At 76.1% G+C, this 57,671-nt stretch carries 47 protein-coding genes and 3 riboswitches (2 of these 50 cut by a window edge); of the genes, 22 read left to right on the forward strand and 25 right to left on the reverse strand.

Translation table 11 applies throughout. From position 1 onward, the window contains the following. From F1641_RS07520 to F1641_RS07535, 4 genes are all read left to right on the forward strand, one after another. Window positions 1-1,500: the 3' portion of a TldD/PmbA family protein gene (locus F1641_RS07520; RefSeq protein ID WP_194904109.1), read on the forward strand. It extends 54 nt beyond the left edge of the window; only the last 1,500 of its 1,554 coding nucleotides appear in the window; the start codon falls outside the window, past its left edge; the stop codon is at window positions 1,498-1,500. Beyond that, window positions 1,497-2,969, forward strand: a complete 1,473-nt coding sequence (locus tag F1641_RS07525; protein ID WP_194904111.1) for a metallopeptidase TldD-related protein — start codon at window positions 1,497-1,499, stop codon at window positions 2,967-2,969. The genes F1641_RS07520 and F1641_RS07525 overlap by 4 nt, the downstream gene beginning before the upstream one ends. A 115-nt stretch (window positions 2,970-3,084) precedes the next feature. Beyond that, the gene (locus F1641_RS07530; RefSeq protein ID WP_309225458.1) at window positions 3,085-4,191 is read left to right on the forward strand and encodes a CDP-glycerol glycerophosphotransferase family protein; all 1,107 of its coding nucleotides are present in this window, start codon (window positions 3,085-3,087) and stop codon (window positions 4,189-4,191) included. Beyond that, window positions 4,188-5,870 carry a glycoside hydrolase family 13 protein gene (locus F1641_RS07535; protein ID WP_194904115.1) on the forward strand — a complete coding sequence of 561 codons (1,683 nt, stop codon included), beginning with the start codon at window positions 4,188-4,190 and terminating at the stop codon, window positions 5,868-5,870. The genes F1641_RS07530 and F1641_RS07535 overlap by 4 nt, the downstream gene beginning before the upstream one ends. Before the next feature lie 66 nt (window positions 5,871-5,936). Here the strand turns inward: F1641_RS07535 and F1641_RS07540 are convergent, their stop codons facing one another. The 7 genes from F1641_RS07540 to F1641_RS07570 form a co-directional block, all read right to left on the reverse strand. Next, window positions 5,937-6,827, reverse strand: a complete 891-nt coding sequence (locus F1641_RS07540) for a bifunctional methylenetetrahydrofolate dehydrogenase/methenyltetrahydrofolate cyclohydrolase (RefSeq protein ID WP_194904118.1) — start codon at window positions 6,825-6,827, stop codon at window positions 5,937-5,939. Beyond that, window positions 6,824-8,143, reverse strand: coding sequence for a serine hydroxymethyltransferase (gene glyA, locus F1641_RS07545; RefSeq protein WP_309225459.1), 1,320 nt, complete (start codon window positions 8,141-8,143; stop codon window positions 6,824-6,826). Before glyA ends, F1641_RS07540 begins: the two co-directional genes overlap by 4 nt. A 36-nt stretch (window positions 8,144-8,179) precedes the next feature. Beyond that, window positions 8,180-8,265, reverse strand: a riboswitch (ZMP/ZTP riboswitch). Between the two features lie 111 nt (window positions 8,266-8,376). Beyond that, window positions 8,377-9,843, reverse strand: a complete 1,467-nt coding sequence (locus F1641_RS23020; protein WP_309225460.1) for a glucose-6-phosphate dehydrogenase — start codon at window positions 9,841-9,843, stop codon at window positions 8,377-8,379. Window positions 9,844-9,939: 96 nt separating this feature from the next. Beyond that, window positions 9,940-10,932 carry an ABC transporter substrate-binding protein gene (locus tag F1641_RS07555; RefSeq protein ID WP_194904120.1) on the reverse strand — a complete coding sequence of 331 codons (993 nt, stop codon included), beginning with the start codon at window positions 10,930-10,932 and terminating at the stop codon, window positions 9,940-9,942. 93 nt (window positions 10,933-11,025) lie between these two features. Beyond that, the gene (locus F1641_RS07560; protein ID WP_219729511.1) at window positions 11,026-12,096 is read right to left on the reverse strand and encodes an ABC transporter permease; all 1,071 of its coding nucleotides are present in this window, start codon (window positions 12,094-12,096) and stop codon (window positions 11,026-11,028) included. Further along, window positions 12,093-12,899: an ATP-binding cassette domain-containing protein gene (locus F1641_RS07565; protein ID WP_194904122.1), complete on the reverse strand. Its 807-nt coding sequence runs from the start codon at window positions 12,897-12,899 to the stop codon at window positions 12,093-12,095. The genes F1641_RS07560 and F1641_RS07565 overlap by 4 nt, the downstream gene beginning before the upstream one ends. 152 nt (window positions 12,900-13,051) lie before the next feature. Continuing rightward, window positions 13,052-14,344, reverse strand: coding sequence for a CynX/NimT family MFS transporter (locus tag F1641_RS07570; RefSeq protein WP_194904124.1), 1,293 nt, complete (start codon window positions 14,342-14,344; stop codon window positions 13,052-13,054). Between the two features lie 44 nt (window positions 14,345-14,388). On the opposite strand from F1641_RS07570, the gene purU reads away from it, so the two are divergent. After that, window positions 14,389-15,282, forward strand: a complete 894-nt coding sequence (purU, locus tag F1641_RS07575; RefSeq protein ID WP_194904127.1) for a formyltetrahydrofolate deformylase — start codon at window positions 14,389-14,391, stop codon at window positions 15,280-15,282. A gap of 300 nt (window positions 15,283-15,582) precedes the next feature. Here the strand turns inward: purU and treS are convergent, their stop codons facing one another. After that, window positions 15,583-17,856, reverse strand: coding sequence for a maltose alpha-D-glucosyltransferase (gene treS / locus F1641_RS07580; protein ID WP_375541474.1), 2,274 nt, complete (start codon window positions 17,854-17,856; stop codon window positions 15,583-15,585). A gap of 770 nt (window positions 17,857-18,626) precedes the next feature. Beyond that, the gene (locus tag F1641_RS07585; protein WP_194904129.1) at window positions 18,627-20,150 is read right to left on the reverse strand and encodes a threonine/serine exporter ThrE family protein; all 1,524 of its coding nucleotides are present in this window, start codon (window positions 20,148-20,150) and stop codon (window positions 18,627-18,629) included. Window positions 20,151-20,224: 74 nt separating this feature from the next. Then, a riboswitch (FMN riboswitch) is annotated at window positions 20,225-20,352 on the forward strand. 193 nt (window positions 20,353-20,545) lie between these two features. Between F1641_RS07585 and ribD the strand changes: the two genes are divergently transcribed. Genes ribD through ribH form a run of 4 tightly spaced genes read left to right on the forward strand, consistent with a single transcriptional unit; the run spans window position 20,546 to window position 24,157 of the window. Beyond that, window positions 20,546-21,637 carry a bifunctional diaminohydroxyphosphoribosylaminopyrimidine deaminase/5-amino-6-(5-phosphoribosylamino)uracil reductase RibD gene (gene ribD / locus F1641_RS07590; protein WP_194904131.1) on the forward strand — a complete coding sequence of 364 codons (1,092 nt, stop codon included), beginning with the start codon at window positions 20,546-20,548 and terminating at the stop codon, window positions 21,635-21,637. After that, a complete protein-coding gene (locus F1641_RS07595) occupies window positions 21,637-22,278 on the forward strand; it encodes a riboflavin synthase (protein WP_194904132.1) in 642 nt (213 codons plus the stop codon). Before ribD ends, F1641_RS07595 begins: the two co-directional genes overlap by 1 nt. Next, entirely contained in the window at window positions 22,275-23,663 is a 1,389-nt protein-coding gene (gene ribB / locus F1641_RS07600; protein WP_206690749.1) for a 3,4-dihydroxy-2-butanone-4-phosphate synthase, read from the forward strand. The genes F1641_RS07595 and ribB overlap by 4 nt, the downstream gene beginning before the upstream one ends. Continuing rightward, window positions 23,660-24,157, forward strand: coding sequence for a 6,7-dimethyl-8-ribityllumazine synthase (gene ribH / locus F1641_RS07605; protein WP_194904134.1), 498 nt, complete (start codon window positions 23,660-23,662; stop codon window positions 24,155-24,157). Before ribB ends, ribH begins: the two co-directional genes overlap by 4 nt. Before the next feature lie 41 nt (window positions 24,158-24,198). Here the strand turns inward: ribH and F1641_RS23025 are convergent, their stop codons facing one another. Further along, window positions 24,199-25,812 carry a metallophosphoesterase gene (locus F1641_RS23025; RefSeq protein ID WP_194904136.1) on the reverse strand — a complete coding sequence of 538 codons (1,614 nt, stop codon included), beginning with the start codon at window positions 25,810-25,812 and terminating at the stop codon, window positions 24,199-24,201. Window positions 25,813-25,862: 50 nt separating this feature from the next. Further along, window positions 25,863-27,077 (reverse strand): NADP-dependent isocitrate dehydrogenase, encoded by a 1,215-nt coding sequence (locus F1641_RS07615; protein ID WP_194904138.1) that lies wholly within the window; start codon window positions 27,075-27,077, stop codon window positions 25,863-25,865. A 289-nt stretch (window positions 27,078-27,366) separates the two neighbouring features. Here F1641_RS07615 and F1641_RS23030 point away from each other — a divergent pair, with 289 nt between their 5' ends. From F1641_RS23030 to F1641_RS07630, 3 genes are all read left to right on the forward strand, one after another. Continuing rightward, window positions 27,367-27,855: a tRNA (cytidine(34)-2'-O)-methyltransferase gene (locus F1641_RS23030; protein ID WP_194904141.1), complete on the forward strand. Its 489-nt coding sequence runs from the start codon at window positions 27,367-27,369 to the stop codon at window positions 27,853-27,855. Window positions 27,856-27,865: 10 nt separating this feature from the next. Then, window positions 27,866-29,896: a S9 family peptidase gene (locus F1641_RS07625; RefSeq protein WP_194904142.1), complete on the forward strand. Its 2,031-nt coding sequence runs from the start codon at window positions 27,866-27,868 to the stop codon at window positions 29,894-29,896. A gap of 112 nt (window positions 29,897-30,008) precedes the next feature. Then, a complete protein-coding gene (locus F1641_RS07630; protein WP_194904143.1) occupies window positions 30,009-30,509 on the forward strand; it encodes a hypothetical protein in 501 nt (166 codons plus the stop codon). Window positions 30,510-30,521: 12 nt separating this feature from the next. Here F1641_RS07630 and F1641_RS07635 read toward each other — a convergent pair whose 3' ends face one another. The 3 genes from F1641_RS07635 to F1641_RS07645 all read right to left on the reverse strand — a co-directional run bounded on the left by F1641_RS07635 (window position 30,522) and on the right by F1641_RS07645 (window position 33,340). After that, entirely contained in the window at window positions 30,522-31,475 is a 954-nt protein-coding gene (locus F1641_RS07635; protein WP_206690753.1) for an AEC family transporter, read from the reverse strand. A 138-nt stretch (window positions 31,476-31,613) separates the two neighbouring features. Further along, on the reverse strand, window positions 31,614-32,816 hold the full coding sequence (gene sfnG / locus F1641_RS07640) for a dimethylsulfone monooxygenase SfnG (protein WP_194904145.1): 1,203 nt from the start codon (window positions 32,814-32,816) through the stop codon (window positions 31,614-31,616). Window positions 32,817-32,829: 13 nt separating this feature from the next. Then, window positions 32,830-32,926: riboswitch (SAM riboswitch) on the reverse strand. 117 nt (window positions 32,927-33,043) lie between these two features. After that, window positions 33,044-33,340, reverse strand: a complete 297-nt coding sequence (locus tag F1641_RS07645; RefSeq protein WP_206690755.1) for a DUF3017 domain-containing protein — start codon at window positions 33,338-33,340, stop codon at window positions 33,044-33,046. Between the two features lie 98 nt (window positions 33,341-33,438). Here F1641_RS07645 and F1641_RS23035 point away from each other — a divergent pair, with 98 nt between their 5' ends. Both F1641_RS23035 and F1641_RS07655 read left to right on the forward strand, forming a co-directional pair. Continuing rightward, entirely contained in the window at window positions 33,439-35,139 is a 1,701-nt protein-coding gene (locus F1641_RS23035) for an ATP-dependent DNA helicase RecQ (protein WP_194904147.1), read from the forward strand. 66 nt (window positions 35,140-35,205) lie between these two features. Next, a complete protein-coding gene (locus F1641_RS07655; RefSeq protein ID WP_194904149.1) occupies window positions 35,206-35,943 on the forward strand; it encodes a peptidase E in 738 nt (245 codons plus the stop codon). An 88-nt stretch (window positions 35,944-36,031) separates the two neighbouring features. Here F1641_RS07655 and purH read toward each other — a convergent pair whose 3' ends face one another. Continuing rightward, complete coding sequence (gene purH, locus F1641_RS07660) at window positions 36,032-37,648, reverse strand: bifunctional phosphoribosylaminoimidazolecarboxamide formyltransferase/IMP cyclohydrolase (protein WP_194904151.1); 1,617 nt, start codon at window positions 37,646-37,648, stop codon at window positions 36,032-36,034. Continuing rightward, window positions 37,645-38,286: a phosphoribosylglycinamide formyltransferase gene (purN, locus tag F1641_RS07665; RefSeq protein ID WP_194904152.1), complete on the reverse strand. Its 642-nt coding sequence runs from the start codon at window positions 38,284-38,286 to the stop codon at window positions 37,645-37,647. Before purN ends, purH begins: the two co-directional genes overlap by 4 nt. Before the next feature lie 93 nt (window positions 38,287-38,379). On the opposite strand from purN, the gene F1641_RS07670 reads away from it, so the two are divergent. Further along, the gene (locus tag F1641_RS07670; RefSeq protein ID WP_194904154.1) at window positions 38,380-38,970 is read left to right on the forward strand and encodes a hypothetical protein; all 591 of its coding nucleotides are present in this window, start codon (window positions 38,380-38,382) and stop codon (window positions 38,968-38,970) included. Between the two features lie 80 nt (window positions 38,971-39,050). Here F1641_RS07670 and sucD read toward each other — a convergent pair whose 3' ends face one another. From sucD to F1641_RS07690, 4 genes are all read right to left on the reverse strand, one after another. After that, the gene (sucD, locus tag F1641_RS07675; RefSeq protein WP_194904156.1) at window positions 39,051-39,953 is read right to left on the reverse strand and encodes a succinate--CoA ligase subunit alpha; all 903 of its coding nucleotides are present in this window, start codon (window positions 39,951-39,953) and stop codon (window positions 39,051-39,053) included. 12 nt (window positions 39,954-39,965) lie between these two features. Further along, window positions 39,966-41,153 (reverse strand): ADP-forming succinate--CoA ligase subunit beta, encoded by a 1,188-nt coding sequence (gene sucC, locus F1641_RS07680; protein WP_194904158.1) that lies wholly within the window; start codon window positions 41,151-41,153, stop codon window positions 39,966-39,968. A gap of 140 nt (window positions 41,154-41,293) precedes the next feature. After that, on the reverse strand, window positions 41,294-42,025 hold the full coding sequence (locus F1641_RS07685) for a response regulator (RefSeq protein ID WP_309225462.1): 732 nt from the start codon (window positions 42,023-42,025) through the stop codon (window positions 41,294-41,296). After that, window positions 42,022-43,653: a sensor histidine kinase gene (locus F1641_RS07690; RefSeq protein WP_309225463.1), complete on the reverse strand. Its 1,632-nt coding sequence runs from the start codon at window positions 43,651-43,653 to the stop codon at window positions 42,022-42,024. The genes F1641_RS07685 and F1641_RS07690 overlap by 4 nt, the downstream gene beginning before the upstream one ends. A 209-nt stretch (window positions 43,654-43,862) precedes the next feature. Between F1641_RS07690 and F1641_RS07695 the strand changes: the two genes are divergently transcribed. Genes F1641_RS07695 through F1641_RS07710 form a run of 4 tightly spaced genes read left to right on the forward strand, consistent with a single transcriptional unit; the run spans window position 43,863 to window position 47,476 of the window. Beyond that, entirely contained in the window at window positions 43,863-44,906 is a 1,044-nt protein-coding gene (locus F1641_RS07695) for a tripartite tricarboxylate transporter substrate-binding protein (protein ID WP_309225464.1), read from the forward strand. Then, complete coding sequence (locus tag F1641_RS07700; protein WP_309225465.1) at window positions 44,903-45,448, forward strand: tripartite tricarboxylate transporter TctB family protein; 546 nt, start codon at window positions 44,903-44,905, stop codon at window positions 45,446-45,448. Before F1641_RS07695 ends, F1641_RS07700 begins: the two co-directional genes overlap by 4 nt. Then, on the forward strand, window positions 45,441-47,087 hold the full coding sequence (locus tag F1641_RS07705; protein WP_194904162.1) for a tripartite tricarboxylate transporter permease: 1,647 nt from the start codon (window positions 45,441-45,443) through the stop codon (window positions 47,085-47,087). Before F1641_RS07700 ends, F1641_RS07705 begins: the two co-directional genes overlap by 8 nt. Further along, window positions 47,084-47,476: a universal stress protein gene (locus F1641_RS07710; RefSeq protein ID WP_194904164.1), complete on the forward strand. Its 393-nt coding sequence runs from the start codon at window positions 47,084-47,086 to the stop codon at window positions 47,474-47,476. The genes F1641_RS07705 and F1641_RS07710 overlap by 4 nt, the downstream gene beginning before the upstream one ends. A gap of 35 nt (window positions 47,477-47,511) precedes the next feature. Here the strand turns inward: F1641_RS07710 and F1641_RS07715 are convergent, their stop codons facing one another. Both F1641_RS07715 and F1641_RS07720 read right to left on the reverse strand, forming a co-directional pair. Next, entirely contained in the window at window positions 47,512-48,549 is a 1,038-nt protein-coding gene (locus tag F1641_RS07715) for a glycerophosphodiester phosphodiesterase family protein (RefSeq protein WP_194904167.1), read from the reverse strand. Then, on the reverse strand, window positions 48,546-49,970 hold the full coding sequence (locus F1641_RS07720) for a PLP-dependent aminotransferase family protein (RefSeq protein ID WP_194904169.1): 1,425 nt from the start codon (window positions 49,968-49,970) through the stop codon (window positions 48,546-48,548). Before F1641_RS07720 ends, F1641_RS07715 begins: the two co-directional genes overlap by 4 nt. 111 nt (window positions 49,971-50,081) lie before the next feature. On the opposite strand from F1641_RS07720, the gene F1641_RS07725 reads away from it, so the two are divergent. Beyond that, a complete protein-coding gene (locus F1641_RS07725) occupies window positions 50,082-50,840 on the forward strand; it encodes a pyridoxamine 5'-phosphate oxidase family protein (RefSeq protein ID WP_219729512.1) in 759 nt (252 codons plus the stop codon). A gap of 100 nt (window positions 50,841-50,940) precedes the next feature. Here the strand turns inward: F1641_RS07725 and pcrA are convergent, their stop codons facing one another. The 3 genes from pcrA to F1641_RS07740 all read right to left on the reverse strand — a co-directional run bounded on the left by pcrA (window position 50,941) and on the right by F1641_RS07740 (window position 56,545). Continuing rightward, entirely contained in the window at window positions 50,941-53,379 is a 2,439-nt protein-coding gene (gene pcrA / locus F1641_RS07730; protein WP_194904170.1) for a DNA helicase PcrA, read from the reverse strand. Window positions 53,380-53,446: 67 nt separating this feature from the next. Then, the gene (locus tag F1641_RS23040; protein ID WP_194904171.1) at window positions 53,447-55,249 is read right to left on the reverse strand and encodes a bifunctional UDP-sugar hydrolase/5'-nucleotidase; all 1,803 of its coding nucleotides are present in this window, start codon (window positions 55,247-55,249) and stop codon (window positions 53,447-53,449) included. 243 nt (window positions 55,250-55,492) lie between these two features. Next, window positions 55,493-56,545 carry a glycerophosphodiester phosphodiesterase family protein gene (locus F1641_RS07740; protein WP_194904172.1) on the reverse strand — a complete coding sequence of 351 codons (1,053 nt, stop codon included), beginning with the start codon at window positions 56,543-56,545 and terminating at the stop codon, window positions 55,493-55,495. A gap of 161 nt (window positions 56,546-56,706) precedes the next feature. Here F1641_RS07740 and F1641_RS07745 point away from each other — a divergent pair, with 161 nt between their 5' ends. Together F1641_RS07745 and F1641_RS07750 are read left to right on the forward strand one after the other, a co-directional pair. Beyond that, window positions 56,707-57,273, forward strand: coding sequence for an NUDIX hydrolase (locus tag F1641_RS07745; RefSeq protein WP_194904173.1), 567 nt, complete (start codon window positions 56,707-56,709; stop codon window positions 57,271-57,273). After that, window positions 57,270-57,671 carry the beginning of a sugar phosphate nucleotidyltransferase gene (locus tag F1641_RS07750; RefSeq protein ID WP_194904175.1) on the forward strand. Its footprint extends 543 nt past the window's final position, so the window shows 402 of its 945 coding nt (coding positions 1-402); it begins with the start codon at window positions 57,270-57,272; its stop codon lies beyond the right edge, outside the window. The genes F1641_RS07745 and F1641_RS07750 overlap by 4 nt, the downstream gene beginning before the upstream one ends.

Genomic DNA, 57,671 nt, shown 5'->3' on the forward strand with positions numbered 1-57,671 from the left:
GCCAGCGCCTCGCCGCCCGGCGCCGTGCCGTCGGCCGCGTTCGACCTCGCGCAGGCCGCCGTCGAGGCGGCCCTCGCCGCGGGGGCGCGCTTCGCCGACGCCCGCGTGGTGGACCGGCGCCACGAGGCGCTGACCGCCCGCGACGGCGACCTGCGCCAGCTGTCCCAGACCACCGAGGCGGGCATCGGGGTCCGGGCGCTGGTCGGTGACGGCTGGGGCTTCGCGGCCCTGGCAGACCCGACCGGCGAGCGCGACGCCCGCGCCACCGGCGAGCGCTCCGTCGCCGTGGCCCGGGCCAGCGCCGCCGTCCGCGCACCGGGAGCGGGCCCCGTCGAGCTGCTGCCCGTCCCGCCGCAGCGCGGCGGCTGGAGCAGCGGCTGCGCCCGCGACCCGTTCGAGGTCCCCCTGGCCGAGAAGGCCGACCTCCTCGTGGGCGTCACGCACGCGATGCGGAAGGCGGGCGGCAGCGTCATCGGCGTCGCCGAGGCCCTCTCGGCGGCGTGGGACACCCGCACCGCCTACGTCTCCAGCGAGGGCGCGCGCACCGGGCAGCACGTGCGCGAGACCGGCGCCGGCATGCACTGCCTCGCGCTCGGCGAGCACGAGGTGCAGCGCCGCTCCTACCCCGCGTTCCGCGGCCAGTACGGCACCCGCGGCTGGGAGCTGGTCGACGAGCTCGACCTGCCCGCCCACGCCGAGCGCATCGGCGAGGAGGCCGCCGCGCTGCTCACCGCGCCGCTGTGCCCGAGCGAGGAGACCACCCTCGTGCTCGGCGGGGAGCAGATGAGCCTGCAGATCCACGAGTCGGTGGGCCACGCCATCGAGCTCGACCGGATCCTCGGGTGGGAGGCCGCCTACGCGGGCACCTCCTGGCTCGACCTGTCGCGCCTGGGCGACCTGCGCTTCGGCTCCGAGCTCATGAACATCACCATCGACCCGACCATCCCCGGCGCGCTCGGCTCCTTCGGGTACGACGACGAGGGCACGCCCGCCGCCGCGCGCGACGCGGTGCGGGGCGGCATCTGGACCGGCGTCCTGTCCGGGCGCGACTCCGCGGCGCTGGCCGGCTACGACCACGCCGGCTCCGTGCGCGCCGACGGGTACGGCCGCCTGCCGATGGTCCGCATGACCAACGTCGGCCTGGAGCCCGGTCCGCACTCGCTGGAGGAGGTCGTCGCCGCCACGGACGACGGCGTGCTCATGGAGCACAACCGGTCGTGGTCGATCGACGACAAGCGCCTCGACTTCCAGTTCGGCTGCGAGATCGGCTGGGAGCTCAAGGGCGGGAAGCGCGGGCGGATGCTCCGCAACCCCTCGTACACGGGCACCGGGCCGGTGTTCTGGAACAGCCTCGACATGCTGGCCGGCCGCGAGCCGGGTGAGTGGCGCGCCTGGGGCACGCCCAACTGCGGCAAGGGCCAGCCGGGCCAGGTCGGGCACACCGGCCACGGGGCCGCGCCCGCCCGGTTCACCGGCGTGCGGGTGGGGGTGCGCGGATGAGCACCCCGGGGACGAGGCACCAGCACGACGGGACCCAGCAGCTGGACGCCGTCGTCGAGCGGGTGCTCGACGAGGTCCGCCGCCAGGGCGGCGCAGGTGCCGGCCCCGTCGAGGCGGTGGTCCGCGCCGACCTCCACCGGCTGGCGCTCACCCGCTTCGCCGGCTCCGGCATCCACCAGAACACCGAGGACGAGCGCACCGGCGTGCACCTGCGCGTCGCCCTCGACGGCGGCCGGTCGGCGACGGTCTCCACCACGAGGACGACGACGGCGGCGCTGGCGGACCTCGTCGGCGCCGCGCTGGCCGCGGCGCGGCTGAGCCCGCGCGACGCGGCGTGGCCGGGGCTGGCGGGGCCGGCCCGGGTGCCCGCGGGCGCCGGTCCCGACGACGCCACGGCCGGCGCCGGACCGGCGGAGCGCGCCGCCCTGGTCGCGGCCTTCGTCGAGGCGGCGGGCGGCCTGGAGACCGCCGGGTACGCGCAGACCACCCTGCTGACCAGCGCGGTCGCCGACACGGCCGGGCTGCACGCCCGGGCGTCGTCCACGGGCGCCGTGGTCGACGGCATCGCCCGCGCCCTGCCCGCCTCCGGGCTCGACGGCTCACCGCCCGACGCCTCCTTCCGCGCCGACGGCGTCGGCCGGGCCGCAGCCCGCTCCCTGGCCGACCTCGACGCGGCCGCCCTCGGAGCCCGCGCCGCACGGCGGGCCCGGGCGCAGGCCGCACCCGCCCAGCCGCTGCGGCGCGGCGAGCTGCCGGTGGTGCTGGAGCCGTCGGCGGTGCTCGACGTCGTCGCGGGGCTGCTGAGCTCGACGTTCAGCGGACGCGGCCTCGTCGAGGGCACGAGCGGGGTCCGGCTCGGCGAGCAGCAGCTCGACCCGGCGCTCACGCTGCTCGACGACCCGCTCGACCCGGCCTCCACGGCGCTGCCCTTCGACACCGAGGGCACCCCGGCGTCGCGCACCGAGCTGGTGCGCGACGGCGTGCCGCGGGCGGTCACCACCGACCGCCGCACCGCAGCGGCCCTGGCGGCGCGTGGCGGTCTGCCGGCCCTGCCCACGACCGCGGGGGCGCACGACGCCAGCGACACCTGGGGGCCGGTGGCGCAGGCGCCGGTGCTCGCCCCCGGCAGCGGCGGCTCGGTGGACGAGCTCGTGGCGGGGCTGGAGCACGGCCTGCTCGTGTGCGACCTCTGGTACACCCGCCTGGCCGAGGCGCGCCGGTCGGTGTGGACGGGGCTGACGCGCAACGGCACGTTCCTCGTGCGCGACGGCGAGGTCGTGGGGCCCGTCGGGGTGCTGCGCTTCACGCAGTCCTACCTGGAGGCGCTGGCACCCGGCGCCGTGACCGTCGGCTCGGACGCCGAGGCGCTCCCCCGCTCCCTGACGTTCGGGGCGGCGGGGACGGCGCGCGTCGTCGTCCCCCCGCTGCGCCTGGCGCGCTGGAACGTCACCGGGGGCGCCGCCACCTGACCCTCGTCCGTGATCATGGGCCTCCGCCACCCCGGGGTGGCCAACGCCCATGATCACGGACAGGCAAGGGGGGGTCGGCGAGGCGGCGGTGGGTGCTCCGGGGCAGCATCACGGGGTGTCGTCAGCCCTCCCCCCTCGCACCGTCGTCTGGAACGCCTTCAACGGGCGCTACGCCGACAACCCCCGCGCCCTCCACGAGGGGCTGCTCGCCCGCGGCCTCGACGAGAGCGCCGGCTGGCAGCACGTGTGGATGGCCGACCCGCGGCACGCCAGCGCGTTCCCCGAGGGCGTGCGCACCGTGCCGATCCGCAGCGCCGCCTGCGCCGAGGCCCTCGCGAGCGCCGACGCCGTCGTCGCCAACTGCCACGTCACGCTGGACCCCTGGCCGGTGGGCCGGCCCGTCAGGTACCTGCAGACCTGGCACGGCACGCCGCTGAAGCGCATCCACCGCAGCGCCGCGTCCCTGCCCGCCGAGGACGTGCTCGCCGAGCTCGACACCGACATCTCCCGGTGGGACGCCCTCGTCACCCCCAGCCCGGAGGCGACGCGCCTGCTGCGCGAGGCCTTCGCCTTCGACGGCGAGGTGCTCGAGACCGGGTACCCGCGCAACGACGTGCTCTCCGCCCCCGACGCCGCTGAGCGCCGGTCCGCGGTGCGGGCGCAGCTGGGCATCCTCGAGGGGGCGACGGCGGTGCTGCTGGCGCCGACCTACCGCGACGACGAGGCGAACGGCTCCGGCGACCTGCCGCTCGGCTTCGACGTGCCCGAGCTGCTCGACGCCCTCGGCGACGACGTGGTGCTGGTCCTGCGCCTGCACTACTACGTGGCCGACCGGCTCACCCTGTCGCGCGACCCGCGCGTCATCGACGCCTCGCGCCACCCCGACGTGGCCGAGCTGTACCTGGCGGCCGACGCGCTGGTCACCGACTACTCCTCGTCGATGTTCGACTTCGCCGTCACCGGACGACCGGTGGTGCTCTACGCCTACGACCTCGACAGGTACCGCGACGTGCTGCGCGGCTTCACCTTCGACCTGCGCAGCGAGGGCCCCGGCCCGCTGCTGACGCAGCCGCACGAGCTGGCCGAGGCCCTCGGCGACCTGCCCGGCGTGAGCGCCGCGTTCACCGAGCAGTACGCGGCCTTCCAGCGCCGGTGGGTCTCCCTGGAGGACGGGCACGCCACCGACCGCGTGCTCGACGCGTTCTTCGGTCCCGTCGCGTGACCAGCAGCACCCGCGCCTGGTGGCGCACGGCCGTCGTCTACCAGGTGCTGCTGCGCAGCTTCGCGGACGGCGACGGCGACGGCACGGGTGACCTCGCCGGCCTGCGGGCGCGCCTGCCCCACCTCGCGGCCCTCGGCGTCGACGCGATCTGGGTCAACCCCTGGTACCCCTCGCCGATGGTCGACGCCGGGTACGACGTCGCCGACTACCGCGACGTCGACCCGGCGTACGGGACGCTCGGGGAGGCGCAGGCGTTCGTCGCCGAGGCGCACGCCCTGGGGATGCGGGTGCTGCTCGACGTCGTCCCCAACCACACCTCCGACGCCCACCCCTGGTTCCGGGCGGCGCTGGCCGGCGACGAGGCGGCGCGGGCGCGGTACCTGTTCCGGCCCGGTCGGGGGGACGACGGCGCCGAGCCCCCCAACGACTGGGACTCCTCCTTCCGCGGGCCGGCCTGGACGCGCTCGACCGACCCCGCCACGGGCCGGCCGGGCGACTGGTACCTGCACCTGTTCGCCCCGGAGCAGCCCGACCTCGACTGGTCGAACCCGGAGGTGCGCGCCGAGCTGCTCGACGTCCTGCGGTTCTGGTTCGACCTGGGGGTCGACGGCTTCCGGGTCGACGTCGCGCACGGGCTCGCGAAGGCGGCGGGCCTGCCCGACGCCGAGGGCGCCGACCGGCGCACGCAGGCCCACCCCGGGTGGGACCAGGACGAGGTGCACGACGTCTACCGCGCCTGGCGGGCCCTCGCCGACTCCTACGACCCGCCGCGCGTCTTCGTGGCCGAGGCCTGGGTGGCGCGCCGCGAGCGGCTGCCGCTGTACGTGCGGCCCGACGAGCTGCACGCCGCCTTCGCCTTCGAGCCGCTGCACGTGGCGTGGCGCGAGGGCCCGTGGCGGCGCGTGGTGGAGCGCGAGCTGGCGTTCTCGGCCACCTCGGGGGCGCCGTCGTCGTGGGTGCTCACCAACCACGACGTCGTCCGGCAGGTGACGCGCTACGCCCGCGAGCAGCCCGAGGAGAAGGGCGGCAACGAGTGGGAGCGGGCGCGCTGGCCCGGCTCGGTGCCCGACCTGGAGCTGGGGCGGTGGCGCGCCCGGGCGGCCCACCTGCTGGTCGCGGCGCTGCCCGGGGTGCTCTACGTGTACCTGGGCGAGGAGCTGGGGCTGCCGGAGGTCGAGGACCTGCCGGCGGACGCCCGCGTCGACCCGATCTTCCACCGCTCCGGCGGCACCGACCCGGGCCGCGACGGCTCGCGCGTGCCGCTGCCCTGGACGGGCTCGGAGCCGGTGGCCGGGACCTGGCTGCCGCAGCCCCCGGGGTGGGGTTCGCTGGCCGCCGCGGTCCAGGAGGGCGACCCGGCGTCGGTGCTGTCGCTGTACCGGGCGTCGCTGGCGCTGCGGCGGTCGCACTGGGCCGCCGCCGGCCCGCTGGAGTGGGACGACGCCCCCGCCGGCGTGCTCGCCCTCCACCGGAGCCCCGCCGAGGGCGACGACGGCGGCCCGCTGCACTCGTGGACGACCTTCGCGGAGCCGGTGGAGCTGCCGGCGGGAGCGCGCGTGCTGCTCGCCTCCCGCCCCGAGCTCACCGGCGCCGGCGGAGGCGCGGACGCCGGGGGCGGGGCAGCGTCCCCGGTCGTCCTGCCCCCCGACACCACCGCCTGGTGGCGCCGCACCCCCTGACCACCGTGATCATGGGCGTCCGCCACCCGGGGGTGGTGGACGCCCATGATCACGGAGGGGGTGGGGTCAGGAGCGGGCGGCGAGCGCCCTCTCGGCGGACTCCACCACGTTGGCGAGCAGCAGCGCCCGCGTCATCGGGCCCACGCCGCCGGGGTTGGGCGACAGGTGCCCGGCCACCTCGGCGACGCCGGGGTGCACGTCGCCCAGCAGCTTCGCCTTGCCGGTCTCCTCGTCGACCACGCGGGTCACGCCGACGTCGAGCACCGCGGCACCGGGCTTGACCATGTCCGGCGTCACCAGGTGCGCGACACCCGCGGCGGCGACCACGACGTCGGCCTCGCGCAGGTGCGCGGCGAGGTCCTTCGTGCCCGTGTGCGTGAGCGTGACCGTGGCGTCGACGCCGCGGCGGGTCAGCAGCAGGCCGATGGAGCGGCCCACCGTGGTGCCGCGCCCGACCACGGCGACGTTCGCACCGCGCAGGCCGATGCCGTTGCGCTCGAGCAGCTCGATGCAGCCCCGCGGGGTGCACGGCAGCGGCGAGGTGATCGGGCCGGAGAGCCGGAGCACCAGGCGCCCCAGGTTGGTGGGGTGCAGCCCGTCGGCGTCCTTGTCGGGGTCGATGAGCTCGAGCACGCGCTGCTCGTCCAGGCCCTTCGGCAGCGGCAGCTGCACGATGAAGCCGGTGCAGGCCGGGTCGGCGTTGAGGCGCGCGACGGCGGCCTCGACGTCGGCCTGGGTCGCGTCGGCGGGGAGGTCCTCGCGGATCGAGGCGATCCCCACCTGCTCGCAGTCGCGGTGCTTGCCGGCGACGTAGACCTGGCTGCCCGGGTCGTCACCGACGAGGACGGTGCCCAGGCCCGGGCGCAGGCCCGCCTCGGCGAGCCGGGAGACGCGCTCGCGCAGGTCGTCCTTGATGGCCGCCGCGGCGGCCTTGCCGTCGAGCAGCTGCGCCGTCACCGGACGCCGCCGGGGGTGGACTCGAGGGCGGAGCCGATCTCCGGGTAGAGCGGGAACGCCTCGGTGAGGGTGCGCACGCGCTCGCGCAGGGGGGCGACGTCGGCGGCGGGGTCGAGGGCGCCGGCGATGATGTCGGCGACCTCGGTGAACTCGGTGGCGCCGAAGCCGCGGGTGGCCAGGGCGGGCGTGCCGATGCGCAGGCCCGAGGTCACCATCGGCGGACGCGGGTCGAAGGGCACCGCGTTGCGGTTGACCGTGATGCCGGCCTCGTGGAGGCGGTCCTCGGCCTGCTGGCCGTCGAGCTCGGAGCGGCGCAGGTCGACCAGGGCCAGGTGGACGTCGGTGCCGCCGGTCAGCACCGAGGCGCCCGCCGCGTCGACGTCGGGCTGCATGAGGCGGTCGGCGATGATGCTCGCGCCCTCCAGCGTGCGCTGCTGGCGCTCCTTGAACGCGTCGCTGGCCGCGATCTTGAAGGCGACGGCCTTGCCGGCGATGACGTGCATCAGCGGCCCGCCCTGCTGGCCCGGGAACACCGCGGAGTCGAGCTTCTTGGCGTGCTCGGCGCGGCTGAGGATGACGCCGGAGCGCGGGCCCGCGAGGGTCTTGTGCACCGTGGAGGTGACGACGTCGGCGTAGGGCACCGGGTTGGGGTGCAGCCCGGCGGCGACCAGGCCGGCGAAGTGCGCCATGTCGACCATGAGCAGCGCGCCGACCTCGTCGGCGACCTCGCGGAACGCGGCGAAGTCGAGCTGGCGGGGGTAGGCCGACCAGCCGGCGATGATGAGCTTCGGGCGGCGCTCCAGCGCCACCGAGCGCACGACGTCCATGTCGACGAGGAACGTCTCCGGGTCGACGCCGTAGCTCGCGACGTCGAAGAGGCGGCCGGAGAAGTTGGCCTTCATGCCGTGGGTGAGGTGGCCGCCGTGGGCCAGCTCGAGGCCGAGGATCGTGTCACCCGGACGGATCAGCGCGTGCATGACGGCGGCGTTGGCCTGCGCGCCCGAGTGGGGCTGGACGTTGGCGTGCTCGGCGCCGAACAGCGCCTTGGCGCGGTCGCGGGCGAGCTCCTCGGCGACGTCGACCTGCTCGCAGCCGCCGTAGTAGCGGCGGCCGGGGTAGCCCTCGGCGTACTTGTTGGTGAGCACCGAGCCCTGGGCCGCCATGACCGCGCGGGGGGCGAAGTTCTCGCTCGCGATCATCTCGAGCGTGTCCTGCTGGCGGCGCAGCTCGCCGTCGAGGACGGCGGCGATCTCCGGGTCGACCTCGGAGAGGGGGGCGTCGGTGATGCTCTGGGCGGGAAGAGCGGTCTGGGTCACGGGCGTGCTCCTCGCAGGTGGCGGCGGCTTCTGTCACGGACGGGCCCAGGCGGACGACCCGTTCGGCTGCTCTCCCGCCGCTCCCCGGTGGTCACCCACCTTCGCCAGTCGCGACGTCGATCAGAGTAGACGCCCGGGGCGGGCGGGGTCGACCCCGTTCTCGACCGGACGCCCCCGGGGACCGCACTCCTCGCGGAGGGTGCGGTCCCCGGGGGCGTCCGGAGGGGCGGGGCTCAGTCGAGGCTGGTCTGCGCCAGCCAGCCGTGGGGCGCCGCGAGCTCGCTGGCGGCGTCGGGGCCCCAGGAGCCGGGGGCGTACGGCTGCACCTCGGGGCGGTTGTCGAGCAGCGGCGCGGCCACGCGCCACGCCTCGCGCAGCCCCGTGGCGGTGGTGAACAGGGCGCGGTCACCGGCGAGCACGTCGCGCAGGAGCGAGGCGTACGCGGGCAGCGGCTCGGCGCGGGGCAGGTCCTCGAGGTCGAGCTGCAGGGAGCCGGCCACGAGGTCGCCGGGGGCGCCGGGGCGCTGCGCGGTCACGGTGGCGGCCACCGTGCCGTTGCCGGCGAGGGAGAACGCGATGGTCTCCGGGCGCGGCGGGCGCTCGCCGAAGCCGCGGGTCTGCGGGCGGCGCAGCACGAGCGTGACGTGCTGGTGGCTCTCCTTGAGCTGCTTGCCGGTGCGCAGCAGGAAGGGCACGCCCTCCCAGCGGTCGTTGTCGATCCACACCTTGGCGGCCACGAAGGTGTCGGTCTGGGAGTCGTCCTCGACGCCCTCGATGTCGCGGTAGCCCTCGACCTGCCCCAGCACGGCCTCGGAGGGGTCCATCGGGCGGAAGTCCTTCAGCACCGCCTCGCGGGCCTCCAGCAGCGCCTCGGGCGAGCCGTCCGCCGGCGGCTCCAGGGCCACCTCGGCCATCACCTGCAGCTGGTGGGTGACGAGCATGTCGAGGGTGGCGCCGGTCTCGTCGTAGAACCCCGCGCGGTTGGAGACGCCGAGGGTCTCGGGGATGTCGATCTGGACGGAGGCCACGTGGTACCGGTTCCAGACCTGCTCGAGCAGGCGGTTGTTGAAGCGCAGCACGTGCAGCTGCTGCGTGGCCTCCTTGCCCAGGAAGTGGTCGATCCGGAAGACCCGCTCCTCGGGGAAGATCGACAGCACCAGCTCGTCGAGGCGCTCGAAGCTCTCGGAGTCGGTGCCGAACGGCTTCTCGTAGACCACGCGCGCGCCCTCGGCCAGGCCGTGGACGTCGAGGGCCTTGGTGTACGCCTCGAAGGTCGACGGCGGCAGGGCGATGTAGTGGACGAGCTGCACGTCGTCGCCGCCGCCCAGGTCGTCCTTCGCCTCGGCGACCACGTCGGCCAGCTCACCGGCGTCGGACTCGCTGAAGCCGCCGCCGGCGAAGCGCAGCGAGGACGCGAACCCGCGCCACTGGCGGCCGCTCAGCCCGGTCCTGGCCTCGTCGAGGACCTTCTTGACGTGGTCGCGGAACTCGTCGTCGCTCTGGTGCCCGCGGCCGTTGCCGATCAGGCGCCAGTTGTCGGGCAGGAGCCCGTGCTTGGCCAGCGCCCCGAAGGCCGGCAGCACCATGCGGGCGGCGAGGTCGCCGGTGGCTCCGAAGAGCACGAAGACGGTGGGGGTCGAGACGGCGGTGGGCGTCGCCGCCTCCTGCTCCGCGGTCGAGGACGAGGACGAGTCGGTCACGGTCGCCCACCGTATGGGGCCCGGACGCGTCGCGCCCGCCCCGGCGCCCGATCCGCGCTCGGCGGGTCGGGCGCCGGGGCGGGCGCGGTCACGGCCTCAGGCGCAGTCGGTCTTGTAGACGTACTGCTGGACCTCGTCGGAGGCCTGGTTCTCCGGGGTCGCGAAGACGAACGGCGCGGTCTGCTCGCGCGGCACGTCCTTGCCCTCGCTGGCGTCGACGGCGCTCTGCACGCCGGTCTGGCCCTCGCCGTAGGGGTACTGGACCACGACGCCGTCGACGGTGCCGTCCTCGAGGGCCTGGAGGATCGGCTCGGAGGTGTCGTAGCCGACCACGCGCACGACGCCGGTCTTGCCGGCCTCGCGGACGCCGGTGATGGCGCCCTCGGTGTTGTTGGTCGACATCGTGTAGACGCCCACCAGGTCGGCGTTCGACGTCGCCGCCGCCGAGGCGATCTGCGCGGCCGTGGCGGTGGAGTTCTCCGAGTACTGCGTCTCCAGGTAGGTCATGCCCGGGTACTCGGCCAGCTTGTCCTTGAAGCCCTTCTCGCGGGCCTCGCCGATCGGGTTGCCCGGGCTCTGGTTGATGCCGAGCACCGCGCCCTTCTCCCCTACGAGCTTCGCGAGGTTCTCCGCGGCGAGCGCGCCGCCCTCCTCGTTGTCCGACTGGATGTTGGTGAGGGCGATGCTCTTGTCCTCGAGGTCGCCGTCGATGGTGATGACGTCGATCCCGGCGGCCTTGGCCTCGGCCAGCGGCAGCTTCATGGCCGTGGAGTCCGTGACGGAGATCATCAGCGCGTCGGGGGCGTCGGCGACGAGGGCGTTGACGATGGCGGTCTGCTTGGCCACGTCGAACTCCGGGCTGCCCTGGACCTTGAAGTCGACCCCGAGCTCGTCGGCCTTGGCCTGCGCGCCGCAGCCGACGGTGTTGTAGAAGGGGTTGCCGGTCAGGCCCGGCACGTAGACGACGGACAGCTTCCCGTCGCCGGACCCGCCGGAGCCGGCCTCGTCGGAGGAGCCGCCGCAGGCGGTCAGGGCGAGCAGGGAGGCTGCGGCCAGCGCGGCGGCGCGGGCGGTGCGGGTGGTCTTCACGGGGGTCTCCGGTCTGCAGGGGTGCGAGCGTGGGGTGGGGTGGGGCTGGGTCTGTGGGGTGCGGCGCAGCGGTGCGCCGCCCCGGGGAGGGCCTCAGGCGGCGTTGCGGCGGCGGCGCTTGAGCTGGTCGACGTAGACGGCGACCACGAGGACGACGCCGACGGCGACCTGCTGCCAGAAGGCCTGCACGTTCAGCACGACGAAGCCGTTGTTGAGCACGCCCGGGATGAACATCCCGATGACGGTGCCGATGACGGTGCCGGCGCCGCCGAACAGGCTGGTGCCGCCGAGGACCACCCCGGTGATGACCTGCAGGCCGTCGGTGGTGTGGCCGCTGATGGTGGTGGTCGCGAAGCGGGTCAGGGACATCAGGCCCGCGAGGCCGGCCAGCGCGCCGTTGAGCACGTACAGCGAGGCGGTGTGGCGGTCGACGGCGATGCCGGCGCGGCGCGCCGACTCGGCGTTGGAGCCGATGAGCTGGGTGTGGCGGCCGTAGCGGGTGGTCGCGAGGACCAGCCCGCCCACGAGCGCCACGAGCGCGGCGACCCACACCAGCCAGCTGAGCGTCAGCGGCCGCTGGACGGCGACGGAGATCAGCGCGTCGGGCACGGTGCGGACGTCGGTGCCGTTGGACAGCAGCTGGGCCGCTCCCAGCGCCGCGCCGGTCGAGCCCAGCGTGGTGATGAGCGCCGGGACGCCGAGCTTGGTGATGACCAGGCCGTTGACCGCCCCCCACGCCGTCCCCGCGAGCAGCCCCACGGCGATGCCGACGAGCACGGTGCCCGCGCCCTGCCCGCCGAGGGCCTCCATGGCCTTGGCGGCGGCGACGCCCGCGAAGACGAGCACGGACCCCTGCGAGAGGTCGAACCCGCCCGCGACCAGCACGTACGTGGTGCCGACCGCCATCACCAGGAGGACGGCGACGTCGGTGAGGACGTTGCGGCCGTTGGCGGCGGTGGGGAACGTGTCCGGGGCGAGCAGCGAGAAGAGCGCCACCAGCACCAGCAGCACGACCGCCATGTACGCGGGCGACGACGACAGCGCCCGGCGCCAGGCCGGCCGCGAGGAGCTGGGCACGCCGGGGCCGGCGCCGGTGCGCGGGGTCTGCGCGGGAGGCGGCGCCGCGCCCGCCGCGGCGGCTCCCCCGCCGGTGGTGGCGCTCACCGGGCGGCCCGCTCGTCGGCGCGGTCGTCGGTGCGGTCGTCGTCACGGGCGTCGGTGACGGGCGTGTCGAGCGCGCCGGTCATGGCGCCGACGAGGTCGGCCACCGTGGTCCCGCTGGCCGGCAGCTTCGCCACCCGCCGTCCCAGGCGCAGCACCTGCACGGTGTCGGCCACCTCGAGCACCTCCGTCATGTTGTGGGAGATCAGCACGACGCCGACCCCGGAGTCGGCCACGCGGCGCACCAGCTCGAGCACCTTGCCGGTCTGGCGGACGCCGAGCGCGGCGGTGGGCTCGTCGAGGAAGACCAGGTCCTTGGCCCACATCACGGCGCGGCAGATGGCCACCGACTGGCGCTGCCCGCCGGACAGGGCCGCGACGGCGGCGTCGAGGTCCTTCACGTCGGTGCCCATCGAGGTGAACGCCTCCTGAGCGCGGGCGCGCATCGTCTTCTTGTCGAGCACGCCGAGGCGGCCGAGCAGGCCCGGGCGCAGCAGCTCGCGGCCGGCGAAGACGTTCTCGGCGGGGCCGAGCTCGGGCGCGAGCGCGAGGTCCTGGTAGACCGTCTCGACGCCGAGGGAGCGGGCGTGCTCCGGCGAGGTGAGCCTCACCCGGCGGTCGTGCAGGCTGAGCTCTCCGGCGTCGGGGGCCAGGGCCCCCGAGAGGATCTTCACCAGCGTGCTCTTGCCGGCGCCGTTGTCGCCGATGAGGGCGGTGACCTTCCCGGCCTCCGCCTCGAAGTCGACCCCGTGCAGCACCTGCACGTGCCCGTACGCCTTGTGGACGCCCCGTGCCTCGAGCAGCACCGCGCCACCTCCCCCCGCTCGTCACCGCGGTGGGACCCACGGCCCGCCGACAGTGACAGTGAGGCACGGGAAGTGCACCTCAGGACACCGCCCGCGGCGATCCTGTGATGAAGCCGATACCGAACACGTGTGCCACGTCTGCCCGGAGGCGGTCAGCGGGCGGGGGCGTACCGCCGCGGCACCCCCGGCGTGCCGGCGAGGAGGAGGACGCCGACGGCGCCCAGCAGCACCGCCAGCGGAGCGGTCCAGCCGCCCGTCGCGTCGTGCGCCGCCCCCACCACGAACGGGCCGGAGGCGCCCAGGGCGTACCCGGCGCCCTGCACCAGCGTGCCCGTGCGGCGGACCTCCGCGGAGCCGGTGCTGCGCGCCACCGCGGAGACGAGCACCACGGTGATGCCGCCGCCCTGCGCGGCCCCGGCCACCGCCGACCAGACCCACCACAGCTCCGGGGCCGCGAGCAGCCCCAGCGGCAGCACCGCCCACCCGGCGCAGACCAGCCACAGCGCCACGCGCGGGCGGCCCGTCGTCCTCAGCACCAGCGGCACCCCGAAGGCGCCGGCCACGGCGGCCACCTGGAACACCGCGGCGCTGGCCCCGGCGGCCGAGGCGGAGACGCCCAGCTGGTCGGCGAGCAGCTCGGGCAGCCACGCGGTGGTGCCGTAGTACGAGAACGACTGGCCGCCGAAGGCCAGGGCGAGCAGCCAGGTGGCGGGCCTGCGGTGCACGGGGCGCGGGTCGACCGCCCCGGCTCGCGCGAGGGCCGGGGCCGGGGCGGCGTCGGCCACCCCGGCCACCCCGTCCTCACCGGTCTCGGGGGGCGGCACGGCCCGGGCCGCTGCGGCCCGGGCGCGACCGCGCCGGGCCAGCAGCAGCACCGGGACGGTGACGACGGCCACCAGGCCCCACGCCGCGAGCGCCGGGCGCCAGCCGGCGCCCGCGGCGACCAGCGGGGTGAGGGCCGTGGTGGCGGTGCTCCCGATGTCGAACGCGGCGGTGTAGACCGCGGTCAGCAGGCCGACGGCGGCGGGGAAGTCCTCGGCCACGAGCACGGGCATCGCGATGTTGCCGACGGTGATGGCCAGGCCGAGCACGAGGGTGCCCGCGACGGCGGCGCCGTACCCGCCGGCCGAGCGCAGCAGCGTGCCGGCCAGCACCCCGAGCACGCAGCCCAGGACGGCGTTGCGCAGCCCCCACCTGGCGATCAGCGCGGACGCGAGCGGGGAGGCCAGCCCGAAGCACAGCACGGGGAGCGTGGTCAGCAGCCCGATCGCCCCTGCCGTGACGGCCAGGTCGGCGCCGACCTCACCGGCCACCGGCGGCAGCGCCGCGAGGGGCCCGCGGACGTTGAGGGCCACCAGGACCACCGCCGTCACGGCCAGCCAGGCCGCCCGCGGGGTGGGGCGGGCGGGGGTCCGCGGGGCGGGTCGGGGGTGGTCCGGTGGCACGCGTCGACGCTAGGTGCCGCTCGCGCTGGCTACGCTCGCGGGTCGTGCCCGACTCGCCGTCCGCCCCCTCCAGCCCCTCGAGCTACGTCGTCGCCCTGTCGTGCCCCGACGGGCCCGGCATCGTCCACGCGGTGACGGGGGTGCTGGCGCACCTCGGCGGCAACATCACCGACAGCCAGCAGTTCGGCGACCCCGACACCGGCAGGTTCCACATGCGGGTGCAGGTGAGCGCCGACCTCGACGAGGCCTCGCTGCGCGGGGCGTTCGCGCCGGTGGCGCAGCGCTTCGGCATGGAGTGGACCCTCGACGTGCTCGGCCGCCCGCTGCGCACGCTGGTGATGGTGTCGAAGGCGGGCCACTGCCTCAACGACCTGCTGTTCCGCACGCGGGCGGGGCAGCTGCCGGTCGACGTCGTCGCCGTGGCGGGCAACCACCGAGACCTGGAGCCGCTGGCCGGCTTCTACGGCGTGCCGTTCCACCACCTGCCGGTCGAGCGGGGCGCCGCGGCGGGCGGTGCGGGCTCGAAGGAGGCCGCCGAGGCCGCGCTGCTGGGCCTGGTCGACGAGCTCGACGTCGAGCTGGTGGTGCTCGCGCGCTACATGCAGGTCCTGTCGACGGACCTGTGCCGGGCGCTGAGCGGGCGGGCCATCAACATCCACCACTCGTTCCTGCCGAGCTTCAAGGGCGCGCGGCCCTACCAGCAGGCCCACCAGCGCGGCGTGAAGATCATCGGGGCGACGGCGCACTACGTCACGGCCGACCTCGACGAGGGCCCGATCATCGAGCAGGACGTCCACCGGGTCGACCACGGCATGCCGACGTCCGAGCTGCAGGCCATCGGCCAGGACGTCGAGGCGCAGGTGCTGGCCCGCGCGGTGCGCTGGCACGCCGAGCACCGGGTGCTCCTCGACGGGCACCGCACGGTCGTCTTCCGCTGACCGGGCCGCCCCTCCCCGACCTCTCCCCTTCCCCGCACGATCACGGACGCCAGCGCCACCCGGGGGGGCGCACGACTCGTCCGAGCCCTCCCGCCAGGAGCAGCACGCAGGCCGCGGGCGCTGAGCCGGCACCACGGAGGTGGCGCGCAGGTCCTCGATCGCGCGGGCAGGGGGCGGCGGACCCGTGGGAGGGCCGGGTGGGCACCGGACGCACGACGGCGGAGTCCGGGGTCGGGAACGCGGTGGTCCTGACCCCGGACTCCGCCGTCGCGGCGCCGCGACGGCGCGGAGCGGGGCGCGTCAGCGGCCGGAGCGGCGCAGGTCGTCCTCGGGCGAGGCCGGCTCGCGCAGCAGCAGGAACAGCCCGGAGTACGGGCTCAGCCACACGCTGAAGCTGTTGAGGTCGTCGACCCAGCCGATCTCGCCGTCGTCGCGGGCGTCGAGGACGGCCGTGCGGGGCGTGAAGTGCTCCGACCGGACGGTGCCCTCGATGGTCTCGCCGGTGAAGTTCAGCACCGTGACCTGCAGGCCCGCCGCGCGGGTCGGGTCGCCGCCGTCGAGGCGGTGCACCAGCACGAGCATGCCCGGGTGGGCGACGGCGGGGACGTCGAGCTGGGTCGCCGTGGCGATCCCGTGCGCGGCCCGGAGCGCGAGCAGCCCCTTGAGCCGGGACGCGAACGACCTCTCGTCGGCCAGCTGCTGCGGCAGCGCGCCGTAGAGCACCTGCGCCCGCGGCATCCCGGAGGCGGAGGTGGTCGCGTCGGGCGCGACGTCCATGAGGTCGTGCGCGCCGCGCTCCACCCAGCGGGTGTCGCCGGTGTCGACCAGCGACGCGACCTGCTCGGCGGGCACGGGCAGCGCTCCGACGAGGTCCCAGCCCGAGAGGGCGAAGACGCCCGGCTGCCAGGCGTTGAACATCGCCAGCAGCAGGTGGGCCCGGCGGATCATCTCGACGTCGCCGTCACCGATGGAGTCGAGCGTGCGGTGGCCGCGCGAGGCGGCGATGACCGACGCCGTGGTGCAGGCGATGCCGTTGGTGGTGAAGACGTGGTTGTAGTCGGCGGCCTCGCCGGTGATCCCGGTGACCATGTCCTGGCGGACGGCCTCGCCCAGCTCGGCGCCGGTGACCTCCCGCCCGCGGAAGGCGTAGGTGTCGGTGGCGTGCACCGTGCTCCAGTGCACGAGCTCGTAGGTGAGCTCGTCGTGGTTCTGCATGCCGTGCACCAGCGAGGCCGGGTCGACGCCCACCTCGAGGGAGGTGCGCAGCGTCAGGCGCAGGAACTCGGTGTCGCCGGTGATCAGCGCGTGCTGGTACGCGGGGCGGTTGACGAAGTCGTAGGACAGGTCGGCGCCGACGCGGCCGGTGTCGCGGATGTCCTCGATGCCGAGGTTCAGCTCCTGGAAGGTGAAGCCGCCGACCTTGCGCACGGTGCTGGCGATGACGTGGTTGGCCGCCTCCGACAGCGGGTGGCCCTCCGACCAGGCGGGCGCGCCGCTGTCGGACCGCTCCACGCCGAGGAAGCCGTTGGCGTCCAGGCGCAGCGCGCTGGTGCCGAGCTCGGCCAGGGAGTGCAGGGCGTCGCCGATGACCAGGCGCATGCCCGCGAACGTGGGGTCGAGCCAGTTGATGGAGGGCTGGCCCTGCTTGAAGTAGTGCAGGTACACCCACCGGCGGACCTGCCCGTCGACGCCGGTGACCTCCGACGTCGCGCTCCAGTTGGTCTCCTTGACGCCCGGGGCGTAGAAGATCACGCGCTGCAGGGCGCCGATGATGTAGCCGGCGTCGGCCAGGCGCGCCTCGGTGACGGCGTCGAGGTTGACGGCGTCGCGGCCCGGGGGGACGTCGGGCAGCAGGTGCCAGTCCTCCCGGGGGATCTCGACCATGTGGTAGACGCCGGGGTAGTCGCCGTGGCCCATCTCCGCCAGGCGGAAGTCGGCGCCCTTGCCGGTGTGGCCGGGGACGATGTCGTCGATGACGGAGCCGCCGTGGGCGTCGGCGACCTCGCAGACGGTGCGGAACTCGTCCTCGGTGCCGAACAGCGGGTCGATCTGGGTGCTGATCCGGTCGAAGTGCCCGTCGACGCTGGGGGTCTCCTCCCAGCCGGTGATGCCGCCGGCCTTCTTCACCGGGCCGGTGTGGATGCCGTCGATGCCGATCTGCTGGAAGGCGCTCCACAGGCGGGCGTCGGCCACCGAGGCCAGGAACGACTGGCCCTCCTCGGTGATGAGCGAGATCGGGTAGGCGGTGAACCACACCGACGCCGTCGAGACGGCCCGGCGGGCGTCGGGGCGCGCGTAGGGGTTGCGCCACATCGCGGGGGTGCCGGACAGCTGCCGGCTCAGGCCCTCGGCGTCGGCGAGCATCGACTGCTGCACCAGCCAGGCGACGTAGGCGGGGTTGGTGCCGTCGGCGGTGCGGCGGTGGGTGGCCCGGCCGCGGCGGACCTCCAGCTGCGCCGAGGGGCGCAGGCGGCGGGGCCGGGCGGCGAAGCGCTGCTCGTCGTAGGTGCGCTCGACGGGCTCCCCGCCGTCGTCGCCGGTGGCCCCGGCCACCACGGCCGGCGTGGGGGCCACCACGACCTCCTCGTTCAGCACCCCGGCCAGGCCCGCGCCGGCGACGACGATGCGCGCGCGCTCCCAGGGGCGCTGCTCGGCGACGAACGGCACCTCCTCGGCCTGCCACTCGTGCCAGAAGCGGGTGGCCTGCTCGCGGTCGCCGTTGACGCCCTGCTCGACGTCGCGGTCGATGCCGAGCCGCTCGGCGACCTCCGGGTCGGACTGGACCCAGACGGCGACGTCGACCTGGTCGGCCAGCTCGCGGCGGCCAGCGCCGACGCCCTCGAGGAAGAGCCACTGGGTGCCCTCGGGCACCTCCAGCGCCCCCTCGCGGCCGTGCTCCTCCCACGCCGGCGGGCGGAAGCTCACGGCCTGGCCCTCGCGGGCCGGGCGCAGGACGCCGTCGACCAGCAGGTCGGTCCAGTCGAAGAAGGCATGGTTCCACGCGACGTCGTCGGTGCGGACCAGCACGCCGCCCTCGACCGCGGCGAGCAGGCGGTCGGCCAGGGCCGACTTGCCGCTGCCGCCGCGCCCGTCGACCGCCACGACGCGCGGGCGCCCGGCGGGCACCTCGGCGGAGTGCTCGAGCAGCGCGACGAGCCCGCTGAGCGGCACCTGGCGCCACGGGCCGGCCAGCGGCTCGCCCTCGCGCAGGGTCACCTCCGGCACGCTCGTCGGCACGGCGCGCCGCTCGGCGGGCGCATCGGCCGAGTCGTCCAGGGGCAGCACGTGGGGCGGGTTCGCCGGGGCCTCGCGGGTCACGATCACAACCCTAGGGCGAGGCCCCCCTAGCGGCCCTCCGACGCGTGCCGGGGTCCTGGCGGAGGCGGCGACGGGTGGCGGCGCCGGAGCCCCCCGGCCCGCGCGGCGAGGGTGCGGCCGAGGGTCGCGCCGGCGGCCAGGCCCACCCCGACCACCGCGGCCTCCATGAGCCTGCCGCCGCTCTCGGCGCCGGTGACCAGGTCGAGCATGCCCCCGTAGATCGCCAGGCCCGGGAGCAGCGGCACGATGCCGCAGCTGGTCATGACCGTGACGGGCACGCCGCTGAGCCGCCGGGTGCGCTCCGCGGCGGCGCCCACCAGCAGCGCGGCGACGGCGCCCGCCGCCGCCGTCGGCAGCCCGGCACCGGTGAGCGCGGCGTGCACGAGCCAGGCCCCGCCCCCGGCGGCGGCCGCGAGCGCGGCCGTGCGGGGACCGGCGAAGCAGCTGCAGGCCCAGGCCGCCGAGGCGACCGCGGCGCCGAGCACCTGCACCGGCAGCGGCCAGGCGGCGGCGCCCGCGTCGAAGAGGTCGAGCTGGGCGCCGGCGCGGCGGGCGAGGTCGAGCACGCCGCCGATGCCCACCACGAGGCCGAGGGTCAGCAGCAGCACCTCCAGCAGCCGGCCGCTCGCGGTGACGGGGTAGCCGTTGATCGCGTCGTCGGCGGCCCCGACCATGGACATCCCGGCGAGCAGGACCACGATCCCCGAGGCCACCACCAGCGACGGCGGCAGCGCGGTCAGCTCCACGGGCAGGCCGGGCACCACCGCCAGCAGCAGGACGGCGACGGTGGTCGCCACCGCCGCCCCGGCCACCTGGAGGAAGAACGCCGGCAGGCCCCAGCGGCCCAGCCAGCGCAGCGCGGCGTCGATGGCCCCGGTCGTCGCCGCGGCCACCACCACCACGAGCGGCCCTCCGCCCAGCAGCAGCGCGACCCCGGCCGCCATCGCGGCGAGGCTGGCGGTGACCAGGGCGGGGCGGTAGCGCTGGGGCTCGCTGAGCACCGCGTCGAGGCGGGAGTGGGCGGCCTCGAGCTCCTCCAGGAGCCGCTCGTGGGCGCCCTGGTCGGTGCGGTCGGACCCGGCGTCGGCCGGCCGCCGGGCGGCGACGTCCTCGACGACGGCGCTCACGCGGGCGAGCCGGTCGTAGTCGGAGGCCCGGACCTGCACCACGCGCAGGGCGCTGACGCCGGGGGCGTCGTCGTCGCCGTCGGCGGCGACGAGGATCGCGGTGAAGGTGACGTCGACCTGCACCTCCACGCCCCAGGCGCCGCAGGTGAGGCGGATGGCCTCGACGACGTCGGCGGCCGCGGCGCCCAGGGAGAGCATCGCCTCGCCGCAGCGCACGGCCAGCTCCAGCACCTCCCGGACGGTCCGGTCGCTGGCGGAGGGCCGGCGCGCCCGGCGCCCGGCCGTGGTGACCGGGACGCCCCCGGCCAGCCGGCGCGCGACGGCGGCGGAGACCCTGCCGCCCACCCTCGAGCCCGTCCGGGCCCCGGGGAGGGGACCGGGCCAGCCCGTCCGCGACGAGGTGCCCGTCCGGGAGTGCGCCACGCGCCGACCCTAGGCCGGACGCACCAGGACTGGCCCCGGGGCGCACCGGCGTGGCAGCATCGCCCGCTGAACGACGCGCGCTCCGGGGTCGGTGCAATTCCGAACCGGCGGTGACAGTCCGCGACCCGACCGCAGCCAGCGGCCGGTGGACCCGGTGGGACTCCGGGACCGACGGTGAGAGTCCGGAGGGGAGGAGCACGCGGCGGCCCCCGCGAGGGGTCCGCCGAAGCGCCGTCGGCTCAGCGGAGCCCCGCCCCCTGTGGGACGGGCCGCCCGCCACCGCCGCCGTCGCCCTCCCCCAGCGCCCCCGGAGCCGCACCCGGTGCGAGCGAGCAGGGAGCGCGGTGGACCACGAGCAGACCCGTACGCCTGTCCACACCCCTGTGGACAGACCTGTGGACAGCCCCTCCGGCGGCCCCTCGGCCGGCGCCGGCGCACGGGCCCTGGCCCGGGCCCTCGACCTCGCCCGCCGCGGGCCGCAGACGGAGAACCCGCAGGTCGGGTGCGTCCTCCTCGATGACGGCGGCGAGGTCCTCGGGGAGGGCTGGCACGCCGGCGCGGGCACGCCCCACGCCGAGGTCGCGGCCCTCGCCGACGCCGCCGCCCGCGGCCGCGGCACCACCGGCTGCACTGCTGTCGTGACGCTCGAGCCGTGCCGGCACACCGGTCGCACCGGCCCGTGCACCCGCGCACTGCTGGCCGCGGGGGTCGCCCGCGTCGTCGTCGGCGCCCCGGACCCCACGCCGGTGGCCGGCGGCGGCGCCGCGGAGCTCACCGCCGCGGGCGTGCCCGCCCGGCTCGCCGACGACCCGGCGCTGCGCGCGGAGGCCGCCGAGCTGCTGCGGCCGTGGGCCCGCGCCCACCGCCACCGCCGCCCGCTGGTCACGTGGAAGTATGCCGCCACCCTCGACGGCTTCAGCGCCGCCCCCGACGGCTCCAGCCGCTGGGTCACCGGGCCGGTGGCCCGCGCGGACGTGCACGCCCGCCGCGCCCGGCACGACGCCGTGCTCGTCGGCACCGGGACCGCCCTGGCCGACGACCCCGCCCTGACCGTCCGCGACGCCGACGGCGCCCCGCTCCCCCACCAGCCGCTGCGCGTCGTGGTGGGCCTGCGCGACCTGCCCGCCGGCGCCCAGCTCCTCGACGGCTCCGCCGAGACCGTCCACCTGCGCACCCGCGACCCCCGCGAGGCGCTCGGCGCGCTGTGGGACCGCGGCGTCCGCTCCGTGTGGCTCGAGGGCGGCCCGCAGCTCGCCGCCGCGTTCTGGCGGGCCGGCCTCGTCGACGACGTCGTCGCGCACCTGGCGCCCGCGCTGCTCGGCGGCGGGCGCAGCGCCCTGGGAGACCTCGGCGCCACCTCGATCGGCGACGCGCTCCGCCTGGAGCTCGTCGACGCCTGCGCGCTCGGGGGCGACGTCGTCGTCCTCGCCCGCCCCACCGACCAGACCCAGACCCAGACCCAGACCCAGACCCAGCAGGAGGCCTGATGTTCACCGGCATCGTCGAGGAGCTGGGCGAGGTGGTCGCGCTGGAGCGCGGCACCACCTCGGCCCGCATCACCGTCCGCGGCCCGCTCGTCACGTCCGACGCCTCCCACGGCTCCTCCATCGCCGTCGACGGCTGCTGCCTGACCGTCGTCGACCTCGACGGCGCGGCCGGGGAGTTCACCGCCGACGCGATGCTCGAGACCCTGGAGCGCACCACGCTCGGCGGGCTGGCCCCCGGCAGCCGCGTCGACCTGGAGCGGCCCGTGCCCGCGGGCGGCCGGCTCGGAGGGCACGTCGTGCAGGGCCACGTCGACGGCGTCGGCACCGTGGTGCGCCGCGAGCCGGGCGAGCGCTGGGAGGTGGTCACCGTGGAGCTCCCCGCCGAGCTCGCGCGCTACGTGGTGGAGAAGGGGTCGGTCGCCGTCGACGGCGTCTCGCTGACGGTCACCGCCGTGACCGGCACCGGCGGAGACGACGAGGGGCGGCACACCTTCTCGGTGTCGCTCATCCCCGAGACGCTGCGCGCGACCACCCTGGGCCACCGCGCCGTCGGGGAGCGCGTCAACCTCGAGGTCGACGTCCTGGCCAAGCACGTCGAGCGCCTGCTCGCCGCGGGCGCCGTCGCCGGGACCCCCCGGTGAGCGCGTCCGCCGACCTGCAGCTCGACCTCGCCTCCGTCGAGGAGGCGCTCGCCGCGCTGCGCTCCGGGCGCCCGGTCCTCGTGCTCGACGACGCCGACCGCGAGGACGAGGGCGACGTCGTCCTCGCGGCCTCGCTGGCCACGCCCGAGTGGGTGGCGTGGACGGTGAGGCACACCTCCGGGCTGCTGTGCGCGCCGCTGCCCGCGGGCCTGGCCGACTCCCTCGGCCTGCCCGACATGGTCGAGCGCAACCAGGACTCCCTGCGCACCGCGTACACCGTGACGGTCGACGCGGCCTCCGGGGTCACCACCGGCATCAGCGCCGCCGACCGCGCCCGCACGCTGCGGGTCCTGGCCGACCCTGCCGCCGGCCCCACCGACCTGGTGCGCCCCGGCCACGTGCTGCCGCTGCGCGCCAGGCCCGGCGGGGTGCTGGAGCGCCGCGGGCACACCGAGGCCGCCGTCGACCTGTGCCGCCTGGCGGGGCTCCCGCCGGTCGCGGTCATCGCCGAGCTGGTCGACCTCGACGACCCCGCCGGCGACATGCTCCGCGGCGCGGCCGTCGTGGCCCTCGGCGCGGAGCACGGGCTGCCGGTGCTGACCATCGACCAGCTGGCCGCCCACCTGCGCGCCGCCGGTGCCGCGGCCGGGCTCCCCGGCACCGGCGCCGTGGCCTCGCCGCCCGCCGACGACCGCGCCCGCGTGGTCGAGGTCGCCCGCGCCGCCCTGCCCACCGAGCACGGCGACTTCACCGCGGTGGCGTTCCGCGACCTGGCCACCGGCGCCGAGCACCTCGCCGTCGTCGCCGAGGGCACCGGCGAGGGGGCTCCCCCGCTGGTCAGGGTCCACTCCGAGTGCCTCACGGGTGACGCGTTCGGCTCGCTGCGCTGCGACTGCGGCCCCCAGCTGCACGGGGCGCTCGACAGGATCGCCGCCGAGGGCGGCGTGCTCGTGCACGTGGGCGGGCACGAGGGCCGCGGCATCGGCCTGGTCCGCAAGGTCGCGGCGTACGCGCTGCAGGACGCCGGCGCCGACACCGTCGACGCGAACACCCGCCTCGGCGTGCCCGTCGACGCCCGCGAGTACGGCGGGGCCGCCGCGGTCCTGCGCGCCCTGGGGCACGAGCGGGTGCGCCTGCTCAGCAACAACCCGGCCAAGACCGACGGCCTGGCGGCCCACGGGGTGGTCGTCACCGAGCAGGTGCCCCTGCACGTCGGCGGCGCTGGTGGGAGCGACGACGACGGCGGGGCCCGCGCCAGCAGGCCGGCGCCGCTGCGCGAGGCCTACCTCGCCACCAAGCGGGCCCGCCTGGGCCACACACCCCCTTCCGCACCCTCCGCGGAGGGTGCGGAGAAGACGACGTCATCGCAGGAGGAGCAGGCATGAGCGGACACGGAGCCCCGTCGCTGCAGGGCGAGCTCGACGGGAGCGGCGTGCGCGTCGCCGTCGTCGCGGCGCTGTGGCACACCGAGGTGGTGGAGGGCCTGCTCGCCGGGTCGCTGCGCGCGCTCGAGGCCGCGGGCGCCCCCGCCCCGACCGTGGTGCGCGTGCCCGGCACCTTCGAGCTGCCCGTGGCGGCGGCGCGCCTGGCGGCGGCCGGGTACGACGCGGTCGTGGCGCTCGGCGTCGTCGTCCGCGGCGGCACGCCGCACTTCGAGTACGTCTGCTCCGCGGCCACCAGCGGGCTCACCGACGTGTCGGTGCGCACCGGCGTCCCGGTCGGCTTCGGGGTGCTGACCTGCGACACCGACGCGCAGGCGCTGGACCGCGCCGGCCTGCCCGGCAGCCGCGAGGACAAGGGCGCCGAGGCCGCCGAGGCCGTGCTCGGCGTCGTCGCGGCCCTGCGCGCCGCCGGCGCCCCTCCCCTGCCCCGACCGTGATCATGGGCGTCCGCCACCTCCGGGGTGGCGGACGCCCATGATCACGAGGGGGTGGGCGGTGCGGTGCCCGTCGTGGGGAGCAGCAGGGGCGGCTCGGTCGGCTCGGGCGACGGCTGGTCCGACGGCTCCTCCAGGGCCGGCGCGTCGTCGGGGGCCGAGGAGTCCTCGCGGTAGGAGGCCGCCGTGCGCCGCTCCACCGTCGCGCTGTCCTGGCCGACGCCGCCGACCGTGACGTCGTCCACGGCGAGCAGGGAGCCGTCGTCGGGGTCGAGGTGCAGCACCGACATCTGCAGCGGCAGGGGCTCGTCGCCCACCAGCGTGCGCAGGCCGGCGCCGCCGGAGGAGCCCTGCGTCAGCAGCAGCGTGTCACCGTCGGCAGCGGAGGCGCGCCGGTGGGTGTGCCCGTCGAGCACGAGCGGCACCTTCCCGACCAGCGGCAGCGCCATCGCCGGCTCGTGCACGAGCGCCACGTCGACGGGCTCGCCGGCGGCGGCCGAGGCGTCGAGGGCGCTGGCCAGCCGCTCCCCCGCCGCCGTGAGCTGCTCGCGCGCCGAGTCGTTGACCACGAAGCTGCTCGGGTTGAAGCGGGGGTCCCCGGTGCCGGCGAACCGGATGCCGGCCACCTCGTAGGTGTCACCGCCGTCGAGGACGACGACGTCACCCCCCAGGTTCCCGACCGCCGTCTGCACGACGGTGGAGTCGTGGTTGCCCCGGACCCACAGGTACGGCACGCCGAACCCCGCCATCGGCGTGAGCAGGCGCGCCTCGGCGTCGCTGCCGAAGTCCGTGGAGTCACCGGTGTCGACCACCGCGGACACCCCGAACTCGCTGGCCAGCGTGCTCATCAGCCGGTACGCCTCGGGGTTGTTGTGCACGTCGGAGACCCAGAGCACGCGCACGTCGTCGTCGCCGGTGGTGGCGGTGTCGGGCAGGCCCGACAGCGCCGAGTACAGCCGGGACACGCTGCCGGTGAGCGCGGCCACGCGGGTCTGGTAGACGTCGAACCGGCTGCCCACGCTGGCGAGGTCGCCCACGAGCGCGGGCGCGCGGCTCAGCAGGCCGGTGTAGCGCGGCTCGGCCAGGGCGCGGCTGTCGGCCGTCGCTGCGGCGAGGCCGCCCGTGGCCAGCAGCGCGACGGCGACGCCCGCCGTCCCGGTGACCACGGCCCGGCGGCGGCGGAAGACCACCAGGCAGGCCAGCGCCCCCGCCGCCAGGGCGACCAGCGCCGACCTCACCACGAGGCGGACGACGGCGGAGCGGACGTCGGCGGTGAGCTCCTCGCCCACGGAGGCCGCGGTGGTGCCGCGGGCGACGAGGGTGCGCGCGTCGTCGAGGCGCAGCCCGTCGACCTCGGCCCGCAGCCGCAGGGGCCCGCGGTGGGTGTCGAGCTCCAGCTCGCCCAGGGGCGGGACCTGCACCTGGGTGCCGCCGGTGAGCGAGGGCACCAGGACCAGCCGCGCGTCGACGGGGCCGACGCTGGCGCTGACCCCGCCGACCGTGGCGGTGGCGGCGCCCGCCGCCACCAGGGCGACGACGACGGCGGTCGCCACCCGCAGCCAGGCCCAGCGGCGCCACGCGGAGGCGGCCCGCGCACGGGCGGAGGGCCAGTGGCCCCTGCGCCCCGGGCCTCGGACGGGGCCCCGGACAGCGATCACCGGCGGCACCCTACGGGGTGCCGCCGGTGGTCACCGGTGTGCGGCCGAGGTCAGGCGAGCGCCTTCGCGAGGTTCTCGTCGAGCGTGGCCAGGAACTCCTCGGTGGTCTGGAACGGCTGCTCCGGACCCACCAGCAGCGCGAGGTCCTTCGTCATCTTGCCGCTCTCGACGGTGGAGATGACGACCTGCTCGAGCTTCTCGGCGAACTCGCGCACCGCGGGGGTGCCGTCGAGCTTGCCGCGGTGGTCCAGGCCGCGCGTCCACGCGTAGATCGAGGCGATCGGGTTGGTGGACGTGGGCTTGCCCGCCTGGTGCTGGCGGTAGTGGCGCGTGACGGTGCCGTGCGCGGCCTCCGCCTCGACGGTGCGGCCGTCCGGCGTCGCCAGCACGGAGGTCATGAGGCCGAGCGAGCCGAAGCCCTGCGCGACGGTGTCGGACTGGACGTCGCCGTCGTAGTTCTTGGTGGCCCAGACGTAGCCGCCCTCCCACTTCAGGGCAGAGGCGACCATGTCGTCGATGAGGCGGTGCTCGTAGGTCAGGCCCGCCGCGGCGAACTGGTCCTTGAACTCGGCCTCGTACACCTCCTCGAAGATGTCCTTGAAGCGGCCGTCGTAGGCCTTCAGGATCGTGTTCTTCGTGGAGAGGTACACCGGGTAGTTCCGCGTCAGCCCGTAGTTCAGGGAGGCGCGCGCGAAGTCGCGGATGGAGCTGTCGAGGTTGTACATCGACAGGCTCACGCCCGCGCCCGGGGCCTGGAAGACCTCGTGCTCGATCGGCTGGGAGCCGTCCGAGGGCGTGAACGTCACCGTCAGCGTGCCCGCCGAGGGGAACGTGAAGTCGGTGGCGCGGTACTGGTCGCCGAAGGCGTGGCGGCCGACGATGATCGGCTTGGTCCAGCCCGGCACCAGGCGCGGGATGTTGCTGATGATGATCGGCTCGCGGAAGATCACGCCGCCGAGGATGTTGCGGATGGTCCCGTTCGGGGAGCGCCACATCTTCTTGAGGCCGAACTCCTCGACCCGCGCCTCGTCGGGCGTGATGGTGGCGCACTTCACGCCGACGCCGTGCTTCTTGATGGCGTTCGCGGAGTCGACCGTCACCTGGTCGTCGGTGGCGTCGCGGTGCTCGATGCCGAGGTCGTAGTACTCGAGGTCGACGTCGAGGTAGGGGTGGATCAGGCGGTCCTTGATGAACTGCCAGATGATCCGGGTCATCTCGTCGCCGTCGAGCTCGACGACCTTGCCCTCGACCTTGATCTTCGCCATGCGCGTCCCTGTCCTCCGTCGGAGCAGTAGGTGTCGTTCCGAACCTACCGAGGTCCCGGCGCGCTGCCGCGTCCAGGTGCGCCCGGACGGACCTCCGGACCGCAGCCAGGCGCCCGGCTGCGGTTCCCACCGGGTCACGAACCGCAACGAGGCGCCCGGCTGCGGTTCCCACCGGGTCACGAACCGCAACGAGGCGCCCGGCTGCGGTTCCCACCGGGTCACGAACCGCAACGAGGCGCCCGGCTGCGGTGGGGTGGGGAGCGACATCGGCGTGCGAGAGGGTGTGCCCGTGTTCCACGTCGTCCTCGTCGAGCCGGAGATCCCCGGCAACGCCGGCGCCGCCATCCGCCTCTCGGCCACCACCGGCGCCCACCTCCACCTCGTGCGCCCGCTGGGCTTCGACCTGGAGGACTCCAAGCTCCGCAGAGCGGGCCTGGACTACCACGACCTCGCCCGCACCACCGTCCACGACGACGTCGAGGCCCTGTGGGCCGACCTCGCGGTGCGCGGCGCCGGGAGGGCCTACGCCCTGACCGCCTCCGCGACCCGGCTCTACACGGACGTCGCTTACGCCCCCGGTGACGTGCTGCTGTTCGGCCGCGAGTCGGTGGGCCTCGCCGAGGACGTGCTGGCCGACCCGCGCGTCAGCGACCGGCTGCGCATCCCGATGCTGCCCCAGCGCCGCTCGCTGAACGCCTCCAACGCGGTCGCCGTCGTCGTCCACGAGGCCTGGCGCCAGCACGGGTTCGCGGGCGCGGCCCCAGAGGCCCGGGGGTAGCGTCGAGGAGGTGCTGCCCACCGACCTGCCCCTGCTCGCCGGCTGCTCCTCCCCCTCGCTCGCCCCCGACGGCTCCGTCGCCGTGGTGTCCGTGACCGCCCCGGACCTCACCACCGACGAGGAGCGCGGCTCGCTGTGGGCGGTGCCCGCCCGGGGCGGCGGCGGGCCCCGCCGCCTGACGCGCGGGCACCGCGACACCGCGGCCGCCACCAGCCCCGACGGCCGGTGGGTGGCCTTCCTGCGGGCCGAGCCCGGTGGCCGCCCGCAGCTGCACCTGGTCGAGCTGGCCGGTGGCGAGCCGGTGGCGCTGACCACCGACGAGCAGCTGCCGCTGGGCGCGGGCGCCCCGCGCTGGTCGCCCGACGGCTCGGCCCTGGCGTTCGCGGCGCGCGTGCCCGAGCCCGGCCGCTACGGCACGGCGACCGGACCCGCCCACCTGCGGGGGCCCGACGCCGAGCCGCCGCGGCTCATCACCGCGCCCGCGCACCGCGTCGACGGGGTCGGGCACCTCACCGACCGGCGCCACCACGCCTTCGTCCTGGACGTCACCGCCGCCACCTCCGGGTCCCCCGCAGGCAGCGCCGGCAGCGCGGAGCTGCCGGCCCCGCGCCAGGTCACCGACGGCGACGCCGACGACACCGAGCCCACCTGGACGCCCGATGGCACGGCTCTCTTGGTGGCGTCCGCGCGCCACGACGGCGCCGGCCACGACCTGCGCCGCGGGGTGCACCGCGTCGACGCCGCCGCGGAGCGCGCCACCGAGCTGGAGCCCGTCGTCGTCGGCGACCTCGCCGTCGGCGCGCTCGCCCTGGACCCCGACGGTGGGCGTCTGTGGCTGCTCGCGACGTCCCTCGACGAGCAGGGCCTCGGAGCCGTGGCGCAGCCGGAGTCGCTGTGGACCGCCCCGCTCCCCGCGCCGGGGACGGGTCCGCTCACCCCCGGCGAGCTGGAGCGCCTGACCGAGCCCGACGTCGACCTGGGCGACCCGGCCGGCTCCCTCGTGGTCGACGCGCTCGGCGCGCTCGTCGTCGAGCGCTCCCGCGGGGCCCTCCACCTGCTGCGCGTGCGCCCCGACGGCTCGCGCGACGTCCTGCTCGACGGCCACCTGCAGGTGGTGGGCGTCGCGAGCACGCCCGACGGCGCCACGACCGTCGGCGTGGTGGCCGACGAGACGAGCCGCGGCGAGCTGGCGCGGGTGCTCCCCGGCGGTGGGGCGGAGCGGCTGACCGACGTGGGTGCGCCGCTGCGCGCCACCGGGCGCCTGCGGCCGCTGCACGAGGTGGAGCACCCGAGCCGCGACGGGCACCCCGTGCACGGCTGGGTGGTGCTGCCCGACCCGGAGCTCCACGGCGACGGGCCGCACCCGGTGCTGCTGCTCGTGCACGGCGGCCCCCACGCCCAGTACGGCTGGGCGCTGTTCGACGAGGCGCAGGTGGCCGCCGGCGCGGGGTACGCCGTCGTCATGGGCAACCCCCGCGGCTCGGCCGGCTACGGCCTGGCGCACGGGGAGGCGGTGCTCGGGGCGCTCGGCACCGTCGACGCCGACGACGTGCTCGCCCTGCTCGACGGCGCCCTGGCCGACGGCTCCCTGCCGCTCGACGCCGAGCGGGTCGGCGTCATGGGCGGCAGCTACGGCGGCTACATGACGGCGCTGCTCACCACCCGCACGCAGCGCTTCGCGGCGGCGGTGGTCGAGCGCGGGTACCTCGACGCGACGAGCTTCGTCGGCTCCGCCGACATCGGCTGGTTCTTCCCCGACCAGCTGCACGGCTCGGAGGAGGCGATGCGGGAGCAGTCGCCGATGACGCACGTCGCCTCCGTGCGGACGCCGACCCTCGTGGTGCACTCCGAGCACGACTGGCGCTGCCCGGTCGAGCAGGGCCAGCGGTGGTGGACGGCGCTGCGCCGCCAGGGCGTGGAGTCGGCGCTGCTGCTCTTCCCCGGCGAGGGCCACGAGCTGACGCGGTCGGGCCGGCCGTCGCACCGGGTGGCCCGCTTCGAGCACCTCCAGCGCTGGTGGGACCGCCACCTGCCGGTCTGAGACACCTCCAGGACCACCGGCGGTCAGCGCAAGGTCCCCCGCAGGGCGGATCTTCGTCACGATGTGGGCTCAGTCCCAGCGGGATGTCAGTTCCGGGCGCCATGATCTGAGCATGACCTCCCAGGGGTCCGGCCCAGTGCCGGCGCAGCGCCGCAGGCGCACGCTGACCGACGAGCTCGCGCTCCAGGCGCAGACCGTCGACCTGCTGGCGCTGCGCGTGGCCGTCTCCGGAGAGCTGGCCTCCGACCTGCGCGCCCGCGCGCTGGGCCTGCACCTGTCGGCCGCCTCCTCGGCGGTGCGCGAGCACGTGGGCCGGCGCCGCGACGTCGTCGTCCCCGTCCTGGCGGTCGGCGAGGCGGGCGAGCCCCTGGCCGCCTGCCTGGAGTCGGCCGACCGCGTGCTGGCGGTCGTCCCGGGGCTCGCCCCGGGGGTGGCGGCGCTGCTCTGCCAGACCGCGGGGGTCAGCGCCCTGCAGGAGCTCGGCATGGCCGTGCGCGTCCTGTGGTCGGCCCTGGTCGACCACGAGCGCCTCTGGGCGGCCTCCGCCGCCCCCCTCGCCCGCCGGCAGCTGCTCGAGCGCAGCGCCGCCGGGTCCTCCCTCCTGCTGGGCTGACTCCGGCCGGGGTCAGCCGAGCACCAGCACCACGGCCGTCAGCGCCGGCACGCTCAGGAGGGTGCTGAGCAGCACGCTGTCGCGGGCGAGGCGCTCGGCCGCCCCGAACCGGGTGGCGTAGACGAGGACGTTCTGCGCCGTGGGCAGCGCCGCGACGAGCACCACGGCCAGCAGCGCGTCACCGGTCAGGCCGAGCAGCGGCCCGCCGACGCCCCAGGCCACCAGCGGGGACAGCACCAGCTTGAGGCCGACCGCCGTCCACGCGTCGGGGTCGGCCCAGCGGGGGCCGGGGCCGGCGGACAGCGAGATCCCGAACGCCAGCAGGGCGCACGGCACGGCCACCCCGGCGAGCAGCTCCAGCACCGAGGCCACGGGCTCGGGCGGGGGCAGCTGCAGCACTCCCAGCGCGAGCCCGACGGCCGCCCCGAGCAGCAGGGGGTTGCGGAGCAGGCCCACCGCCGTGCGCGACCACCGCGCCCCGGCCCGTGCTCGGGCCGCCCCGCCCGCGGCCCGGTCGGCCCGGTCGGCCCGGTCGCGACGCCGGGCGTCGAGCACCCCCACCGCCACCGGGGCGAGCACCACCAGCTGGAAGAGCAGCGCGGGAGCCACGATGGCGCCGTCGCCCAGCACGAAGACCGCGATGGGCAGGCCCAGGTTGACGGCGTTGACGTAGCTGGCCGACAGGGCCGCGACCACGCCCTCCTCGACGTCGTGCCGCCGCAGGCGCGACAGCACCAGCGAGGTGCCGCCGGCGGCGAGCGCGGCGGCGGCCGTCACCAGCAGCGGCGCCCCGAGCACCGCGGCGACGTCGGTGGTCGACAGCGTGCGCACCAGCAGCGCCGGGGTGCCGACGGCGTAGACCAGGCGCGCCAGCACCCGCTGGCCGTCGGGCCCGAGGGTCCCGCGGCGCCCGAGCACCCAGCCCACCAGCACGACGGCCCCGACCACGGCGAACCCCTCGAGCACGCCGCTGATCCGTCAGCCCCCCGGGTGGTGCGCCTGGCGCCCCGCCGTCGCCTCGTGACGCGGCGGAGCCCGGCCGGTGCAGCGCACCGGCCGGGCTCCATCATGCGGCCGTCCGCCCGCCGGCGGACGAGCGGGCGGTCAGACCGGGACGACGGCGCCCGGGCGGGCGAGCACCTCGCGGGCGGCGGCCAGCTCCTCGGTGAGCCCGAGGTGCTCGACCGGGTCGGTGCCCTCGGGCAGCGCCGCCAGCTCGGCCTCGAGCTCGCGCACCCGCGGGATGACGGTCCGGCCGAACGCCTCGACCTCCTCCTTGACGTGGAGGAAGCCCAGGAGCACCAGGTCGACGCCGATGAGGCGGTAGGCGAGCACGCGGCGGGCGACCTGCTCGGGCGTGCCGATGAGACCGGTGCGGAAGCCGTCGTTGTACTGGACGAGGTCCTTGAACTCGCTGTCGGCCCACATGCCCTTGCCGTCCTTGGCCGAGGCACCGGCCTCCTTGACGGCGCTGCCGAAGTCGTTGACCTTGTCGGCGTCGGCGTTGGCGATGATCGCGTCGAGCACCTCGACGGCCTCGGCCTCGGTGTCGCGCACGACGGCGAAGGCGTTGAGCCCGAAGCGGATCGTCCGGCCGTTCTCCGCGGCGTACCCGCCGACCTGCGCCACCTGCTCGGCGACGCCCTCGGGGGTGTTGCCGTTCATGAAGTACCAGTCCGAGACGCGGCCGGCCATCTGGCGGGCGGCGGTGGAGTTGCCGCCCTGGAAGACCTCGGGCAGCACGTCGGGCTGGGGGCGGAAGTTCACGTCGCCGACCTGGAAGTGCTTGCCCTCGAAGGCGAAGTGGTCGGTGGTCCAGGCGCCGCGGAGGACCTCGATGAACTCCTCGGACTGCTCGTAGCGCTCGTCGTGCTCGAGCCACTGGGCGCCGAGGTCGAGGGCCTCCTTCTTGAACCAGCCGGAGACGACGTTGAGGCAGAGGCGGTCACCCGTCAGCGCCTGCGCGGTGGCCGCCCACTTGGCCAGCACCACCGGCGGCCAGAAGTAGGGGTGCACCGCGGCGATGACCTTGAGCTTCTCGGTGGCCAGCAGCAGGGCGAGGGAGAAGGAGGTCGACTCGTGCTGCGCGTCGGCGCCGTAGGAGGCGGCGTAGCGCACCTGGGAGAGGGCGTAGGTGAAGCCGGCGGCCTCGGCGGCCCTGGCGGTCTCGATGTTGTAGGCCGGCTCGTGCGACGTCCGCTGCGGCAGGTTCGACACGACCAGGCCGCCGGAGACGTTGGGCACCCAGTAGGCGAACTCGACGGGCGCGCGCCCGGCGGGGGTGGTGTCGGGCAGGGCAGAGCTCATGGCGGTCCTCGACTCCTCATCGGTCCTGGCGGGAGCACCGCACCACGACGAGGTCGGGCGGGTTGCTGCGGCGTCGACGAGCCAGGTCTCTCGGCCGCTCTGGATGGGCGCGCGAAGTCCACCGCGCGCGGGCCGTCCGCGTCAACTCCGGCGGGCCCACGCCGCGCCGCTGGCAGCCGGGGCCCAGCCGGCGCTCAGCGGGTGCCCAGCGGGTGCCCAGCGGGTGCTCAGCCCCGCAGCCCGCCCGGTGCGACGACGGCGAGCACCGCGGTGCTCACCCCCAGCACCAGGCAGGTGAGCACGTCGACCCACCGCGAGCGCACCGCGAGCGGGCCCAGGGCGGCGACGGGCAGCGCGGCGCGCGCGGCGGCCAGGCCGAGGAGCACCGAGGCCAGGAGGAGCCCGGCGGCGCCGAACGACCACAGCGCCGCGGCCGCGAGCACCCCGGCGAGCGCGACGCCCACGACGCCCAGCAGCAGCCCGCCCGGCGCGCGCCTGCCGGCAGCGCCGCGTGCTCGCTCCACCTGGCCAGGCTAACCGGGGGTCCGCCGTCCGGATGGCGGAGACGGGTCTCACACGCCGGTGGGGGCGTGCCGGCCCGCGACGGGGGTAGCACTGGACGGTGAGCAGCACCAGCACGGGACGTCCCACGCGCGAGGACGTCGAGCGGACCGCCCGCGAGCGCTTCGGGTTCGCCGGCCTGCGGCCGGGCCAGGGCGAGGCGGTGGAGGCGCTGCTCGCGGGGCGCGACGTGCTGGCGGTGATGCCCACCGGCCGCGGCAAGTCGGCGGTGTACCAGCTGGCGGCCCTGTGGATGCCCGGCCCCACGGTCGTGGTGTCCCCGCTGATCGCGCTGCAGCGCGACCAGGTCGAGGCCCTGGCCCGCACCGGGGTGCGCGACGCGGTGGCCGTGAACTCCTCGCAGTCGGCCCGGGAGAACGGGGCGGCGTGGGAGGCCCTGAGCACCGGCGGCGCCGAGTTCGTGTTCCTGGCGCCCGAGCAGCTGGCCCGCGAGGACGTGCGGGAGCGGCTGCGGGCGCTGGGCCCGAGCCTGTTCGTGGTCGACGAGGCGCACTGCGTGTCGTCGTGGGGGCACGACTTCCGCCCCGACTACCTGCGCCTGGGCGACGTCGTCACCGACCTGGTGGGTCCGGGCGGGACCCGTCCCGTGGTGTGCGCGCTGACGGCGACGGCGGCTCCACCGGTGCGCCGCGAGGTGCTGTCGCGGCTCGGGATCCCGGGTGCCGACGTCGTCGTCCAGGGCTTCGACAGGCCGAACATCCACCTCGAGGTGCTGCACGAGACCGACGGCGAGGCCGCCAAGCGCGCCGTCGTCGTGGAGCGCGCCGCGACGGCCGCCAAGCCCGGCATCGTCTACGTCGCCACCCGCAAGGACGCCGAGGCCTACGCCGACGACCTGTCCCACCTGGGCCTGGACGTCGAGGCGTACCACGCGGGCCTGTCGGCGGACGACCGCACCTGGGTGCACGAGGCGTTCACCTGCGGCGACCTCGACGTCGTCGTGGCCACCTCGGCGTTCGGGATGGGCATCGACAAGCCCGACGTGCGCTTCGTGCTGCACGCCTCGGTGCCCGACTCCCTCGACTCCTACTACCAGGAGGTCGGGCGGGCCGGGCGCGACGGCGAGCCGAGCCTCGCGACGCTCTGCTACCGCCCGGAGGACCTGGGCCTGCAGCGCTTCCACGCCGGGGGCGGGCCCGACGTCGAGGCGCTGGCCGCGGTGGCGGGCGCGGTGCACGACGGCGGGGCGGACGGCGCTGTCGCCGCAGCCCGCGACGTGCGCGACGCGGCGGGCCTGTCGGCGTCGCGCACCACCAGCCTGCTCAACCTGCTCGAGCAGGCCGGGGCGGTGCGCGTCACCCGCGGGGGCGCCGGCTGGGTCGACGCCTCGGTGCCGGTGGGCGCGGCCGTCGAGCGCGCCCTGGAGCTGGCCGCGGAGCGGCGGCGCACCGACAGGTCGCGCCTGGAGATGCTGCGGGGGTACGCCGAGACCACCGGCTGCCGCCGCCAGTTCCTGCTCGGGTACTTCGGGGAGCGCCTCGAGCAGCCGTGCGGCAGCTGCGACACCTGCACGTCGGGGTCGGCGGCCCGCGTCCACGCCCAGAAGCAGGCCGTCACCGCGGACGCCGCGGGCGCGGGCGGCGGCTGGGCCGTCGACGACGCCGTGGAGCACGCCTCTTGGGGACCGGGCGTCGTCATGAGCACCGACGGCGACCGGATCACCGTGCTGTTCGAGCGGGAGGGCTACAAGACCCTGGCGCTGGCCGCCGTCACCGCCGGGCACCTCCTCACCGCCGCCTGACCCCACCCCCTCCCCGTGAGCATGGGCGTCCGGACACCCGCGTGACCTGACGGCTACCGTCCGTGGATGCCTGCCGACGCACCCACGATCGTCGCGACCTCCGGGGGGATGCGCCCCGGGCACCGCAGCCGGGTGGCCTTCGCTCCGCTGGTCGAGCACGCCGTCGAGCTGTCGGGCACGGCCCGCCGCCCGAGGCTGGTGCACCTCGGCACGGCCTCCGGAGACCAGCGCTGGTGGAACGCCGAGCTCGACGAGGCCGCCGCCGTCGCCGGCTGGGACCTGCGCCACCTCAACCTGTTCACCATGCCGAGCGTCGACGCCCCGGAGGAGCTGCTCCTCGACGTCGACGTCGTCTGGGTCGGCGGCGGCTCCGTGGTCAACCTGCTCGCGGTGTGGCGCGCCCACGGCCTCGACGAGGTGTTCCGCCGCGTGTGGCAGGCGGGCGTGGTGCTCGGCGGGGTGAGCGCGGGGTCCATCTGCTGGCACGTCGGCGGCACCACCGACTCCTTCGGGCCGTCGCTGCGCCCGGTGACGAACGGCCTCGCGCTGCTCCCGCACGGCAACGGGGTCCACTACGACTCCGAGGCCGAGCGCCGCCCGCTGGTGCACCGGCTCGTGGCCGAGGGCGTGCTGCCCACCACGCACTGCACGGACGACGGCGTCGGCCTGGTCTACCGCGGCACCGAGCTGGCCGAGGCGGTGAGCGAGGTGCGCGGCAAGGGCGCGTACACCGTGACCCGGGGCGCCGACGGCGCAGCGGTCGAGGAGCGCCTGGAGCCGCGCCTGCTCCCCGGAGCCCGCTGACCCTCCGGACCGCAGCCGAGCGCCCCGCTGCGGTTCCCGACCACCCCCGGACCGCAGCCGAGCGCTCGGCTGCGGTCCAGGGGGGACGTCAGTGGGTGAAGTGCCGCGCGCCCGTGAGGTACATGGTCACGCCGGCGGCCTGCGCCGCCGCCACGACCTCGTCGTCGCGGACCGACCCACCGGGCTGGACGACGGCGCGCACACCGGCGTCGAGCAGCACCTGCAGGCCGTCGGCGAAGGGGAAGAACGCGTCGGAGGCGGCGACGGCGCCGCGCGCCCGCTCCTCGCCGTGGCTGTTGGCCCGCTCCACCGCGAGGCGGCAGGAGTCGACGCGGTTCACCTGCCCCATGCCCACGCCCACCGACGCGCCGCCGCGCGCCAGCAGGATCGCGTTCGACTTCACGGCGCGGATGGCGCGCCAGGCGAAGGCGAGGTCGGCCAGGACCTCGGGCGAGGCGGCCTCCCCCGCGGCCAGGGTCCACCCGGAGGGGTCGTCGCCGGCCGCGTCGAGCACGTCGGCGTCCTGCAGCAGCAGGCCGCCGGAGATCGCGCGGAACTCCGGGCGCGCCTGCCCGGCCGGCGGGAGCGCGGCGCGCAGCAGGCGCACGTTCTTCTTGCGGCGCAGCACCTCGAGCGCGTCGTCGTCGAAGTCGGGCGCCACGACGACCTCGGTGAACACCTCGGCCACCTGCTCGGCCATCGCCAGGGTCACCGGGCGGTTGGTGGCGATGACGCCGCCGAACGCCGAGACCGGGTCGCAGGCGTGGGCCGCGGCGTGGGCCGCCGCGACGTCGGCGCCGACGGCGACGCCGCACGGGTTGGCGTGCTTGATGATCGCGACGGCCGGCTCGGCGTGGTCGGAGGCGGCGCGGCGCGCGGCGTCCGCGTCGACGTAGTTGTTGTAGCTCATGGCCTTGCCGTGCAGCTGCTCAGCGGCGGCCAGGCCCGGGTCTCCCCCGGACAGCGGGCTGCCCGCCGGGGCGGTGTAGACCGCGGCGCCCTGGTGCGGGTTCTCGCCGTAGCGCAGCACGTCGGCGCGGGTCCAGGTGGCGCCGACGAAGTCGGGGGTGCGCGCCTGCTCCTCCGAGCCGGCGCCGGCCCCCGCGGCCCACCACGAGGCCACGGCGACGTCGTAGGCGGCGGTGGTGGCGAAGGCCTTGGCCGCGAGGCGGCGACGCGTGGCGGCGGTGGTGCCGCCGGCGCGGACCTCCTCCAGCACGGCGTCGTAGTCGGCCGGGTCGACGACGACGGCGACCGACGCGGAGTTCTTGGCGCTGGCGCGCACCATCGCGGGCCCGCCGACGTCGATCTGCTCGACGCAGTCCTCCGGGGCCGCGCCCGAGGCCACCGTCTTCTCGAACGGGTACAGGTTCACCACGACCAGCTCGAACGCCTCGATGCCGAGCTCCTCGAGCTGGCGGCGGTGGTCGGGGTCGCGCACGTCCGCGAGCAGGCCCGCGTGGACGCTCGGGTGCAGCGTCTTGACGCGGCCGCCCAGGCTCTCGGGGAAGCCGGTGATGCGCTCCACGGGCGTCACCGGGATGCCGGCGGCGGCCACCCGGTGGGCGGTGGAGCCGGTGGAGACGATGTCGACGCCGGCCTCGTGCAGCCCGCGCGCGAGCTCCACCAGCCCGGACTTGTCGGAGGTGCTGACGAGCGCGCGGCGGACGGGCCTGCGGCCGTCCTGGGGGGTCGGGGCAGTCATGAAAGGCGGGCCTTCCTTCCCTCGACGGTCCAGCCGCCGGTGGTCATGCGGGTCACGACGTCGACGAGCAGCGCCCGCTCGACGGTCTTGATGCGCTCGTGGAGCGCGGCCTCGTCGTCGTCGTCGAGGACCTCGACGGCGCGCTGGGCGAGCACCGGCCCGGTGTCGACGCCGGCGTCGACCAGGTGGACGGTGCTGCCGGTGACCTTCACGCCGTGGGCGAGGGCGTCGCGGACGCCGTGCGCCCCGGGGAAGGAGGGCAGCAGTGCGGGGTGGGTGTTGACCACGCGACCGCCGAAGGCGTCGAGCACGGAGGCGCCGAGCACGCGCATGAAGCCGGCGCTGACCACGAGGTCGGGGCGGTGGCGGGCCAGCTCGGCGGCGAGGGCGGCGTCCCAGGCGGCGCGGTCGGGGTGGTCGCGCAGCTCCACCACGAAGGCGGAGGTGCCGGAGCGCTCGGCGCGGGCGAGGGCGGGGGCCGCGCGCTGCGCCGAGTCGGCGCCGACCGCGACGACGGCGAAGGGAGCACCGGGCACCGCCGCGGCGTCGAGCAGGGCCTGCAGGAGGGTGCCGGAGCCGGAGGCCAGGACCACGACCCGGGCCGGGGCCTGGCGGGGGGGTGCGTCGGGGCCGGTCACGGTCGGAGACGATAGCGAGGTCGGCCGGTCACCCCCGGTCCGGCCAGCGCCGCAGCCGTCGGCGCCCAGCGGCCCGAGAGCAGGAGCACCCCGATGAGCGACCCGTACGCGCCGCCCGGCTCGCGCCGCGAGCCGGACCGCGACCAGGACGCGCGCGAGGGCGGGGGCGGCTGGCGCCCCCCGGGCGCACCCGCCCCCCGGCCAGGTGCGCACGACGCACCTCGTGGCGGCTCGCACGGCGGCTCGCACCGGGGCGCCGGCCCCGGGCACCCGCCCCCGGGCCGCACGCCGCCCGACCCGGCGGGAGCCCTGCGCACCGCGCGCCTCGGGCTGCGCTTCCTGCTGCTGGTCCTGGCGGGCCTGGTGGCCATGTCGCTGCCGTGGCCCTGGAGCCTGGGGGCGCTGGGCTTCCTGCTGGCCGGTGGCGTGGTCGGCGTCATCGCCCTGGTGGTGGCGGCGCAGGCCCACCTGCGGGCGAGCCAGCTGGTGGCCCTGAGCATCGGGCTCGCCATGACGGGGGTCATCATCGTGCTGCAGCTGGCCTCGCTGGTCGTCTGGCAGCCGACGGCCGAGCGCGACCAGTGCCGCCGCACCGCTGTCACCGACACCTCGCTGCGGGCCTGCGACACGACCTACCGCGAGCAGCTCCGCAGCTTCAGCTTCCTCCCGCCGACCTCGGGCTGACCCACCCCGCGCCCCGGGGGCCGAGACGCGGACGACCCCGCCGGTGGGACCGGCGGGGTCGTCGTGGGGTCGAGCGCGGCTCAGGCCAGGGACTGCATGACCTCGCGGGCCAGCGCCGCGGTCTCGGACGGCGTGCGGCCGACCTTCACCCCGGCGGCCTCGAGCGCCTCCTTCTTGGCCTGCGCGGTGCCCGAGGAGCCCGACACGATGGCGCCGGCGTGGCCCATCGTCTTGCCCTCGGGGGCGGTGAAGCCCGCCACGTAGCCGATGACCGGCTTGGTGACGTTCTCCTTGATGTACGCCGCGGCGCGCTCCTCGGCGTCGCCGCCGATCTCACCGATCATGACGATGACGTCGGTGTCGGGGTCGGCCTCGAACGCGGCGAGCGCGTCGATGTGCGTGGTGCCGATGATCGGGTCACCGCCGATGCCCACCGCGGTGGAGAAGCCGAAGTCGGCCAGCTCGTACATCATCTGGTAGGTCAGCGTGCCGGACTTGCTGACCAGGCCGATGCGCCCGGCGGGCGTGATGTCGGCGGGGATGATGCCCGCGTTGGAGGCTCCGGGGCTGATCAGCCCGGGGCAGTTCGGGCCGATGACCCGGCTCTTGCCCGAGGCCTGCGAGTGCGCGAACAGCTCGGCGGTGTCCTTCACCGGGACGCCCTCGGTGATGACGACGACGAGCGGGACCTCGGCGTCGATCGCCTCGACGGCGGCGGCCTTGGTGCCCGCGGCGGGCACGAAGATCACGGTGGTGTCGGCACCGGTCTGCGCCACGGCGTCCTCGACGGACCCGAAGACCGGGATCTGCGTCGTGGAGCCGTCAGCGGCCGTGAACTCGACCGTCTCGCCGGCCTTCTTCGGGTTCACCCCGCCGACGACGGTGGTGCCGGAGGTCAGCATGCGCTGGGTGTGCTTGCGGCCCTCGGAGCCGGTCATGCCCTGCACGATGACCTTGGAGTCCTTGGTCAGGAAGATCGCCACGTCCTCGTCCCCTCAGGCCTTCGCAGCCAGCTCGGCGGCCTCGCGGGCCGCGCCGTCCATCGTGTCCACCACGGTCACCAGCGGGTGGGCGGCCTCGGCGAGGATGCGCCGGCCCTCGACCACGTTGTTGCCGTCGAGGCGCACGACCAGCGGCTTGGTGGCCTCGTCGCCGAGGATCTCCAGCGCCTGCACGATGCCGTTGGCGACCGCGTCGCACGCGGTGATGCCGCCGAAGACGTTGACGAAGACGCTCTTGACCTGGGGGTCGCCCAGGATGACGTCGAGGCCGTTGGCCATCACCTGCGCCGAGGCGCCGCCGCCGATGTCGAGGAAGTTGGCGGGCTTGACGCCGCCGAACTCCTCGCCGGCCTGGGCGACCACGTCGAGGGTGCTCATGACGAGCCCCGCGCCGTTGCCGATGATGCCGACCTCGCCGTCGAGCTTGACGTAGTTGAGGTGGCTGGCGCGCGCCTTGGCCTCGAGCGGGTCGCCCGCGGCGGCCTCCTCCTCGGCGAGCGCGGCGGTCTCGGGGTGGCGGAAGGAGGCGTTGTCGTCGAGCGACACCTTGCCGTCCAGGGCCACCACGCGGCCGTCGCCGGTGAGCACCAGCGGGTTGACCTCGACCAGCGTGGCGTCGGCCTCGCGGTAGACGGTCCAGAGCTTCTCGAGGACGTCCTGCACCTGGGCGGAGACGTCGTCGCCGAACCCGGCGGCGCTCGTGATCTCCGCGGCCTTGGCGGCGTCGATGCCGACGGCCGGGTCGACGGCCACGCGGGCGAGGGCCTCGGGGCGCTCCACCGCGAGCTGCTCGATCTCCATGCCGCCCTCGACGCTGGCCATGGCCAGGTAGCGGCGCTCGGCGCGGTCGAGCAGCAGGGAGACGTAGTACTCGGTCGCGATGTCGGCACCGGCCGCGATCATCACCGTGTGGACGGTGTGGCCCTTGATGTCCATGCCCAGGATGTCGCGGGCGCGCGCCTCGGCCTCGTCGGCGGACTTCGCGACCTTGACGCCGCCGGCCTTGCCGCGGCCACCGACCTTCACCTGGGCCTTGACGACGACGACCTTGCCGTCGACGCCCGCCCCCAGCTGCTCGGCGGCCGCGCGGGCCTCCTCGGGGGTCGTGGCCACGAGGCCCGGCAGCACCGGGACTCCGTGGGACTCGAACAGGTCGCGTGCTTGGTACTCGAACAGGTCCACTGGGGCTGCGCCTCCGTCGTCGGCCGCTGCGGGTGCCCGCGGCGCCGTCGGCCCCTCAGGGGCGTCCGACCTGGCCGCGGGTGCACCGGGAGCCTAACGATCCTCCGGGCGGGCGCCCGCCGTGCCCCCGCGGCGGCCGGTCAGCGGTGCAGCCAGGCGTAGCCGTTCTCGGGGCGGCCGGCGACGCCGTACCGGGGTCTCACCGCGGCGCGCCCGGTCTGCTCCAGGTGCTCCAGGTAGCGGCGGGCGCTGACGCGGGCCATGCCGCACCGGGCGGCCACCTCCCCGGCGGACAGGTCGGGCTCGGGGGCCGAGCGCAGCACCTGCACCACCAGCTCCAGGCTGCGGTGCGAGAGCCCCTTGGGCAGGTGCTCGGGCGCGGCCGGTCCCGCCGCCGTGCGGGCGCCGGGGTGCAGCAGCCTGTCGACGTCGTCCTGCTCCAGCGCGCCGCCCGCGCCGCCGCCGGTGAGCGCCAGCTGCCGGCGGTGCGCCGCGTACGCCTGCATCCGCTCGGTGAACAGCGCCAGGGAGAACGGCTTGACGAGGTAGTCGACCACGCCGCCGGACATCGAGGCCCGCACGACCTCGAGCTCGCGCGCCGCGGTGACCACCACCACGTCGACGTCGGAGCCGCCGGCCCGCAGCGCGCGCAGCACCTCGGTGCCGGGCACGTCGGGCAGGTGGACGTCGAGCAGCACGAGGTCGGGTCGCAGCGCCTCGACGGCGCGCAGCGCGTCGGCGCCGCGGTGCGCGACCCCGACGCAGGCGAAGCCCTCCAGCGTGCCGACGTAGGCCTGGTGCAGCCCGGCGACGGCGGGGTCGTCGTCGACCACCAGCACGCGCACCACCCCGGCGGCGGCCCGCCCGCTCACGCCCCGGCTCCGGCGAGCTGCGCGGAGGACGACGACGGCGCGGGACCGCCCGGCCCGAGCACCACCTCGAAGCGGGCCCCGCCGAGCTCGGAGGTGGTCGCCACCGCCGAGCCGCCGCGACGGGCGGCGACCCGGGCGACGAGCGCGAGCCCGATGCCCTGGCCGTGGCGGCCGTCCCCGCCGTCCTTCGTGGTCACGCCCACCCTGAAGACCTCCTCGCGCAGCGCCACCGGCACCCCGGGACCGTCGTCGTCGACGGCCAGCACCCAACCGCCGCGCCCGTCGCCCCGCACGTCGACGCGCACCCGTCCGCCCTGACCGGCGGCGTCGAGGGCGTTGTCCACGAGGTTGCCGAGGACGGTGATGACGTCGTCGCCGGCGCCCTCGCCCACCCGCGTCGCGGGGGTGACGACCAGCTCGGCGCCCCGCTCGCGCGCCAGGGCCGCCTTCGCCATCAGCAGCGCGGAGACCGACGCGTCGTGCACGCCGCCGAGCCCGGCGCCGGACAGGAGCCGCCCGCCGCCGCCGAGCCTGTCGATGAGGGCGGCGGCGTCAGCGGTGCGGCCGAGCTCCAGCAGGCCCCGCAGCACGTGCAGCTGGTTGCTGAACTCGTGGGCCTGCGCGCGCAGGGTGGTGGTGAGGCTGCGCTGCCCGTCCAGCTCGCGCACGGCGCCCGAGAGCTCGGTGCGGTCGCGCACCGTCAGCACGCGGCCCACGCGCCGGCCCTGCACGAGCGCCGGGGTGCGGCTGGCCAGGAGGACGCGCTCACCCACGAGCAGGGGCGCGTCGACGGCGTCGTCGGCGGCGTCCAGCAGGTCCAGCGCGGCCGGGTCGAGCACCTCGGCCGCGGCGCGCCCGGTGAGCGCGTCGTCGGTCCCCTCAGCGCGGTCCAGGTCGAGCAGGCGGCAGGCCTCGTCGTTGACGAGCACCACCCGGCCGTGCTCGTCGACGGCGAGCACGCCCTCGCGGATGCCGTGCAGCATCGCCTCGCGCGCCTGCAGGAGCCGGGCGATCTCGTCGGGCTCCAGGCCCATGATCCGGCGGCGCACCAGCCGGGTCACGAGGTAGGAGCCGACGGAGCCCAGCACCGCGGCACCGCCCAGCCACCCGAGCAGCCAGGGCACCTCCTCGCCGAAGTCGCGGTCGAGCTGGGACTCGAGGATGCCGACCGACACGGCGCCGATGATCCGGCCCGAGCCGTCCGTCACCGGCACCTTGGCGCGCAGCGACTCCCCCAGCGTGCCGGTCTGGGTGCCCACGAAGGTCTCGCCGCGCAGCACCTCCGCCGAGTCGGTGGAGCTGGCAGAGCCGATGAGCGAGGGGTCGGGGTGGCTGAGGCGGGTGCCGTCGGCGTCGAGGAACACCACGAACGTCACCTGCGACGCCTGGCGCAGCACCTCGGCCAGCTGCTGGAGGTCGTCGCTGGGCCGGGGCTGCCCGTAGGCCTCCAGGACGTCAGGCAGCTTCGAGGCGCTGGTCGCCACCAGGAGCATGCGCTCGCTGTAGTCGTCGCGGACCTGGGCCCGCTGGATGGAGGCTGCCGCGAGGCCCGCGACGAGGACCGCGGACAGCACGATGAGGGCCTGCAGCGCGAGGAGCTGCGGGCCGAGCGGCATCGGCCGGCGCACCAGGTCATCATCGCCGACCGGCGGGGCCCGGAGGAACGCCCGGTACCTCCGCTCGCGCGACCGATACGACCAGAACCACCGCAAGGGCCGATACCACCAGTACGGCCGCATGCTGGGCAGCCGCTGGGAGCGCGCGCACCCTCGTCGTCATCGAGCCGCACGGCTCTCCCACCCCGACGAGGGGGTGGGGACGACGAGGAGGTCGCCACGTGTCCAGCTCCGCCACCACCGCCGCCCGCCCGCTGCGCTCGCGGGCCCTGCGCGCCGCGCTCGCCGGCGTCGGCGCCGCCGCGCTGCTCGCCACCGCCGCCTGCGGCTCGAGCAGCACGGGCGCCGCCTCCGGCGACGGCGGCGGCGGCGCCGCTGACCCGATCAACCGGCTGGAGATCATGGCCCCGGCCGACCCGGGCGGCGGCTGGGACCAGACCGCCCGCGCCATGAGCAGCGCGATCGAGGGCGACGAGCTGGCCAAGAGCGTGCAGGTCACCAACGTCGGCGGGGCCGGCGGCACGGTGGGCCTGGCCGAGCTCAAGAACGAGCGCAGCGAGGACTTCCTCATGGTCATGGGCCTGGTGATGGTCGGCGCCATCGAGACCAACCAGAGCCAGGCGACCCTGGAGGACACCACGCCGCTGGCGCGCCTGACCAGCGAGGACGAGATCATCGTCGTCCCGGCCGCGTCCCCGTACCAGACCATCGACGACCTCGTGGCGGCCATGAAGAGCGAGGGTCGCGGGGTCTCCATCGCCGGCGGCTCCGCCGGCGGCACCGACAACATCCTCGCCGGGCTCATCGCCCAGGAGGCGGGCGTGCCCGCCAGCGACCTGAACTACATCGCCTACTCGGGCGGCGGCGAGTCGCTCGCGGCGCTCCTCGGCAACCAGGTCAGCGCCGGCATCTCCGGCGTCGGCGAGTACGCCGAGCAGGTCGCCTCGGGTGACCTGCGCGCCCTGGCGGTGTCCGGCGCCGAGCGGGTGGAGGGCGTGGACGCCCCCACGCTCAAGGAGTCCGGCTACGACATCGAGTTCACCAACTGGCGCGGCGTGGTGGCCCCGCCGAACATCTCCGACGAGGCCGAGGAGGAGCTCGAGGCGCTGGTCGACGAGATGCACTCCTCGGCGGCGTGGACGGACCTGGTCGAGAAGAACGGCTGGACCGACGCCTACATGCCGGGCGACGAGTTCGAGACCTTCCTGGGCTCCGAGGAGGAGCGCATCAGCGGGGTCCTGAAGGAGATCGGCCTCACCTCGTGAGCACGGTCGACGCCTCCGGGGAGGCGACGGCGCGCGCGGCGCGCTCGCGCGGCCCGATCCCCAAGAGCGAGCTGGCGGTCGCCGCCGTGCTCGGCGGCCTGGGCGTCTTCGCCCTCGTCGACGCGCACACCATCAACGTCCCCGCCTCCGCGAGCGCCGTCGGCCCCCGGGCCTTCCCGTACGCGGTCGGAGCGCTGCTCGTGCTCTCGGCCGTCGGGCTCGTGGTCGCGCTCGTCCGCGGAGACCGCGGCGAGGTGGAGGGCGGCGAGGACGTCGACACCGACGGCGGCGCCGACTGGGCCTCGGTGCTGAAGCTCACCGGTGCCTTCGCGGCGCTGTGCGTGCTCGTCGAGCCGCTGGGGTGGCTCATCGCGGCCTCGGTGATGTTCACCGGCGCGGCCTGGACCCTCGGCGCCCGGCCGTGGTGGCGGGCGCTGCTCGTGGCGGTGGTGCTCAACACCCTCGTCCAGGTCCTGTTCACGCAGCTGCTCGGGGTGTACCTGCCCGCGGGCCCGCTCGAGGGGGTGCCCTTCCTTGGGTGATCTCAGCGCGCTGATGGCGGGCTTCGAGACCGCCCTGCAGCCGGAGTACCTGCTCTTCGCCGTCGTCGGGGTGCTCCTGGGCACCGCCGTCGGCGTGCTGCCCGGCATCGGCCCGGCCATGACGCTGGCGCTGCTGCTGCCGCTCACGTACTCCCTGGAGCCGACGGCGGCGTTCATCATGTTCGCCGGCATCTACTACGGCGGCATGTACGGCGGGTCGACCACCTCGATCCTGCTGAACACCCCCGGGGAGTCGGCGTCGATCATCACCGCGCTCGAGGGCAACAAGATGGCCAAGGCCGGGCGCGGCGCCGCGGCGCTCGCCACCGCGGCCCTGGGCTCCTTCGTGGCCGGCACCATCGCCACCGTCGCCCTGTCGCTCGTGGCGCCGACCATCGCTGACCTCGCCGTGCAGCTCGGCCCGCCGGACTTCGTGGCCCTGGCCGTGCTGGCCTTCCTCACCGTGGCCGCCATGCTCGGCTCCTCCCCCGCCCGCGGGATCTCCTCGCTGGCGCTGGGGCTGTTCATCTCCGTCATCGGCACCGACTCCCTCACCGGCCAGCAGCGCTTCACCCTGGGGCTGCCGACCCTGGGCGACGGCATCGACATCGTCATCGTGGCGGTCGGGTTCTTCGCCGTCGGCGAGGCGCTGCACGTGGCCTCCCGCCTGCGCCGCGGGCCGATCCCCCTGGTGCCCATCTCCGGCAGGTGGTTCACGAAGCAGGACTTCAAGCGGTCGTGGAAGCCCTGGCTGCGCGGCACCGCGATCGGCTTCCCCATCGGCACCATCCCCGCCGGCGGCGCCGAGCTCGGCACCTTCCTCTCCTACGCCACCGAGCGGAAGCTGTCCAAGCACCAGGAGGAGTTCAGCCACGGCGCCATCGAGGGCGTCGCCGGGCCGGAGGCCGCCAACAACGCCTCCGCCGCCGGCGTGCTCGTGCCGCTGCTCACCCTCGGCCTGCCCACGGGCGCCACCGCGGCGATCATGCTGGCGGCGTTCCAGAGCTACGGCATCGCCCCCGGCCCGCAGCTGTTCAGCGACGAGCCCGACCTGGTGTGGGCGCTGATCGCCAGCCTCTACATCGGCAACGTGCTGCTGCTGGTGCTGAACCTGCCGCTGGTGGGCGTCTGGGTGAAGGTGCTGCGCCTGCCCCGGCCCTACCTGTACGCGGGCATCCTCACCTTCGCCGCGCTCGGCGTGTACGCCGTGGGCGCCTCGGTGGAAGACCTGGTGCTGCTGTTCATCCTCGGCGGGATCGGGTGGGCCATGCGCTCGTTCGGGTTCCCGGTGGCCCCCGCCATCGTGGGCCTGATCCTCGGCCCGATCGCCGAGGAGCAGCTGCGCCGCACCCTGGCCATCAGCCAGGGCGACCCGACGGCGCTGGTCACGAGCCCCTTCGCGGCGGTCGTGTACTGCCTCGTGGTGGTCGCGTTCATCGGCAGCCAGTGGCTCAAGCGCCGACAGGCCCGGCTCGACGCCGCGGTCTTCGCGGTGGCCCAGGCCAGCACCACGCCCGGCGGCCCCACGTCGCCGGTGGGCGAGGGACGTCCGACCGTCCCCAGCGGGAAGGAGCGGCGCGACGCGGCCCGCACGAAGAACGACGAGACGAACGACTGGGACAGCGGAGGTCAGTGGTGACGATCGTCGTGGGCTACGTGCCCAAGCCGGAGGGGCGTGCCGCGCTGGTGGCGGCGCTGGAGGAGGCCGACCTGCGCGGAGAGCCCCTCCACGTGCTCAACACCTCCAAGGGCGACGCCTACTCCGACCCCGGCTACGCCAGCGACGAGGACCTCGCCGAGGTCACCGCGCTCCTGGAGGAGTCGGGGGTGCCCTACGAGCTGGAGCACCGCCTCGGTGACCAGGCCGGCGGCGCCGCGGACATCCTCGACGCCGTCGAGCGGCTCAGCGCCTCGCTCGTGGTCATCGGCATCCGCAAGCGGACCCCCACGGGCAAGCTGCTGTTCGGCAGCGACGCCCAGACGGTGCTGCTCCAGGCGCCCTGCCAGGTGCTGGCCGTCAAGGCCTGAGACCGGGCCGGTCCGGGCCCGGTGTCAGCACGAGCTCAGGCCCAGGTCGCCAGCGCGGCGGCGGGGTCGTCGGTGAACACGCCGTCGACCCCGTCGCCGCGCAGCTGCGCCAGCAGCGCCGCCACGTCACCCCGGGCTGCGAGGTCGCGGCCGCTGCGCAGCTCGGTGGGCAGGAAGGTGTTCTCCGGCCGCACGGTGTAGGGGACGACGGCCAGGCCGGCGTCGTGCGCGTCGTCGACCAGCCGGCTCCCCCGCCCCCCGCGGCCGCCGCCCCCGCCGGAGACGCCCCCCGCGTCGCGGGGCTCGACCTGCACGAGGTGGGGCCCGAGCACGTCGGCCCACCGGGCCACCTCGCGCAGCCCCGCCGGTGAGCACAGGTCGGCGTAGTCGCGGTGGTCACCGGAGCGGCGCAGGTCCGGAGGCGCACCGGTCGGCTGCGTCAGCTGGAGCAGGCGCAGGTGCGCGGCGGCGTCGCGCAGGTGCTGCAGCGCTGCCACCTCGAAGCACTGGACGACGACGGGCGCGCCGTCTCCCAGCAGGTCGGCCGCCCCGAGCGCGGCCAGCACCAGGGGCTCCAGCGCCAGGCCCCGGTCGGCGAGGTGCCCGGGGTGCTTGAGCTCGGGCCACACCTCGACGCGGCGCCCGGTGGCCACCTCGAGCTCGGCCCGCAGCGCCAGGACCTCGGCGAGCGTCATCACCGGCTGCTCGCCGTCGTGGGCCGCGCTCGCGGGCCGCAGCCCGGGCAGGCGCTCACGGGCCCGCAGCGACCTGACCTGCTCGAGGGCGAGGTCCTCGGCGAACCAGCCCGTGGTGCTCACGCCGTCGACCACGCGCGTGGTGCGCAGGTGCGCGAGCTCGGGGTGGTCGGCGACGTCGGTGGTGTCCGACAGCTCGTTCTCGTGGCGCACCACCAGCACGCCGTCGGCCGTGGCCACGAGGTCGACGTCGAACCCGTCGGCGCCCGCCTCGACCGCGAGCCGGTAGGCGGCCCGGGTGTGCTCCGGCCTCCAGGTGCTCGCGCCGCGGTGGCCGATGACGAGCGGGCGCCGCCCCGGCGCCCCGGGCGCGGTCACGGGCGTGCCGCCCCGGCCAGCGCGGCGACGGCGCCGCGCAGCTGGGCCTGGGTGGCCGCGCCGTAGCCGAGCACCACGGCCGGCGGCAGGTCGGTGCGGGCCACGGCGTACTCGGCCAGGTCGGCCAGCTCGTACCCGCGGCCCGCGACGGCGGCGAGGACCGCTGCGGCGTCGGTGCCGCGGGGCAGCTCGACCACGACGTGCAGCCCGGCCGCGGCGCCCCGGGCCCGCAGGTGCGGGTGCTCGGACAGCAGCTGCTGCAGGTGCGCCCGGCGGTGGGCCTGGTCGCGGCGCACCCGCGCGACGTGGCGCCGCAGGCCGCCCCCGGCGAGGAAGTGCGCCAGCGCCTGCTGGGCCTGCCCGCCGACGGGCTCGCCGAGGTCGCGGCGGACGTCGGCGAGCGCGCCGCGCAGGTGCGGCGGTGCGAGCAGGTACCCCGCGCGCAGCCACGGCGAGAGCACCTTGGAGAAGGTCCCGGCGTGCACCACGTGCTGGGGGCCGAGACCCGCGAGGGCCGGCAGCGGCGCGGACCCGTAGCGGAACTCGCCGTCGTAGTCGTCCTCCAGCACCAGGGCCCCCGCCTCCTGGGCGCGGGCCAGCAGCGCGGCCCGCCGCTCGAGCGGCAGCACCCCGCCCCACGGGTACTGGTGGCTGGGGGTGACCAGCACGGCGTCGAGCTCACCGCGCCGGGCGGGGAGCCGGTCGACGAGGAGCCCGTCGTCGTCGACGTGCACGGGCAGCACCTCCGCGCCGAGGCGGCGCAGGCAGCGCAGCGACGAGGGGTAGCCGGGGTCCTCGACGGCGACGCGCAGCGGACGGCCCCGCAGCGCGGTGAGGGCGTGGACGACGAGGGCCAGGCCGTCACCGGTGCCGGCGGTGACGACGACGTCGGCGGGGTCGGCGTCGAGGCCGCGGGCGGCGCGCAGGTGGGCGGCCACCTCGAACCGCAGCGCCGGCAGGCCCAGCGGCGGCGGCACGCGGTCGGGCACGGCCGCGCCGGAGGCGGCCCGCCAGGCGCTGCGCCAGGCGGCGTCGACCAGGCGGGCGGTGTCGGGCTGGCCGGGACGCAGGTCGACGACGACGCCCGCCACCGCGGTGCCCCGGGGAGCGGGCAGCGCTGCCGGCACCCGGCCCGGACCGGGGCTCGGCAGCGCGCGCAGGTGCTCGCTCACGCGGGTGCCGCTGCCGTGCCGGGCCTGGAGGAAGCCCTCGCCCAGGAGCTGCTCGTAGGCGGTGGTGACGGTGGCCCGGGAGAGCCCGAGCTGGTCGGCGAGGCGCCGCGAGGAGGGCAGCGGCGCCCCCGGGGCCAGGTGGTGGTGGCGGACGGCGGCGCGCAGGGCGTCGGCGAGCTGCGCGTGGAGCGGGACCGCGCCGGTGCGGTCGAGGGACACGGGCAGCTCGAGCTCGGCGGTAGTCCTCACGCGTGCTCCCGCCTCCCGACCGGTCCGGTCGGCTCGTGCGCCGGACTGGTCTGCTCGATCACCAGGGCAGTGGCCTGCTCGCGCGGACCACTGAGGAGCCAGTCTGCTCCTGTGAGCACCCCCACCGACAGCCCGGTCACCCCGGTCGCCCAGACCGGCCCACCCGCCTCGCCCGGCTCGCCCGGCTCGGCCGCCTCGACCGACCTGGTGGAGACCGACCGGACCCGGCCGACGCGGTACGGCCACCGCTACGCCACCGAGCGCGCGGCGCTGCACGACGTGCTCGACAGCGCACTGGTCGCCCACGTGGCGCTCGTGCGCGGCGGCTCGGCCGTGGTGCTGCCGCTGGCCGCCGCCCGCGACGGGGAGTCGCTGCTGCTGCACGGCTCCACCGGGGGCGGCCTGTTCCGCGAGGCCGCGACGGGCGTCCCGATGACCGCGACGGTCACCGTGCTCGACGGTCTGGTCTACGCCCGCACGGTCTTCGACAGCTCGATGAACTACCGCAGCGCCGTCGTCTACGGCACGGCCGTCGAGGTGCCCGCGGCGGAGAAGGAGGAGGCCCTGCGCGTGCTGTCGGAGCACCTCATGCCCGGCCGGTGGGACGAGGTGCGCCGCCCCACCCGGCGCGAGGTGGCCGCCACGCTGGTGCTGCGGCTCCCGCTGGACGAGGCCAGCGTCAAGGTCCGCTCCGCCGGCCCCGGCGACGACCAGCCCGAGGACGGGGCCGTGTGGGCCGGGGTGCTCCCGCTGCACACCGCCGTCGGAGCGCCCCGCACCGCCGACGACGTGCCGGCCGGCGTCCCGGTGCCGCCCAGCGTCGCGGCCACCGCCACCCGCCTGGCCGGCCAGCTGCCCCCGTACCGCTGACCCGCCCCGGGGCCCGCGGCCCCCTGGCGCCGGTGACCACGGAGCTCCGGCCCGCGGCCCCCGGACGCCGGCGATCACGGGCGGACCGGGACGGCCGGGGTCAGAGCTTCTGGACGGGGGCGTAGCGCAGCAGCAGGCGCTTGGTGCCCTCGCTGCGGAAGTCGACGTGGGCGACGGTCTTGTCGCCCGCCCCCTCGACGGCCACCACGGTGCCCATGCCGAAGGAGTCGTGGGTGACGCGGTCACCCACGGCGAGGTTGATGACCGGCCGGCTGCCCGCCGTCCGGACGCCGGGGGTGCCGGCGAGCTTGGCCTGCGCCGAGGAGTGGCTGCTGCCGTAGCCGCCGGCGCTGTAGCTCGACCCACCGCGGCCGCCCGCACCGCCGCCGCCCCAGCCCGAGGAGCCCGACGCCTCCGCGCGCTCCCAGCGGAGCAGCTCGGAGGGGATCTCGTCGAGGAAGCGCGAGGGCGGGAAGTACTGCGGCTGGCCCCAGGCGCTGCGCGAGGCGGCGCGGGAGATGCGCAGGAAGCGCCGGGCGCGGGTGATGCCGACGTAGGCGAGGCGCCGCTCCTCGGCGAGCTCGCCGTCGTCGGCCAGCGAGCGCTGGTGGGGGAAGGTGCCGTCCTCCAGACCGGTGAGGAAGACCGCGGGGAACTCCAGGCCCTTGGCGGTGTGGAGCGTCATGAGCGTGACCACGCCCGAGTCCTCCCCCGCCTGCTCGTCAGCGCCGTCCGCGACGGCGCCACCGGGGATCTGGTCGGCGTCGGCCACGAGCGAGACGGTCTCGAGGAAGTCCGCGAGCGTCCCCTCGGGGTTGGCCTGCTCGTACTCGGCGGCGACCGCGGACAGCTCGGCGAGGTTCTCCACGCGCGACTCGTCCTGCGGGTCGAGGCTGGCGCGCAGCTCGGCGAGGAGGCCCGACCTGTCGAGCACGGCCTCGAGCACGGTGGACGGGCCCGCCCCGCCCTCGACGACGGTGCGCAGCTCGTCCATGAGCGTGGTGAACCCGCGGATGCAGGTCAGCGAGCGCGCGGCGATGCCGGGCGCCTGCTCCGCGCGGTCCAGCGCGGCGGGGAAGCCGATCCGCTCGCGCTCGGCGAGGGCGGCGACGCACGCCTCCGCGCGCTCGCCGATGCCGCGCTTGGGCACGTTGAGGATCCGACGCAGGCTGACCACGTCGTCGGGGTTGGCGAGGGCCCGCAGGTACGCGAGGGCGTCGCGGACCTCGCGGCGCTCGTAGAAGCGGGTGCCGCCGACCACCTTGTAGGGCAGGCCGACGCGGACGAAGACCTCCTCCAGCGCCCGCGACTGGGCGTTGGTCCGGTAGAAGACGGCGACGTCGCCGTAGCGCAGGCCCTCGTCGTCGACCAGCCTGTCGATCTCGCTCGCCACGAAGGCGGCCTCGTCGTGCTCGGCGTCGGCGACGTAGCCGACGATCTGCTCGCCGGAGCCCTCCGCCGTCCACAGGTTCTTGGGACGGCGGTCGGCGTTCTTGGCGATGACCGCGTTGGCCGCCGACAGGATCGTCTGCGTGGAGCGGTAGTTCTGCTCCAGCAGGATCGTGCGGGCGTCGGGGTAGTCCTCCTCGAACTCGACGATGTTGCGGATCGTCGCGCCGCGGAAGGCGTAGATCGACTGGTCGGCGTCGCCCACCACCGTCAGCTCGCCCTGGGGCACGCCGTCGGTGGGGTGGGAGGAGCCCGGGCCGCCGACCAGCTCGCGCACCAGGGTGTACTGCGCGTGGTTCGTGTCCTGGTACTCGTCGACCAGGACGTGCCGGAACCGGCGGCGGTAGTGCTCGGCGACCGCGGGGTGGGTCTGCAGCACCCGGACCGTGGTCATGATCAGGTCGTCGAAGTCCATGGCGTTCGCCTGGCGCAGGCGCGCCTGGTACAGCGCGTAGACCTCGGCGAGCACCCGCTCCGCGTGGGTGCCCTCGGCGGCCGTGGCGGCGTGCGCCTCGGGGGTGACCAGCTCGTTCTTGAGGTTGCTGATCTGGGTGGCCAGCGCCCGGGGCGCGTAGCGCTTTGGGTCGAGGTCGAGCTCGCGGACCACCAGCGCCAGGAGGCGGCGGGAGTCGTCGGCGTCGTAGATGGAGAAGCTGGAGCGCAGGCCCGCGGCCTCGGCCTCGCGGCGCAGGATCCGCACGCACGCCGAGTGGAACGTGGAGACCCACATCGAGCGGACGGCGGGGCCGACCAGCCCCTCGAGCCGCTCCTTCATCTCGCCGGCGGCCTTGTTGGTGAAGGTGATGGCCAGCACCTGCCCGGGGCGGGCGCCGCGGGCGGCCACGAGGTGGGCGATGCGGTGGGTGAGCACGCGCGTCTTGCCCGAGCCCGCACCGGCCACGAGCAGCAGCGGGGTGCCCTCGTGGAGCACGCCCTCGCGCTGGGCGGGGTTGAGGCCCTCCAGCAGCGCGGCCGCGTCGATCCGGAGCGCCGGCCTGTCGGCGAGCGCGCCCGGCCGGGCGTCGTCCGAGGACGAGCCGGCAGGGGTCTGCGGGACCGGGAGGGGAAGGTCGTCGAAGAGCGTGCTCATCGTCGGACGAGCCTACGTCTCACCACCGACACCCGGACCCCCTCGACGGCGCCCCGCCACCCGGGGGTCAGACCTGCGTGATGCGGCCGGTGCCCGCCTCCGGGTACTGCGCCGCCGTCACCGTCCCGCCGAGGTCGTCGGCCAGGAAGGTCTGCAGCGCCTGCTGCTGGGTGGTCGGCAGCACCTCGAACGCCGCGCCGTCGAGGGCGTCGTAGCCGTCGCTGCCGCGCAGCAGGAAGTCGATCGACGCCACCGAGATGGTCCCGTCGAGCACCCGCTGCCCGCCGACCACCACGGGCGTGCCGTCGGCCAGGGTCAGGGACTGCACCCGCGAGCCCGCCGGCGCGTCCGGGTCGGCGGTGTACGAGAAGCCCGCCACCTGCGCGAACGAGCCCTCTCCCGCGCCCGCGCCGTGGTCGACGGCGGCCACGAACGCCTCCACCGGCAGCTCGGGGGCCACCGCCACGAAGTTGGCGAACGGCGTCACGTCGTAGGTGTCGAGCGCTGACACGTCCCCGGCGGGCAGCACCGAGTCGTTGCGGAGCCCGCCGCCGTTCTGCAGCGCCACCACCGGCGGGGCCACCCCGGCCTCCTCGGCCCCGGCGCGACCGGCCGCGAGCAGCGAGTCGGCCACGAGCGAGCCCAGCCCCGTCTCCCGCGAGCGCACGGCGTCGCGGCGTCCGTCCAGCGGCACCTCGGTGCGGGCCACCACCTGGGAGGCCAGGCCGTCGACGTAGGCGGCCACGGGCTCCTCGACCTCGGCGACGACGTCGGGGTCCGGCGCCACGGCGTCCGGCCCGGTCGACGTCACGGGCAACGGGCGGCTGGCGACGTCGTCGACGGCCACGAGCCGGCCCTCGGCGTCGAAGTCGACGACCAGCTGGCCGACGTAGCGGTAGAGCCCGCTCGTGGTGACCACGGGCACCCGCGCGCCGTCGGCGGCGCCGACCACCGTCGGGTAGGACAGGGGCGCGCCCGCGGCGTCGGTGCTCACCGCGTCGCCGGGCAGCAGCGCGTCGCCGGGCGAGGCCATGACCTCCCCGCCGCCCGCGGCGACGACGACGTCGACCCCGCGCAGCTGCGGCACGAGCGCCACTTCGTTGTCGACGTCCTGCAGGTGCGAGACCAGCACGACCTTCGAGACCCCTGCGGCCTCCAGCGCCGCCGCCTGCGCGTTGGCGACCTCCGCGAGGGCGGGGTCGACCCGCACCTCGCCGAGGCTGGTGAGCTCGGGCAGCTCCGGGGTGGTGAGCCCGATGACGCCGAAGCGCCCCCCCGCCGACTCCACCACGGTGGAGGCGACGACGGTGCCGTCCTCGACCTCCACCTGCAGGCGGGGCTCACCGGACAGGTCGAGGTTGGCGGCGACGAAGGGGGTCTCCTCGCTGACGGCGTCGAGGTAGTCGGCGAGGAAGTCGGGGGTGAGGTCGAGGTCGTGGTTGCCGATGGCGCTGGCGTCGAAGCCGGCGGCGTCGAACGCGAGCGCGTCGTAGAGCTCCCCGGTGCCGTCCAGGCGGCTGGCGTCGAGCTGCGGGCCGGGCAGGAACAGGTCGCCCCCCGCCAGGGCGAGCACCGGGCCGCCCGCCTGCGCGGCGGCGCGCTGGCGCTCGACCAGCGCGGCGAACCTGGCGGCACCGGCCTGCTCGGCGCCGGCCCCGTCGGTCTCGGGGAGCAGCGCGGACTCGAGGTCGTTGGCGTGCAGCAGGGTCAGCCGCACGCCGCCGTCGGCCGGCAGCGGCGCCGGCTGCTGCGGCGCGACCGGGACCACGGGGACCGGCGACCCCGCCTGCGCGGCGGCCGCGGACGGGCCGAGGACCAGGACGGCGGCGGCGAGCGCCGAGGCGGTGGAGGTGCGTCGCGAGAGGGGCACGAACTGGACACTACGGACATCCCGGACACGCGGGAAGGCGGCGCGGTGACCGGGACGTGACGGCTCCGGGAACCGCAACCAGGCGCTCGACTGCGACTCCAGCACCCCCCGGAACCGCAACCAGGCGCTCGACTGCGACTCCAGCACCCCGCCGAACCGCAACCAGGCGCTCGACTGCGACTCCGACACCCCCCCGAACCGCAGCCAGGCGCTCGGCTGCGGTTCCGGAGGGGGCGGGAGGGGTCAGCCGGCGAGGCGGGTGGCGGCGGGGCTGCCGCCGCGGCGGGCGCCGGGCACGAGCTGCCCGGTCGACCAGAGGCGACGCGCTTCCAGGCCCGTGTCGGGGTGGTCGGTGAAGATCCCGTCGACCCCGGCCTCGAGGAACGCCAGGTGCTCGGCGAGGGCGCGGCCCGGGGCGGCGTCGGAGCCGACCACCCGCAGCGCGGGCGGCAGGAACGCGTTCTCGTTGCGCAGGGTCCAGACGTGGACGGCCAGCCCGGCGCGGTGGGCGTCCTCGACCAGCGGGGTGGCCGGGCCGAGGGACCCGTCGGACCCGACCGGCAGCACCATGTCCTTGGCGGGGGCCAGCACCTGGGCGTAGGTGGAGACCTCGCGCAGGCCCCAGGGGGTGCAGGCGGCGCGGCCGGCGTCGTCGCCCTCGACCAGCTGCACCAGCGGGACGCGGGTGCCCTCGGCGCGGACGCGGCGCAGGAAGCCCGGCTGGAAGCACTGCAGGGCCACGGGCGCGTCGGCGGCGTCCAGGCCCAGCCGGTCGAGCTCGGCCAGCACCATCGCGGCGACGTCGAACCCGTCGGCGGCGTAGCGCTCGGGGTCCTTCACCTCGGCCGTGACGACGATGTGCCGCCCCAGCTCGGCGCGCAGCGACGCGGCGAGCTCGAGCAGCTCGGCGAAGGTGGGCACCTGGTAGAGCCCGTCGTAGACCGTGGTGCCGGGGCGCAGGCCCGGGCGCGGCTCGACGGCGCGCAGGGAGCGCAGCTCGGCCAGGTCGAGGTCCTCGGTGAACCAGCCGGTGACGACCTTCCCCTCGACCAGGCGCGAGGTGCGCCGCGAGGCGAGGTCCGGCCGGGTGGCCACGTCGGTGGAGTGGGTGATCTCGCTCTCGTGGCGGAGCACCAGGGCTCCGTCGCGCGTGGGCACGAGGTCGGGTTCGATGCGGTCGGCGCCGAGGCGCGCGGCCAGCTCGTAGGCGGCGAGGGTGTTCTCCGGGCGGTAGCCGCTGGCTCCACGGTGACCGATCACGGCCGGCACCTGGACGAGCGGTCTGACACTGCTCACGAAGGACCACTCTCCTCTCCGGACCTGGCAGTGCGCCGGACAACGGGTGAACAGACGGTGCAGAAGTGACGACCGTCGCGTTGCAGACCCCTTCGTGATCTCCATCGGCGGTCGGGGCCCCGTGCTGAGGCAAGGCGGGCACCGGCCCCTAGGCTCTCGGGGTGGTCGCCGCCGAGCACAGCTCCGGGCCCCTGGGGTCGCTCCTGGGGCACCTGCCCCCCTCCCTGCGCCGCAGCGCCGAGACCGCGGCCCTGACCGCCTTCCGGTCGGCGCCCGCGCCGCTGCGGCGCGCCCTGGTGAGGGCCGGCACGCCCGCCTACACCGTCGGGGCCGTCTGCGTGCTCGACCACCGCGGCTCCGTGCTCGTGCTGCGCCAGCCGCACCGCACCGGGTGGTCGCTGCCGGGCGGGCTGCTCGACCGGGGCGAGGGGGCCGCGGCCGGGGTGGAGCGCGAGGTCCGCGAGGAGACCGGCCTGGAGGTGCGGGTGGGTCCGCCGCTGACGGTGCTCGTGGAGCCCGGGCCCCGGCGGGTCGACGTCGTCTTCCGCGTCGAGGTCGACGAGCGCCCCGAGGTGGTGCCGGGCGGCGAGGCCCGGGCCGCGGCGTGGCTCGCGCCCCACGAGGTGCTCGCCGACGCCGACGGACCGACGCGCTCGATCCTCGCCGGCGTGGCCGCGGCGCTGGACGGCGGCGCGCGCGGCGGGCGGCTCCTGCCCCGCACCCCGTGACCACCGGACCGACCACCCGGACGACCACCCGGACGACCACCCGGACGACCACCGGGCCGACCACCGGGCTCGCCGGGGTCGTCCTCGCGGCGGGCTCCGGCTCGCGGCTGCGCCCCCTCACCGACCTGCTCCCCAAGGCGCTGGTCCCCGTGGGCGGCGTCCCGCTGCTCGACGGGGCCCTCGCGCGCCTGGCGGGAGCCGTCGGCGCCGGCCCCGAGCACCTGGCGGTCAACGCCCACGCGCAGGCGGACCGGGTCGCGGCCGCGGTGGGGTCCCGTGCCCACCTGTCGCGGGAGGACTCCCCCGACGGCACCGCCGAGGCGCTGGGCACCGCGGGGGCCCTCGGGGCCCTGCGCGGCTGGCTCGCGGGGCGGTCGGTGCTCGTGACCAACGCCGAC

Origin of the sequence: Quadrisphaera sp. INWT6 (genome assembly GCF_015390235.1) — a bacterium.
Lineage (GTDB): Bacteria > Actinomycetota > Actinomycetes > Actinomycetales > Quadrisphaeraceae > Quadrisphaera.

Bases quoted from the DNA above. Each gene is read 5' to 3' on its own strand.
- F1641_RS07615 (WP_194904138.1), bottom strand. From the start codon at position 27,077: ATGGCGAAGATCAAGGTCGAGGGCAAGGTCGTCGAGCTCGACGGCGAC.
- sfnG (WP_194904145.1), bottom strand. From the start codon at position 32,816: ATGAGCTCTGCCCTGCCCGACACCACCCCCGCCGGGCGCGCGCCCGTC.
- F1641_RS07630 (WP_194904143.1), top strand. From the start codon at position 30,009: ATGACCTCCCAGGGGTCCGGCCCAGTGCCGGCGCAGCGCCGCAGGCGC.
- pcrA (WP_194904170.1), bottom strand. From the start codon at position 53,379: ATGAGCACGCTCTTCGACGACCTTCCCCTCCCGGTCCCGCAGACCCCT.
- F1641_RS07670 (WP_194904154.1), top strand. From the start codon at position 38,380: ATGAGCGACCCGTACGCGCCGCCCGGCTCGCGCCGCGAGCCGGACCGC.
- F1641_RS07595 (WP_194904132.1), top strand. From the start codon at position 21,637: ATGTTCACCGGCATCGTCGAGGAGCTGGGCGAGGTGGTCGCGCTGGAG.
- ribH (WP_194904134.1), top strand. From the start codon at position 23,660: ATGAGCGGACACGGAGCCCCGTCGCTGCAGGGCGAGCTCGACGGGAGC.
- F1641_RS07655 (WP_194904149.1), top strand. From the start codon at position 35,206: ATGCCTGCCGACGCACCCACGATCGTCGCGACCTCCGGGGGGATGCGC.
- purH (WP_194904151.1), bottom strand. From the start codon at position 37,648: ATGACTGCCCCGACCCCCCAGGACGGCCGCAGGCCCGTCCGCCGCGCG.
- F1641_RS07525 (WP_194904111.1), top strand. From the start codon at position 1,497: ATGAGCACCCCGGGGACGAGGCACCAGCACGACGGGACCCAGCAGCTG.